This is a genomic window from Saccharopolyspora hordei, assembly GCF_013410345.1.
GTDB lineage: Bacteria > Actinomycetota > Actinomycetes > Mycobacteriales > Pseudonocardiaceae > Saccharopolyspora > Saccharopolyspora hordei.
The window spans coordinates 1,983,353-2,041,023 of record NZ_JACCFJ010000001.1; the positions used below are offsets into that span (position 1 = coordinate 1,983,353).

At 74.2% G+C, this 57,671-nt stretch carries 49 protein-coding genes, 1 pseudogene and 1 riboswitch (2 of these 51 running past the window's edge); of the genes and pseudogenes, 33 read left to right on the forward strand and 17 right to left on the reverse strand.

From position 1 onward, the window contains the following. The 7 genes from HNR68_RS09365 to HNR68_RS09395 all read left to right on the forward strand — a co-directional run. Positions 1-1,117, forward strand: the 3' portion of a protein-coding gene (locus tag HNR68_RS09365) for a cobyrinic acid a,c-diamide synthase CobB (RefSeq protein ID WP_179719572.1). Its footprint begins 242 nt before the window's first position; 1,117 of the gene's 1,359 nt are visible here — the last part of the coding sequence; the start codon falls outside the window, past its left edge; its stop codon occupies positions 1,115-1,117. Between the two features lie 269 nt (positions 1,118-1,386). Continuing rightward, a complete protein-coding gene (gene cobM, locus HNR68_RS09370) occupies positions 1,387-2,868 on the forward strand; it encodes a precorrin-4 C(11)-methyltransferase (RefSeq protein ID WP_179719574.1) in 1,482 nt (493 codons plus the stop codon). Between the two features lie 201 nt (positions 2,869-3,069). Further along, positions 3,070-4,272 carry a precorrin-6y C5,15-methyltransferase (decarboxylating) subunit CbiE gene (cbiE, locus tag HNR68_RS09375; RefSeq protein WP_179719576.1) on the forward strand — a complete coding sequence of 401 codons (1,203 nt, stop codon included), beginning with the start codon at positions 3,070-3,072 and terminating at the stop codon, positions 4,270-4,272. Between the two features lie 65 nt (positions 4,273-4,337). Continuing rightward, positions 4,338-6,083 carry a precorrin-3B C(17)-methyltransferase gene (gene cobJ / locus HNR68_RS09380; protein WP_179719578.1) on the forward strand — a complete coding sequence of 582 codons (1,746 nt, stop codon included), beginning with the start codon at positions 4,338-4,340 and terminating at the stop codon, positions 6,081-6,083. Between the two features lie 54 nt (positions 6,084-6,137). After that, positions 6,138-7,568 (forward strand): pyridoxal-dependent decarboxylase, encoded by a 1,431-nt coding sequence (locus HNR68_RS09385; RefSeq protein WP_179719579.1) that lies wholly within the window; start codon positions 6,138-6,140, stop codon positions 7,566-7,568. 646 nt (positions 7,569-8,214) lie between these two features. After that, the gene (locus tag HNR68_RS09390) at positions 8,215-10,014 is read left to right on the forward strand and encodes a sensor histidine kinase (protein WP_179719581.1); all 1,800 of its coding nucleotides are present in this window, start codon (positions 8,215-8,217) and stop codon (positions 10,012-10,014) included. Further along, entirely contained in the window at positions 9,999-10,637 is a 639-nt protein-coding gene (locus HNR68_RS09395; RefSeq protein ID WP_179719583.1) for a response regulator, read from the forward strand. Before HNR68_RS09390 ends, HNR68_RS09395 begins: the two co-directional genes overlap by 16 nt. A gap of 171 nt (positions 10,638-10,808) precedes the next feature. Here HNR68_RS09395 and HNR68_RS09400 read toward each other — a convergent pair whose 3' ends face one another. Further along, the gene (locus HNR68_RS09400; RefSeq protein ID WP_179719585.1) at positions 10,809-11,078 is read right to left on the reverse strand and encodes a DUF1876 domain-containing protein; all 270 of its coding nucleotides are present in this window, start codon (positions 11,076-11,078) and stop codon (positions 10,809-10,811) included. 470 nt (positions 11,079-11,548) lie between these two features. On the opposite strand from HNR68_RS09400, the gene cobA reads away from it, so the two are divergent. After that, positions 11,549-12,772, forward strand: a complete 1,224-nt coding sequence (cobA, locus tag HNR68_RS09405) for a uroporphyrinogen-III C-methyltransferase (RefSeq protein ID WP_179719587.1) — start codon at positions 11,549-11,551, stop codon at positions 12,770-12,772. A 96-nt stretch (positions 12,773-12,868) separates the two neighbouring features. Here cobA and cobN read toward each other — a convergent pair whose 3' ends face one another. Then, the gene (gene cobN, locus HNR68_RS09410; RefSeq protein WP_179719589.1) at positions 12,869-16,480 is read right to left on the reverse strand and encodes a cobaltochelatase subunit CobN; all 3,612 of its coding nucleotides are present in this window, start codon (positions 16,478-16,480) and stop codon (positions 12,869-12,871) included. 113 nt (positions 16,481-16,593) lie between these two features. Next, positions 16,594-16,715: riboswitch (cobalamin riboswitch) on the reverse strand. 130 nt (positions 16,716-16,845) lie between these two features. Between cobN and HNR68_RS09415 the strand changes: the two genes are divergently transcribed. Genes HNR68_RS09415 through HNR68_RS09425 form a run of 3 tightly spaced genes read left to right on the forward strand, consistent with a single transcriptional unit; the run spans position 16,846 to position 20,230 of the window. Beyond that, a complete protein-coding gene (locus tag HNR68_RS09415) occupies positions 16,846-18,063 on the forward strand; it encodes a precorrin-3B synthase (protein ID WP_179719591.1) in 1,218 nt (405 codons plus the stop codon). 32 nt (positions 18,064-18,095) lie between these two features. Then, complete coding sequence (locus tag HNR68_RS09420; protein WP_179724827.1) at positions 18,096-18,722, forward strand: precorrin-8X methylmutase; 627 nt, start codon at positions 18,096-18,098, stop codon at positions 18,720-18,722. Next, the gene (locus HNR68_RS09425) at positions 18,719-20,230 is read left to right on the forward strand and encodes a precorrin-2 C(20)-methyltransferase (RefSeq protein WP_179719594.1); all 1,512 of its coding nucleotides are present in this window, start codon (positions 18,719-18,721) and stop codon (positions 20,228-20,230) included. Before HNR68_RS09420 ends, HNR68_RS09425 begins: the two co-directional genes overlap by 4 nt. Here the strand turns inward: HNR68_RS09425 and HNR68_RS09430 are convergent. Continuing rightward, positions 20,218-20,994 carry a cobalt-precorrin-6A reductase gene (locus tag HNR68_RS09430; protein WP_179719596.1) on the reverse strand — a complete coding sequence of 259 codons (777 nt, stop codon included), beginning with the start codon at positions 20,992-20,994 and terminating at the stop codon, positions 20,218-20,220. The two genes, HNR68_RS09425 and HNR68_RS09430, sit on opposite strands and share 13 nt — an antisense overlap. 87 nt (positions 20,995-21,081) lie before the next feature. Here HNR68_RS09430 and HNR68_RS09435 point away from each other — a divergent pair, with 87 nt between their 5' ends. Then, positions 21,082-22,164: a cobalt-precorrin-5B (C(1))-methyltransferase gene (locus tag HNR68_RS09435; RefSeq protein ID WP_179719598.1), complete on the forward strand. Its 1,083-nt coding sequence runs from the start codon at positions 21,082-21,084 to the stop codon at positions 22,162-22,164. Between the two features lie 180 nt (positions 22,165-22,344). Here the strand turns inward: HNR68_RS09435 and HNR68_RS09440 are convergent, their stop codons facing one another. The 8 genes and pseudogenes from HNR68_RS09440 to HNR68_RS09475 form a co-directional block, all read right to left on the reverse strand. Continuing rightward, positions 22,345-23,493 carry an IS481 family transposase gene (locus HNR68_RS09440; protein WP_179719600.1) on the reverse strand — a complete coding sequence of 383 codons (1,149 nt, stop codon included), beginning with the start codon at positions 23,491-23,493 and terminating at the stop codon, positions 22,345-22,347. A 260-nt stretch (positions 23,494-23,753) separates the two neighbouring features. Then, positions 23,754-24,497 (reverse strand): precorrin-4 C(11)-methyltransferase, encoded by a 744-nt coding sequence (cobM, locus tag HNR68_RS09445; RefSeq protein WP_179719602.1) that lies wholly within the window; start codon positions 24,495-24,497, stop codon positions 23,754-23,756. Further along, positions 24,494-25,720, reverse strand: a complete 1,227-nt coding sequence (gene cbiE, locus HNR68_RS09450) for a precorrin-6y C5,15-methyltransferase (decarboxylating) subunit CbiE (RefSeq protein WP_343050028.1) — start codon at positions 25,718-25,720, stop codon at positions 24,494-24,496. The genes cobM (HNR68_RS09445) and cbiE (HNR68_RS09450) overlap by 4 nt, the downstream gene beginning before the upstream one ends. A 25-nt stretch (positions 25,721-25,745) precedes the next feature. Continuing rightward, positions 25,746-26,147 (reverse strand): pyridoxamine 5'-phosphate oxidase family protein, encoded by a 402-nt coding sequence (locus HNR68_RS09455; protein ID WP_179719604.1) that lies wholly within the window; start codon positions 26,145-26,147, stop codon positions 25,746-25,748. Positions 26,148-26,189: 42 nt separating this feature from the next. After that, the gene (locus HNR68_RS09460) at positions 26,190-27,605 is read right to left on the reverse strand and encodes a DEAD/DEAH box helicase (RefSeq protein ID WP_179719606.1); all 1,416 of its coding nucleotides are present in this window, start codon (positions 27,603-27,605) and stop codon (positions 26,190-26,192) included. 198 nt (positions 27,606-27,803) lie between these two features. Beyond that, positions 27,804-28,650 (reverse strand): annotated as a pseudogene (locus tag HNR68_RS09465) (RIO1 family regulatory kinase/ATPase domain-containing protein). Between the two features lie 372 nt (positions 28,651-29,022). Further along, on the reverse strand, positions 29,023-29,766 hold the full coding sequence (yaaA, locus tag HNR68_RS09470; RefSeq protein ID WP_179719608.1) for a peroxide stress protein YaaA: 744 nt from the start codon (positions 29,764-29,766) through the stop codon (positions 29,023-29,025). A gap of 78 nt (positions 29,767-29,844) precedes the next feature. Next, complete coding sequence (locus tag HNR68_RS09475; protein ID WP_179719610.1) at positions 29,845-31,143, reverse strand: cytochrome P450; 1,299 nt, start codon at positions 31,141-31,143, stop codon at positions 29,845-29,847. A 186-nt stretch (positions 31,144-31,329) separates the two neighbouring features. Here HNR68_RS09475 and HNR68_RS09480 point away from each other — a divergent pair, with 186 nt between their 5' ends. After that, positions 31,330-33,075, forward strand: coding sequence for a proline--tRNA ligase (locus HNR68_RS09480; protein ID WP_179719612.1), 1,746 nt, complete (start codon positions 31,330-31,332; stop codon positions 33,073-33,075). Positions 33,076-33,129: 54 nt separating this feature from the next. Here the strand turns inward: HNR68_RS09480 and HNR68_RS09485 are convergent, their stop codons facing one another. After that, entirely contained in the window at positions 33,130-33,831 is a 702-nt protein-coding gene (locus HNR68_RS09485; RefSeq protein ID WP_179719614.1) for an HAD family hydrolase, read from the reverse strand. 99 nt (positions 33,832-33,930) lie between these two features. Then, positions 33,931-34,341: a YjbQ family protein gene (locus HNR68_RS09490; protein ID WP_179719616.1), complete on the reverse strand. Its 411-nt coding sequence runs from the start codon at positions 34,339-34,341 to the stop codon at positions 33,931-33,933. A gap of 95 nt (positions 34,342-34,436) precedes the next feature. Here HNR68_RS09490 and HNR68_RS09495 point away from each other — a divergent pair, with 95 nt between their 5' ends. Next, positions 34,437-35,486 (forward strand): aminotransferase class V-fold PLP-dependent enzyme, encoded by a 1,050-nt coding sequence (locus tag HNR68_RS09495; RefSeq protein WP_179719618.1) that lies wholly within the window; start codon positions 34,437-34,439, stop codon positions 35,484-35,486. A gap of 55 nt (positions 35,487-35,541) precedes the next feature. Beyond that, positions 35,542-36,411: a hypothetical protein gene (locus HNR68_RS09500; protein ID WP_179719620.1), complete on the forward strand. Its 870-nt coding sequence runs from the start codon at positions 35,542-35,544 to the stop codon at positions 36,409-36,411. A gap of 10 nt (positions 36,412-36,421) precedes the next feature. Here HNR68_RS09500 and HNR68_RS09505 read toward each other — a convergent pair whose 3' ends face one another. Both HNR68_RS09505 and HNR68_RS09510 read right to left on the reverse strand, forming a co-directional pair. Then, the gene (locus tag HNR68_RS09505) at positions 36,422-36,868 is read right to left on the reverse strand and encodes a DUF4439 domain-containing protein (RefSeq protein WP_179719622.1); all 447 of its coding nucleotides are present in this window, start codon (positions 36,866-36,868) and stop codon (positions 36,422-36,424) included. After that, complete coding sequence (locus HNR68_RS09510) at positions 36,865-37,356, reverse strand: hypothetical protein (RefSeq protein ID WP_179719624.1); 492 nt, start codon at positions 37,354-37,356, stop codon at positions 36,865-36,867. The genes HNR68_RS09505 and HNR68_RS09510 overlap by 4 nt, the downstream gene beginning before the upstream one ends. Positions 37,357-37,601: 245 nt before the next feature. On the opposite strand from HNR68_RS09510, the gene rimP reads away from it, so the two are divergent. The 7 genes from rimP to HNR68_RS09545 all read left to right on the forward strand — a co-directional run bounded on the left by rimP (position 37,602) and on the right by HNR68_RS09545 (position 44,697). Further along, a complete protein-coding gene (gene rimP, locus HNR68_RS09515; RefSeq protein WP_179724832.1) occupies positions 37,602-38,159 on the forward strand; it encodes a ribosome maturation factor RimP in 558 nt (185 codons plus the stop codon). After that, a complete protein-coding gene (nusA, locus tag HNR68_RS09520; protein WP_179719626.1) occupies positions 38,156-39,211 on the forward strand; it encodes a transcription termination factor NusA in 1,056 nt (351 codons plus the stop codon). The genes rimP and nusA overlap by 4 nt, the downstream gene beginning before the upstream one ends. A 144-nt stretch (positions 39,212-39,355) precedes the next feature. Beyond that, positions 39,356-39,631 carry a YlxR family protein gene (locus HNR68_RS09525; protein WP_380575351.1) on the forward strand — a complete coding sequence of 92 codons (276 nt, stop codon included), beginning with the start codon at positions 39,356-39,358 and terminating at the stop codon, positions 39,629-39,631. A gap of 92 nt (positions 39,632-39,723) precedes the next feature. After that, positions 39,724-42,597: a translation initiation factor IF-2 gene (gene infB, locus HNR68_RS09530; RefSeq protein ID WP_179719630.1), complete on the forward strand. Its 2,874-nt coding sequence runs from the start codon at positions 39,724-39,726 to the stop codon at positions 42,595-42,597. Between the two features lie 61 nt (positions 42,598-42,658). Continuing rightward, positions 42,659-42,952 carry a DUF503 domain-containing protein gene (locus HNR68_RS09535; RefSeq protein WP_179724834.1) on the forward strand — a complete coding sequence of 98 codons (294 nt, stop codon included), beginning with the start codon at positions 42,659-42,661 and terminating at the stop codon, positions 42,950-42,952. A 123-nt stretch (positions 42,953-43,075) separates the two neighbouring features. Further along, the gene (gene rbfA, locus HNR68_RS09540; protein WP_179719632.1) at positions 43,076-43,576 is read left to right on the forward strand and encodes a 30S ribosome-binding factor RbfA; all 501 of its coding nucleotides are present in this window, start codon (positions 43,076-43,078) and stop codon (positions 43,574-43,576) included. Between the two features lie 182 nt (positions 43,577-43,758). Next, positions 43,759-44,697, forward strand: a complete 939-nt coding sequence (locus HNR68_RS09545; RefSeq protein ID WP_343050030.1) for a DHH family phosphoesterase — start codon at positions 43,759-43,761, stop codon at positions 44,695-44,697. A 146-nt stretch (positions 44,698-44,843) separates the two neighbouring features. Here the strand turns inward: HNR68_RS09545 and HNR68_RS09550 are convergent, their stop codons facing one another. Next, a complete protein-coding gene (locus tag HNR68_RS09550; RefSeq protein WP_179719636.1) occupies positions 44,844-45,371 on the reverse strand; it encodes a CGNR zinc finger domain-containing protein in 528 nt (175 codons plus the stop codon). A 153-nt stretch (positions 45,372-45,524) separates the two neighbouring features. Here HNR68_RS09550 and HNR68_RS09555 point away from each other — a divergent pair, with 153 nt between their 5' ends. Next, positions 45,525-46,850 (forward strand): MATE family efflux transporter, encoded by a 1,326-nt coding sequence (locus HNR68_RS09555; RefSeq protein WP_179719638.1) that lies wholly within the window; start codon positions 45,525-45,527, stop codon positions 46,848-46,850. A 4-nt stretch (positions 46,851-46,854) separates the two neighbouring features. Here HNR68_RS09555 and def read toward each other — a convergent pair whose 3' ends face one another. Next, entirely contained in the window at positions 46,855-47,355 is a 501-nt protein-coding gene (gene def / locus HNR68_RS09560) for a peptide deformylase (protein ID WP_179719640.1), read from the reverse strand. A gap of 86 nt (positions 47,356-47,441) precedes the next feature. On the opposite strand from def, the gene truB reads away from it, so the two are divergent. The 10 genes from truB to HNR68_RS09610 all read left to right on the forward strand — a co-directional run. Next, on the forward strand, positions 47,442-48,350 hold the full coding sequence (truB, locus tag HNR68_RS09565; RefSeq protein WP_179719642.1) for a tRNA pseudouridine(55) synthase TruB: 909 nt from the start codon (positions 47,442-47,444) through the stop codon (positions 48,348-48,350). A 255-nt stretch (positions 48,351-48,605) separates the two neighbouring features. Then, the gene (locus HNR68_RS09570; protein ID WP_179719644.1) at positions 48,606-49,589 is read left to right on the forward strand and encodes a bifunctional riboflavin kinase/FAD synthetase; all 984 of its coding nucleotides are present in this window, start codon (positions 48,606-48,608) and stop codon (positions 49,587-49,589) included. Positions 49,590-49,756: 167 nt separating this feature from the next. Continuing rightward, positions 49,757-50,239, forward strand: coding sequence for a helix-turn-helix transcriptional regulator (locus tag HNR68_RS09575; protein ID WP_179719646.1), 483 nt, complete (start codon positions 49,757-49,759; stop codon positions 50,237-50,239). A 91-nt stretch (positions 50,240-50,330) separates the two neighbouring features. Continuing rightward, positions 50,331-50,903: an RNA 2',3'-cyclic phosphodiesterase gene (gene thpR, locus HNR68_RS09580; protein WP_218888243.1), complete on the forward strand. Its 573-nt coding sequence runs from the start codon at positions 50,331-50,333 to the stop codon at positions 50,901-50,903. Between the two features lie 142 nt (positions 50,904-51,045). Beyond that, entirely contained in the window at positions 51,046-51,315 is a 270-nt protein-coding gene (rpsO, locus tag HNR68_RS09585) for a 30S ribosomal protein S15 (protein WP_179719648.1), read from the forward strand. Between the two features lie 243 nt (positions 51,316-51,558). Further along, positions 51,559-53,799, forward strand: coding sequence for a polyribonucleotide nucleotidyltransferase (locus HNR68_RS09590; RefSeq protein WP_179719650.1), 2,241 nt, complete (start codon positions 51,559-51,561; stop codon positions 53,797-53,799). Between the two features lie 106 nt (positions 53,800-53,905). Further along, positions 53,906-55,249, forward strand: a complete 1,344-nt coding sequence (locus tag HNR68_RS09595; protein ID WP_179719652.1) for a M16 family metallopeptidase — start codon at positions 53,906-53,908, stop codon at positions 55,247-55,249. Positions 55,250-55,489: 240 nt separating this feature from the next. Next, positions 55,490-56,236 (forward strand): 4-hydroxy-tetrahydrodipicolinate reductase, encoded by a 747-nt coding sequence (gene dapB / locus HNR68_RS09600; RefSeq protein WP_343050031.1) that lies wholly within the window; start codon positions 55,490-55,492, stop codon positions 56,234-56,236. A gap of 88 nt (positions 56,237-56,324) precedes the next feature. Continuing rightward, positions 56,325-56,717 (forward strand): tetratricopeptide repeat protein, encoded by a 393-nt coding sequence (locus HNR68_RS09605; RefSeq protein ID WP_246330862.1) that lies wholly within the window; start codon positions 56,325-56,327, stop codon positions 56,715-56,717. 768 nt (positions 56,718-57,485) lie between these two features. Beyond that, on the forward strand, positions 57,486-57,671 hold the 5' portion of the coding sequence (locus HNR68_RS09610; protein ID WP_380573979.1) for a hypothetical protein. 1,638 nt of this gene lie beyond the right edge of the window; 186 of the gene's 1,824 nt are visible here — the first part of the coding sequence; it begins with the start codon at positions 57,486-57,488; its stop codon lies beyond the right edge, outside the window.

The window sequence follows — 57,671 nt, forward strand, 5'->3', positions numbered from 1 at the left end:
CGCGGCGGAACTGTCCGTCGTGGAGGGTGTGATGGGGCTGTTCGACGGCCGCATCGGCACCGGCGACGGGGTGCCGGTCGGGTCCACCGCGCACGTGGCGCAGCTGCTCGCCGCGCCGGTCGTGCTCGTCGTCGACGCCCGGGGACAGAGCCACAGCCTCGCCGCCTTGCTGCACGGGTTCCGCAGCTACCGGCCCGAGGTGCGGGTGGCCGGGGTGGTCCTGAACCGGGTCGGGTCGCCGCGCCACGAGCAGGTGCTGCGGGAGGCCGCGGACGCCGCGGGCCTGCCGGTGCTCGGCGCCGTGCCGCGCACCGACGACCTCGCCGTGCCGTCCCGGCACCTCGGCCTCGTCCCGGCCGCCGAGCGCGGCGCGGAGGCGGTCCGCGCGGTGGACGCGATGACCGAGGTCGTCGCGCGGTCCGTGGACCTCGACGCGGTCGCCGAGATCGCGCGCTCGGCACCGGACCTCGACGGGCCGGTCTGGGACCCGCGGGAGGAGGTCGCGCCGCAGGGTTCGCCGGTCGTCGCGGTGGCCGGGGGCCGGGCGTTCACCTTCGCCTACGCCGAGCACGTCGAGCTGCTCGAGGCCGCCGGTGCCGAGGTCGCCGTGGTGGACCCGCTGACCGACGAACGGCTCCCCGAGGGCACCGCGGGTCTGGTGCTGCCGGGCGGGTTCCCGGAGCAGCACGCGGCCGAGCTGTCCGCGAACTCCGCGCTGCGCGAGGAGATCGCCGCGTTCGCCGCCCGCGGGGCGCCGGTGCACGCCGAGTGCGGCGGACTGCTCTACCTGGCCGAGGAGGTCGACGGGCACCCGCTGTGCGGGGTGCTCGCCGCGCGGGCGCGGATGTCGTCGCGCCTGACGCTCGGTTACCGGGACGCGGTCGCCGCCGCCGATTCCGCCCTGTTCGCCGCGGGAACGCGGGTGAGCGGGCACGAATTCCACCGCACCGTCCTGGATCCCGGCCACGGCACCGATCCCGCGTGGTTCTGGCGCGGCGAGACCGGGCCGCACCGCGAGGGGTTCGTCCAGCGCGGCGTGCACGCGTCCTACCTGCACACCCACCCCGCCGCGCACCCGGCAGCGGTCGAGCGGTTCGTGGCCCGGTGCGCGCGGTGACCGCGCTGCGCTCCCGGGGTGGCCGCCGTCGCGGTGTCACGGCAGGTGAGCAGCGCTGAGCACCACGTGACCGCCCTGCAGGGGGTGCCGCGGGCACGCGGTACGGTCATCACTCGCGAAGGCGGGCGGCGGCTCGACGAGCCGCGCCCCCGGGGCACCTCGCGGAGGGCGCGCGGGTGCTCCCCGCCGCACTTGCTGTCCGAAGTGGACGTCGCGCCGCAGTCGTCCGCTGTGGTAGTGCTTCCACCCCGAGGCGGAAGAGGAGAACGATGCTGACTGGCCGGATCTCGTTCATCGGTGCCGGTCCGGGCGCGGCCGACCTGATCACGGTCCGCGGCGCGCGGCGGATCGCCGAAGCCGACGTCGTCGTGTGGTCCGCGAACGTGGTCGCGCCGGAGTGCGTCCAGGAGCACGCGCGCAGCGACGCCGAGCTGATCGACTCCTCCCGCCTCACCCACGAGCAAGCCCTGGAGGTCTACCGCCGCGCCGAGCGGGACAAGCTCAAGGTGGTCCGCGTGCACTCCGGCGACCCGTCGATGTGGAGCGCGATCCAGGACCAGCACGACGCGTGCACGCGGATGAACGTCGAGGTCGAGATCGTGCCCGGCGTGCAGGCGTTCACCGCGGCGGCGGCCGCGGTCGGCCGCGAGCTCACCGCGCCGGAGGGCTCCCAGTCGCTGGTGGTGACCCGCGTGGACGGCAGCCGGACGTCGACCGGGGAGGAGGTGCGCGAGTTCGCCAAGCACGGCAGCACGATGGCGGTGTTCCTGTCCGCCTCGCGCACCGGCCAGCTGGTCGAGGAGCTGCGCGCCGGCGGCTACCCGGACGACACGCCGGTGCTGGTCGCCTACAAGGTCACCTGGCCCGACGAGATGCTGGTGCGCACCACGATCGGCGAGCTGGAGAAGACGGTCAAGCAGCGCAAGCTGTGGCGGAACACGCTGTTCATCGTCGGCAAGAGCCTCGCGGGCGGCGGGTCCCGCGCGCACTCCTACCTCGCCCGCACCTACCGCCGCGCGGCGGAAGCCCCGGCGCGCCCCACGACCCCGCGCCGCTCCTCCCACCGGTCCGGCCCGGGACGGCGCAGCGCCGAGCCGGACGCGGAGGACCCGCGCCGCGGCACCGCGGTGCGGGCGTCCGACGTGGCCTGGTGGGCGGTGCGCGACTGGCAGGAGAGCGCGCGCGGAACGGCCCGCGTGGCAGCCTCCCGCTCGAGCGCGCGCCGCGTGGACGCCGCGCAGACGCCGCTGTTCGGCACGGACGTCGCCGTGCAGCCGAGCGCGCCCGCGGTCGCGCAGCCGGTGAGCGCGGCGTCGGGCGCGCCGGCTCCGGTCGCGGTCCGTGCCGAGGTGGCGTCGGGACCGCACGAGGACACCGCCGCGAGCGCTCCGGACCCGGCGGTGTCGAGCGAGCCGGTTCCCGCCGCGCCGGAGCAGGAGCCCGCGGCGAGCGCTCCCGAGCCCGCTGAGCAGGCCGTCCGCGCCGAGGCGGCGTCGCGGCGGACCTCCGCGGCGAGCACCACGACCACCCGCGCCACCGCGAAGGCCGCCCCCGCCAAGCGGACCACGACGAAGGCGAAGAAGAGCACCGGGACCACGAAGAGCACCGGGACCACGAAGAGCACTGCGACCGCGAAGAGCACTGCGACCGCGAAGACCGGGACCGGGAAGCGGACGAAGTCGGCGACGACGGCGAAGAGGACCACCGCGAAGCGCCGGACCGCGGCGAAGCCGGACGACCAGGCCGAGTGACGCGGCGGCACCGCGGTCGTGCTCGAGCGCCCGGCGCGACACCGTCCGAAGTAGACGCCGACCGCGCCGTCGGCGTGTGCGCACCAGCCCCCGGAGCGGGTGGCAGCAGTATGGGAGAGGACAGCGAGGAACGCGGCCGCCGGTCGCGCGTTCGGGGTCGGTGGGACGCGCGGTCGCGGTCACCGAGGTGAGGTGGGTGACGTGGCAGTCACGGTGATCGGGATCGACGGCGGTGCCCTGCCCCAGGGCGCTGCGCAGGCGCTGGAGTCGGCGCGGCTGGTGGTCGGGGGCAAGCGGCACCTCGACGCGCACGCGCCTGACCACGCGCGCAGGGTCGAGCTGGGGCCGCTGGAACCGGCGCTCAACGCCCTCTCCGCGCTGTCCGGCGACGAGCACGGGGTGGTGCTCGCCTCCGGCGATCCCGGCTTCTTCGGGGCGGTGCGCGCGCTGCGCGAGCGCGGCATCCGGTGCGAGGTGCTGCCGTCGACGTCGAGCGTGCAGCAGCTGATGGCCCGCGTCGGGCGCTCGTGGGACGACGTGGTCGTGGTCAACGCCACCGCCCAGGACCTCCCCCGGGCGATCAACGTCTGCCGCGCGCGTCCGGCGGTGGTGGTGCTGACGACCGCGCCGAAGGCCGGGCCCGCGCAGATCGGCTCGGGGCTCAAGGGGTGGCGGCGCACCATGGTGGTCGCCGAAGACCTGGGCGGTGCGAACGAGTCGGTGGTCACCCTGGACCCGGCCGAGGCGGCCGAGCGGACCTGGCGCGAGCCGAACATCGTGCTGTCCCTGGCGGACCTGGACGCGGTGCCGCACCGCGGCTGGATCGTCGGCGGCGAACCGGTGCCGCCGGCCGGTGGCTGGGCGCTGCCCGAGGACGAGTTCTCGCACCGCGACGGGGCGATCACCCAGTCCGAGGTGCGGGCCGTGGCGCTGGCCAAGCTCGCCCCGCGGCCGGGGACCCTGGTGTGGGACGTCGGCGCGGGGTGCGGGTCGGTGGCCGTGGAGTGCGCCCGGATGGGCGCGGCGGTGATCGCGGTGGAGTCCGACGAGGCGCAGGCGGTGCGGCTGGTGACCAACGCGACCCACCACGGCGTGGACGTCCGTGTGGAGGAGGGCGAGATGCCGCGGGCGCTGCGGGACCTGCCCCGCCCGGACTCGATCTTCGTCGGCTCCGGCGGCAGCGACGTCGTCGCGGCGTGCGCGCACGCGGGCGCGACGCGCGTCGTGGTGGCGCTGGCGGCGCTGGACCGGGTCGGACCGACCCGCGACGCGCTGCGCTCCGCGGGCTACGAGGTGGAGGGCGTGCAGATCTCCGCGAACCGCCTGGCCGAACTGCCCGACGGCGCGTCCCGGCTCGACGCGGCCGACCCGGTGGTGCTGGTCTCCGGCTGGAAGAAGCAGTAGGACGCCGCCCGTCGCGCGGGTGGGACGATGCGGGAGGAGGCAGTCGACCAGGCAGGGGAGGACCAGTGATCGGTCTGTTCGCGACGACCGCGGCCGGACGGCGCGCCGCCGCTGAGGTCGCCGGCCGGCTGGGCCCGGACGCGGTCCTGGCCGACGGGCCGATCGGGTCCGCCGTGCGGCGCCTCTGGGACCACCTCGACGCGGCGGTGTTCTTCCTGGCCAGCGGGCCGGCGGTGCGGCTGGTCGCGCCGCTGCTGCGGGACGAGCGCACCGACCCGGCCGTGGTCTGCGTGGACGACGAGCGGCGGTTCGCCATCGCGCTCACCGGTGCGGCCGGCGCGCTCGCCGAGCAGGTCGCCGACGTCCTCGACTGCCGGCCGGTGGTCACCACGGCCTCCGACGGCACCGGCACCAGCCCGCTGGACGAGCTGGTCGAGCAGCTCGACGCCGCGGTGGACGGTGACCTGGCCGGTTGCGGGGCGGCGGTGCTCGACGGCGCACCGGTGCGCCTGGTCAACCCGCACGGCTTCCCGCTGCCCGCGCTGCCGCCCAACGTCTCCCCGGACGTCGAGGCGCCGTGGTGGACGGTGGTGATCGACGACCGCCGCCCGACCGAGCGGGAGCAGCGGACGCTGCGGCTGGTCCCGCGCACGCTCGTGGTCGGGGTCGGCGCGGCGCGCGGGGTGTCGCGCACCGCGGTGACCGAGACCATCGCCCTGCTGGACAGCGAGCACGGCCTGGACCCGCGCGCGATCCGGGCGATCGCCAGCGCGGACCGCAAGGCCGACGAGGCCGGCGTCCTGGAGGCGGTGCAGGACCTCGGGTTCTGGCACTCCGCGGACGGGGGTGACGAGCTGGCGCTGCTGACCTACCCGTCCGAGGTGCTCGCCGCCGTCGAGGTCCCGCACCCGAGCGCGGCGGTGGGCGCGGTGACCGGCACCCCCAGCGTGGCGGAGGCCTCGGCGCTGCACGCCGCGGCCGAGCTCGGCTACGGCGCCCCGGTCGAGCTGGTCGTGCCCAAGACCACGGGCGACGGGGTGACCGTGGCCGCCGCCCGGATCCGCCCCCGCGGGCGGCTGGCGCTCATCGGCATCGGCCCCGGGGCGGCCGACCTGCGCGTGCCGCGCGCCGACGCCGAGCTGCGCCGCGCCTCCGTCGTCGTCGGCCTGGACCAGTACGTCGACCAGGTGCGGCACCTGCTGCGACCGGGCACCGAGGTGCGCACCAGCGGCGTGGGCGAGGAGGAGGCCCGCGCGAGCGAGGCGGTCGCCCTGGCCCGCGAGGGGCGCGCGGTGGCGCTCGTCGGGTCCGGCGACGCCGGGGTGTACGCGATGGCCGGCCCGGCCCTGGAGAAGGCCGACGTCGACATCGAGGTCGTCGGGGTGCCGGGGGTGACCGCGGTCTTGGCGGCGTCGGCCCTGCTCGGCGCGCCGCTCGGGCACGACCACGTGCTCATCAGCCTGTCCGACCTGCGCACGCCGTGGGCGGTCATCGAACGCCGGGTGCGCGCGGCGGCCGAGGGCGACCTCGTGGTCTGCCTGTACAACCCCCGTTCCGGGCAGCGGGACTGGCAGCTGGCCCGCGCGCTGGAGATCCTCGCCGAGCACCGCCCGGCGACGACCCCGGTCGGCGCGGTGCAGCGGGCGACCCGGGCGGGCCAGCGGGTCTGGTGCGCCCCGATCAGCGAGTTCGACCCGGCCGAGGTGGACATGTCCACCGTGGTGGTCGTGGGCTCCTCGCAGTCCACAGTGGTCGGTCATCGGATGGTCACCCCGCGCGGCTACCGCTGGATGGCCACCGACGTCCCCTGACGCGCGTTGGTCCGCGGCCGGGGTCGGTGGCAGGCTGGCGGGGTGGTTGGACACATGTCACCGGAGGAGTTCCGGGTCTTCGGCAGGCAGGTCGTCGACTGGATCGCCGACTACCACGCCGGCATCGAGTCGCACCCGGTCCGGTCGCAGGTGCGGCCGGGCGAGGTCCGGGCGCAGCTGCCCGCGCACCCGCCCGAGCGGGGCGAGCCGTTCGAGGAGGTGCTGCGCGACCTCGACGAGGTGCTGCTGCCCGGGGTGACGCACTGGCAGCACCCCAGCTTCTTCGCCTACTTCCCGGCCAACGCCAGCGGTCCCGCCATCCTCGGCGACCTGCTCTCCAGCGGGCTCGGCGTGCAGGGCATGGTGTGGGCGACCAGCCCGGCCTGCACCGAGCTGGAGACCGTCGTGGTGGACTGGATGGCCGAGCTGCTCGGGCTGCCCGAGCACTTCCGCACCGACGCGGCGGGCGGTGGTGTCATCCAGGACTCCGCGTCGAGCGCCGCCCTGGTGGCCTGCCTGGCCGCGCTGCAGCGGGTCAGCGGCGGCGACGTCGCGGCGAAGGGCATCACCCGGCGGCACACCCTCTACGTCTCCGAGCACACCCACTCGTCCCTGGAGCGGGCCGCGCGGATGGTGGGCATCGGCGCGGACAACGTGCGGGTCGTCGCCGTCGACCCGGGCACGCTCGGCATGGACCCGCAGCACCTGGACGACCTCATCGCCGAGGACCTCGCGGCCGGTGCGGTGCCCACCCTGGTGTGCGCGACGGTCGGCACCACGTCGACCACCGCGATCGACCCGGTCCGCGCTGTCGGGGAGGTGTGCCGGCGGCGCGGGGTCTGGCTGCACGTCGACGCGGCGTACGCGGGCGTGGCGGCGATCTGCCCCGAGCTGCGCTGGATCAACGACGGGGTCGGCGAGTTCGCCGACTCCTACTGCACCAACGCGCACAAGTGGCTGCTGACCAACTTCGACTGCAGCCTGCTGTGGCTGGCCGACCGCGGGCCGCTGGTCGACGCGCTGTCGATCCTGCCGGAGTACCTGCGCAACCCGGCCACCCTGTCCGGTGAGGTGATCGACTACCGCGACTGGCAGGTGCCGCTGGGACGGCGGTTCCGGGCGCTGAAGCTGTGGTCAGTGCTGCGCTGGTACGGGGCCAGCGGGTTGCGCGAGCACATCCGCACCGGGGTGGGGCTCGCGCAGGAGTTCGCCGACTGGGTGCGCGAGGACCCCCGCTTCGAGCTGCTGGAGCCGCACCCGCTGGGACTGGTGTGCTTCCGGCCGCGGTTCCCGGAGCTGTCGCCGGAGCAGGCGGAGGAGCGCACGCACGAGGTCATGGAGTCGCTCAACGCCTCCGGGGAGCTGTACCTGACGCACACCAAGGTGGACGGCCGGACGGTGCTGCGGTTCGCGGTGGGGTCGCCGCAGACCGAGCGCCGGCACGTGCTCGCCGCGTGGAAGCGCATCCAGGAGGCGGTCGGCTAGCCGGCCCGCGACCAGCGCGCACCCGCCGAGCACGAGCAGGTTCCCGGGCCGCTCGCCCGCGGCGGCGGCGTGCAGGGCGTGCACGGCCGCACCGGTCGGTGGCGCCCAGGAACCCGGGACGAGGCCGGGCAGCAGCACGACCGCCGCGAGCACCGGGCCGCCCACCGCGGCGCACAGCAGCCCGACGGACAGCACGGCGAGCGTGGCCGGCGGTCCGGCCAGCAGCAGCGCGGACGCCTGCTCCGGCGTGGTCGCGCGGGCCGCCGCGAGGAGGGTCACCGCGCAGGCGGCCAGCAGGTCCGCGGCGAACCGGGCCACCGGGTCCGGACCCGGCCGCGCCGCGAGCGCGACACCGGCGACGCACAGCGCGGTGCCGGCGGCGAGGTCGCCGAGCAGGGCCACCCCGCAGAGCGCGACCCGCGGGCTGCGGACCAGACCCGCCAGCTCGGCACCGGTCCGCCGGGGCAGGTCGCCGGTGCGCGACCCCCGGTCTTCCGGTGGGTTCGAGGACATGCCGGTGACGCTAGGCGCGCGCCGGACCTGCGGGGATGGCGCTGGCTCCCGATCGGGGGTGGACTTCCCTCCACCCCCGGTTCGGCAGCTGAGTGCAAGGTCCGGACCGCGGCGGCGCACGACAATGATCCCCATGTGGATGACAACTGCGCGGCGCGGAGCCGCGGTCGCCCTGCTGTCGCTGGCCGGACCGCTGCTCTTCGTCGCCTACGCGCTGGGCCTGTGCGTGTCGACGCTGGGCTCGCCGTGGCTGGGGGAGCGGGTCGTGGGGTGGTGCCGGGCCGCGGTCGACCGGGCCCGCCGGCTGGCCGGTGAGTGGTGCGAGGTGCCGATCGCCTCGCCGTACCGCCCGGCCCCGCCGGCCCCGCAGCCGGACGCCGAAGGCTGGTACCGCTACGAGAAGACGCTGTACCGGACACCGCGCGTGCCGCGCTACCTGCTGCGGGTGCACTGGCTGGCGGAGGACCCGGCGACCGGCCGGGACATGAGCTGGCTGCTGCTCGGCACGGTCGTCGGACCGCTGCTGGGGCTGCTGGCCGTCCTCGGTGGCCAGCCCGTGCTCCGGGCCTACGGGCGGTGGACGCGCACCCGGCTGGCCCCGGCCGAGCCGCGGCCGTGGCAGCTGTGGGTCAACCGCGGGCTGCGCGACCTCTGGCGGCTGGCCGTGCTCGCCCTGCTGGCGGTCGTGCACACCGCGTGCGGTGTGGTGCTGGTCGTCCTGTTCGTGCTCACCCACGTGCTCGGCGCGTTCCTGTGGTGGCCCTGGTGCGCGGCGCTCGCCCAGCGCCTGGCCGGGCTGGGGCGGCGGCTCGCCGGGACCTGGTCGGGCACGCCGGTGGACGAGCTGTACCGGCCGCTGGTCGAGCCGGTGCCCACCGCCGACGGCTTCTACCGGGTGGGGCGCGAACTGCGCAGGTCCCCGCGCCCGGCGCTGCGGCGGGCCCGCTACCGGCGTGCGATGACCGATCCGGCGACCGGGCGGGACGTGCTGTGGCTGCTCGGCGACGGTCCGGTCACCGCCCTGCTGCTGGCGCCGGTCGTGGCGCTGTGCTGGGGCTTCGCGTGGGGACTGTGGATCCCGTTCTGGGTGTGGGTCGGGCGGTTCTTCGCCGACTACCCGTCGCCGTGGGAGCACGTGTGGGCGCCCGCGAAGTGGCTCGCGGACACCCCGCTGCTCGGGGGGCCGCTGGGGCTGCTGTGCGGTGCGGCCGTGCTCGCCCTCGCCCCGGTGCTGCTGCGCCTGCACGGCCGCTGGACGCGCGCGCTGCTGGCGCCCACCGAGAAGGCGCGGCTGGCGGCACGGGTCCAGCGGCTCGCCGAGACCCGCGCCGACGCGGTCGACGCCGAGGATGCCGAGCTGCGCCGCATCGAACGCGACCTGCACGACGGCGTCCAGGCCCGGCTGGTGGCGCTCGGGCTGAAGCTCTCCGCCGCCGAGCAGCTGGTGGAGCGGGAACCGGAGCGCGCCCGGGAACTGCTGGGCGAGACCAAGGCGGACTCCGGTGCGGCGCTGGCCGAGCTGCGGTCGCTGGTCCGCGGCATCCGGCCCCCGGTGCTCACCGAGCGCGGGCTGGTCGACGCGGTCCGCGCGGTGGCGCTGGACCTGGTGGTGCCCGTCGAGGTCGAGGCCGACGTGCCGGGGCGGTGCCCGTCGGCGATCGAGGCCGCCGCCTACTTCGCGACCCTGGAGCTGATCACGAACGCGGTCAAGCACGGCCGCGCGGAGTCGGTCCGCGTCCAGCTGCGGCACGCCGACCACGTGCTGCGGGTCGTGGTCACCGACGACGGCGTGGGCGGTGCCGATCCCGAACTGGGCGGAGGTCTGCGCGGGATCCGCCGCCGCATCGGTACGTTCGACGGGACCCTGGAACTGACCAGCCCACGCGGTGGTCCGACCGCGGCGATGATGGAGATCCCGTGCGAGTTGTCCTAGCCGAAGACCTCTTCCTCCTCCGCGACGGGCTGCGCACCCTGCTCGAGGCGCACGGCTTCGAGGTGGTGGCCGCGGTGGAGACCGGGCCGGAGCTGGAGCGGGCGCTGGTCGAGCAGCGCCCGGACGTGGCGGTCGTCGACGTCCGCCTGCCGCCGACCCAGACCGACGAGGGCCTGCGGGCCGCGCTGGCAGCCCGGCGCGAGGTCCCCGGGCTGCCGGTGCTGGTGCTGTCCCAGCACGTCGAGCAGCTGTACGCGCGGGAGCTGCTGGCCGACGGCGCCGGTGGCGTCGGCTACCTGCTCAAGGACCGGGTCTTCAACGCCGACCAGTTCCTCGACGCGGTGCGCCGGGTCGCCGCCGGCGGCACCGCGATGGACCCCGAGGTGATCTCCAAGCTGGTCGCCCGGCGCACCACCCCGCTGCAACGGCTCACCCCGCGCGAGCACGAGGTGCTGGCGCTGATGGCCGAAGGCCGCTCCAACGCGGCGATCGCGCAGCAGCTGGTGCTCAGCGACGGCGCGGTGAGCAAGCACATCGCGAGCATCTTCAGCAAGCTCGACCTGGCCGGCTCCGGGGACAGCAACCGCCGCGTGCTCGCGGTGCTGGAGTACCTCAAGCCGTGAGCTCGCGCGGGCGCACCGCGGTGCCGCTGGGCGTGCGGGCCCGGCAGGGGCTGGGCGACGACGTGGTGGACCTCGCCGCGGAGGCGGCCCGGGAGGCGCTCGAAGCGCGCTCGGGACCGCGCCCGCGCGACGGCTCGGCGTCGCGCGGGGCCGGTCGGTGCGCCGCTGTGGTCAGGCGGGCAGGTGCACCCGGCGGTGCAGGCGCTCGCCGATCTCCTTCGACGCGTTGTCCAGCAGCTTGTGCGCCAGCTCGAACAGGGCGCGGGCGATGGCGATCTCGTCGCCGACCTGCGGTACCTCCGGGTCGTCCGGGTGGCGTCGCGCGGTGCCGTGGCCGTGCAGCGCCTGACCGGACGGCGTGGTGAACCCGACGTCGGCGGTGGTCTTCGACCCCGCCTCCACGACCTGCAGGTTGAGCGTGATGGTGTGCGTCTCGTTCATGGTGGCCTCCTGGGTCCCCCGTGGGCCCGCGGCTGCGAGCCCGTCAGGTCGCCGGTAGCCCCAGCATGCGCGTGTCACCGTCCTCCGGGAGGTTGATGTTCAGCCGTTCAGGCGACAGCTCGGGGTGGCCCGGAGCCGGCGGTGATCGTGGTCACCGGGCGGTCGGACGCGGCGAGGTCGATGTCTACCGTGGACGGTCCGGGCAGCGGTACCGGGGTGAGGAGGACGTGTTCTGCGCCGCAGTCGGAGCCCTCTGCTTCCGGGCGCGTTCGTGGCAGGATGGTCCGCACCGCGCTCAGGCGCGCAGCGCGAGCGTGGGTGACGGACGTCCGCGAGCGGTTCGGCGACGGCGCCGTGCGGTCCGGCCGGTGGTCGTGCGCCACGACGAGGTGGCCACCGCGCCGCCACGCTCCTCCCAGCACCAGGTCCCGGCGACGCTGCCGGGGCGAAGCACGACATGGACTACGGACATGACCAAGCACCTTGAGCACCACTACTTCGCAGGTCTGGACCTCACCGGGAAGCGGGTGGTGGTCGTCGGGGCGGGCACCGTCGCGCAGCGGCGGGTGCCGCGGCTGATCGGCTCCGGTGCCCGGGTCGAGGTCATCGCGCCGGAGGCCACCCCGGCCGTGGAGGCGATGGCCGACGCGGGCGAGCTCACCTGGCACCGGCGGCCGTACGCGCCCGGTGACCTGGAGGGTGCCTGGTACGTGGTGGCGTGCGCGACCGGCGGCGAGGTGAACGCGGCCGTCGCGGCGGAGGCCGAGGAGCGCCGCATCTTCTGCGTGCGCGCCGACGACGCCTCGCAGGGCACCGCCGTCACCCCCGCGGTCGCCCAGCACGGTGGCCTGCTGCTCGGCGTGCTGGCGGGCGGGGAGCACCGGCGGTCCGCCGCGGTCCGCGACGCGCTCGCCGAGGCGCTGCGCACGGGTGTGGTCGACGACCGCTCCGAGGCGCCCGCGCCCGGCGTGGCGCTGGTGGGCGGCGGTCCCGGTGACCCGGACCTGATCACGGTGCGCGGCCGCCAGCTGCTGGGACGCGCGGACGTGGTGATCACCGACCGGCTGGCCCCGCGCGAGCTGCTCGAGGAGCTGGGCCCGCACGTGGAGGTGGTGGACGCCTCGAAGATCCCCTACGGGCGCGCGGCGAACCAGGAGGTCATCAACTCGCTGCTCGTCGAGCACGCCAAGGCGGGCAAGTTCGTGGTGCGGCTCAAGGGCGGCGACCCCTACCTGTTCGGGCGCGGTTTCGAGGAGCTGCTGGCCTGCGCCGAGGCCGGTGTCGCGGTGACCGCCGTGCCCGGCATCACCAGCGCCTTCGCGGCCCCGGCGGCGGGGGACGTGCCGGTGACCCACCGCGGGGTCGCGCACGAGGTCGTGGTGGTGTCCGGCCACGTGGGACCGCACGACGAGCAGTCCCTCGTGGACTGGCCGGCGCTGGGGAGGATGCGCGGGACCATCGTGCTGCTCATGGGCGTCAAGCGGATCGCGGAGTTCGCCGAGGTCCTCGTCGAGCACGGGCGCGACCCGGGCACCCCGGTCGCCGTGGTGCAGGACGGCACCACCCGCAACCAGCGCACGCTCCGCTCGACCCTCAGCGAGGTCGCCGACGCGGTCCGCGAGGCCGACATCCGCCCGCCGGCGGTGATCGTCATCGGCCCGGTCGCCGACCTCGCCCCGGAGTCCCGCCGCTGAGGGCGCCCACCAGCCGACGTCCGCGATCCCGGCCCCGGACCCCGCGGAGGGGAGCGGCACCGGAACGGCGAGGGGCGCGCCTCACCCCGTCGAGGGTCAGCGTTGGGGGCCGTCCTCGAGGTCGCCCTCGGTCTGGAGGTAGACCTCGTGGAGGGCCTGGAGGGTGTCCGGGTCCGGCTCCTGCCACATCCCGCGGTTGGCCGCCTCCAGCAGGCGCTCGGTGATGCCGTGCAGCGCCCACGGGTTGGACTCGGTGAGGAACCGCTGGTTCTCCTCGTCCAGCACGTAGGTCTCGGCCAGCTTCTCGTACATCCAGTCGGCCACCACACCGGTCGTGGCGTCGTAGCCGAACAGGTAGTCCACTGTGGCCGCGAGCTCGAAAGCGCCCTTGTAGCCGTGCCGACGCATCGCCGCCAGCCACCGCGGGTTCACCACCCGGGCCCGGAACACCCGCGAGGTCTCCTCGGTCAGCGACCGGGTGCGGATCGAGTCGGGGCGGGTGCTGTCGCCGATGTAGGCCGCCGGTGCCTTGCCGGTCAGCGCGCGGACCGTGGCGATCATGCCGCCGTGGTACTGGAAGTAGTCGTCGGAGTCGGCGATGTCGTGCTCGCGGGTGTCGGTGTTCTTCGCCGCCACCGAGATCCGCTCGTAGGCGCTCTCCATGTCGGCGCGGGCCGGTACGCCGTCCAGGTCGCGGCCGTAGGCGAACCCGCCCCACACCGCGTACACCTCGGCCAGGTCGGCGTCGTCGCGCCAGTTCCGGCTGTCGATCAGCGGCAGGATCCCCGCACCGTACGCGCCGGGCTTGGAGCCGAAGATCCGCGTGGTGGCGCGGCGTTCGTCCCCGTGCTCGGCGAGGTCGGCCTGCGCGTGCGCGCGCACGAAGTTCTGCTCGTCCGGCTCGTCGAGCGCCGCGACCATGCGCACCGCGTCGTCGAGCAGCGCCACCACGTGCGGGAAGGCGTCCCGGAAGAAGCCGCTGATGCGCACCGTGACGTCGATGCGGGGGCGGCCCAGCTCCTCGAGCGGGACGACCTCCAGCCCGTTGACGCGGCGCGAGGCCTCGTCCCAGGTCGGCCGGACGCCGAGCAGCGCCAGCACCTCGGCGATGTCGTCGCCGGCGGTGCGCATCGCGCTGGTGCCCCACACCGACAGGCCGACCGAGCGCGGCCAGTCCCCGGTGTCGGCGCGGTAGCGGTCGAGCAGCGACTCCGCGATGGCCCACCCGGTCTCCCACGCCAGCCGGCTGGGCACGGCCTTGGGGTCGACGGAGTAGAAGTTGCGGCCGGTGGGCAGCACGTTGACCAGCCCGCGCAGCGGCGACCCGCTCGGCCCGGCCGGCACGTACCCGCCCTCGAGGGCGTGCAGCGTCGCGCTCAGCTCGTCGGTGGTGGCCGCCAGCCGCGGCACGATCTCGGTGGCGGCGAACTCCAGGACCCGCACGACCGCGTCGTTGCGCTCGCCCAGGACCTCGCGGCACACCTCGGCCGCCGCACCGGCGTCCCAGCCGCGGTCCTCCATGCCCTGCACCAGGCCGTGCGCGCGGGACTCGACGTCGTCGACCTGGTCGCGGGCGGCGCTGCCGTCCTCGGCGAGCCCGAGCGCCTCGCGCAGGCCCGGCAGCGCGGCGCTCTGCCCGCTCCACACCTGCCGGGCCCGCAGCATCGCGAGCACCAGGTTGACGCGGGCGTCGCCGGTCGGGGCTTCGCCGAGGACGTGCAGCCCGTCGCGGATCTGGGCGTCCTTGACCTCGCACAGCCAGCCGTCGACGTGCAGCAGCATGTCGTCGAACTCCGCGTCGTGCGGCCGCTCCTCCAGCCCGAGGTCGTGGTCGAGCTTGGCGGCCTGCATCAACGTCCAGATCTGGCTGCGGATGGCGGGCAGCTTCGCCGGGTCCATCGCCGAGATGGTGGCGTGCTCGTCGAGGAGCTGTTCCAGCCGGGCGATGTCGCCGTAGCTCTCCGCGCGGGCCATCGGCGGCACCAGGTGGTCGACGAGGGTGGCGTGCACCCGGCGCTTGGCCTGCGTGCCCTCGCCGGGGTCGTTGACCAGGAACGGGTAGATCAGCGGCAGGTCGCCCAGCGCCGCGTCCGGGGCGCAGGAGGCGGACAGGCCGGCGGTCTTGCCGGGCAGCCACTCCAGGTTGCCGTGCTTGCCCAGGTGCACCATGGCGTGCGCGCCGAACTCGTCGACCAGCCAGCGGTAGGCCGCCAGGTAGTGGTGGCTCGGCGGCAGGTCCGGGTCGTGGTAGATCGCGATCGGGTTCTCGCCGAAGCCGCGCGGCGGCTGCACCAGGAGCACGACGTTGCCCGCGCGCAGGGCGGCGAGCACGATCTCGCCGTCCGGGTCCTGGGAGCGGTCCACGAACAGCTCGCCGGGCGGCGGCCCCCAGTGCTCCTCGACGCCGGCGCGCAGGTCCTCGGGCAGCGTCGCGAACCACTCCGCGTAGCGGCGGGCCGGGATGCGCACCGGGTTGCCGCTCAGCTGCTCCTCGGTCAGCCAGTCGCGGTCCTGCCCGCCGGCGGCGATCAGCGCGTGGACCAGCGCGTCGCCGTCCTGCTCGGCGACCCCGGGCAGCGCGTCCGGGCCGTCCACCGGGCCGACGTCGTAGCCCTGCTCGCGCAGCGCCCGCAGCAGCCGCACCGCGCTGACCGGGGTGTCCAGGCCGACCGCGTTGCCGATCCGGGAGTGCTTGGTCGGGTAGGCCGAGAGCACCAGCGCCACGCGCTTGTCCTGCGGCGGCACGTGCCGCAAGCGGGCGTGCCGGACGGCGGTGCCGGCCACCCGGGCGGTCCGCTCCGGGTCGGCGACGTAGACCGGCAGGCCCTCGGAGTCGTTCTCCTTGAACGAGAACGGCACGGTGATGAGCCGGCCGTCGAACTCGGGCACGGCCACCTGCGTGGCCATGTCCAGCGGGGACAGGCCCTCGTCGTTGTCCTCCCAGGCGGCGCGGGTGCTGGTCAGGCACAGCCCCTGCAGGATCGGGACGTCCAGTTCGGCGAGCGCGCCGACGTCCCAGGCTTCGTCGTCGCCACCGGCCGAGGCGGTGGCGGGCTTGGTGCCGCCCGCGGCCAGCACGGTGACCACCAGCGCGTCGGCCTCGCGCAGCCGCTCCAGCAGCCCCGGGTCGGGGGTGCGCAGCGAGGCGCAGAACAGCGGTAGCGGCCGCCCGCCGGCGTCCTCGATGGCGTCGCACAGCGCGTGCGCGAACGCGGTGTTGCCCGCCACGTGGTGCGCGCGGTAGTAGAGCACCGCGACGGTCGGGCCGTCGGTGCGCCGCGGGGTGCGCTCCAGCACGCCCCAGGTCGGGGTCTCCACCGGCGGCTCGAAGCCGTGCCCGGTGAGCAGGACCGTGTCGGAGAGGAACCGGTGCAGCTGCGCCAGGTTCTCCGGGCCGCCGTGCGCCAGGTAGCGGTGCGCTTCGGCGCACACCCCGGCCGGGACCGTGGAACACTCCATCAGCTCGGCGTCCGGGGCCTGCTCACCGCCGAGCACGACCACCGGGCGCGGCCCGGCCAGCAGCGCGTCCAGCCCCTCTTCCCAGGCCCGGCGGCCGCCGAGCAGCCGCACCACGACGAGGTCGACGCCCTCCAGCAGCGGGGGCAGGTCGTCCACGCCGAGCCGGGCGGGGTTGCCGAGCCGGTAGTCGGCGTCCGCGGCTCGCGCGCTGAGCAGGTCGGTGTCCGAAGTGGACAGAAGCAGGATCATGCGGTTCGCTCCTCGGCTCGGCGGGCAGCGTCGTCGAACCAGGGCGCGAGCGCGCAGCGCATGACAGCACCTCTCTCGGGGTCCTCGCCCCGGTCGGCAGGTCACGGCGACCGGAGTCTCCTGGCTCCCGGATCAGCGCTCGCTCCGCCTTCCCGTCCGATGAGGACAGTGGCGTGGTGGAGTCCGCTCCCCGGTGACAGTGGCGGGACCGCGCCGGATTCGCACCGGCTTCCTCCGCTCGTCGCCGCGTGTTGTGACCACTCTCCGTGGCAGGGCGATCTTACGTCAAGCCGCGCGGGCATGATGCGCGTCGCACCGGCTCCGAGTTTGCGTCCGCAACTACCGGGGTCCGTAGGATCAGCCGGGTGTTGCCACGAGCCAGACCAGAGCGGGACCGGTGCCCCGGCGCGCTGCGGGTGCACGAGGCCGCCGACGGCGGGTTGGCCCGCATCCGCGTCCCGGGCGGCGCGCTCACCCCGCCGCAGGTCCGCGCGATCGCCGAGGTCGCGGCGCTGGGTGACGGCGGCCTGGAACTGACCTCGCGGGCGAACCTCCAAGTCCGCGGCCTCCCGGCCGGGGCGGAGCAGGAGCTCGCCGCGCGCCTGCGTGCCGCGGGCTTGCTGCCCTCGGCCACGCACGAGCGGGTGCGCAACGTCGTCGGCTCGCCGTCCGCGGACGGCCGCGAGCTCGTCGACGTGCGCGCGGTGGCCGCCGACCTCGACGCCGCCCTCTGCGCCACCCCCGCCCTGGCCGGCCTGCCCGGACGGTTCCTGTTCACGGTCGACGACGGCAGCGGGGACGTCAGCCCGCTCGGCGCCGACGTCGGCGTGCGCGCGCGGAGCGCGGACACCGTGGCGCTGCTGCTCGCCGGGGCGGAGACCGGGCTGCGGACGACCCCGCAGCAGGCCGCCGCGACCGCGGTCGCCGCGGCGCAGGCGTTCCTGGACGAGCGGGCGGCTCAGGGCTCCTCGGCGTGGCGGCTGGCCGAACTGGACGGTGGCGCCCAGCGGGTCGCCGCACGGCTGGGCACGGGCCTGACCCCCGCCGATCCGGCGCCGCCGACGGCCACGCACGCGCAGGTGGGGCGCGTGGTCCGGCCCGACGGCACGGTCTCCGCGGTGGCGGGCGCCCCACTGGGCCGCCTCACGCCGGACCAGGTGGATATCATCACCGCCGCGTCCGAGGCCGCCGGCGAACTGCGCTTGACGCCCTGGCGGACCCTCGTCCTGCCCGCGCTGCGGCCGGACGAGGCCGAGCGGTGGCTCTCGGACCTCGGCGCACGCGGACTGCTCGTGGACCCCGCCGCGGACGGGGTCGGGGTCACCACGTGCGCCGGTCGGCCCGGGTGCGCGAAGTCGCGGGCCGACGTCCGCGAAGACGCCCGACGCGCGGTGCGGGCCGGTGCGCTGCCGGTGCACTGGTCGGGGTGCGAGCGGCGCTGCGGCCGCCCACCGGGACGCGTCGTGGAAGTGCTGGCCACCGGCGTCGGCTACCAGGTCGGTCTCGACGGAGCGACGTGGACCTGCGCAGCCGACGTCGACCAGGTGTCCGCCGCGCTCGACGCGGCACGGAGGAAAGTGTGAACGACAACAGCCCGGCCACCCGCTACCGCGGGGTGCCCGAGTACGTCCGCGACGGGGCGGAGATCTACCGCCGCTCCTTCGCCACGATCCGCGCGGAAGCCCGCTTGGACGGCCTGCCCCCGGAGGTCGCCGGGGTGGCGGTGCGGATGATCCACGCCTGCGGCATGGTCGACCTGGTCGACGACCTCGCGTTCTCCCCGGGCGTGGTGACCGCGGCGCGCGAGGCGCTGCGCCGCGGCGCGCCGATCCTGTGCGACGCGGCGATGGTCGCCGCGGGCGTGACCCGGCGCCGCCTGCCCGCGGACAACCCGGTGGTCTGCACGCTGTCCGACGAGCGCGTCCCGGCGCTGGCCGCCGAGCTGGGCACCACCCGCAGCGCGGCCGCCCTGGAGCTGTGGCGCGACCGGCTGGCCGGGTCCGTGGTCGCGGTCGGCAACGCGCCCACGGCGCTGTTCCGGCTGCTGGAGATGGTCGAGGACGGTGCGCCGAAGCCCGCTGCGGTGCTGGGCCTCCCGGTCGGGTTCATCGGCGCGGCGGAGTCCAAGGACGCGCTGGCCGCGCACCCGAGCGGACTGGAACACCTGGTGGTGCGCGGTCGCCGCGGCGGCAGCGCCATGGCGGTGGCCGCCATCAACGCGATCGCGAGCGAGGAAGAGTGAGCAGCAACGGCACGCTCTACGGCGTGGGCCTCGGCCCCGGCGACCCGGAACTGGTGACGGTCAAGGCCGCCCGGCTGATCGAGCGGGCGGAGGTGATCGCCTACCACAGCGCCCGCCACGGTCGGAGCATCGCGCGGTCCGTCGCCGAGCCGTACCTGCGGCCCGGCCAGGTCGAGGAAGCCCTGGTCTACCCGGTGACCACGGAGACCACCGACCACCCGGGCGGCTACCAGGGCGCCATCGACGAGTTCTACGCCGAGTGCGCGGCCCGGCTCGCCGCGCACCTCGAAGCCGGGCGCGACGTGGTCCTGCTCGCCGAGGGCGACCCGCTCTTCTACGGCTCGTACATGCACATGCACAAGCGGCTGTCCGGCCGCTTCCGCACCGAGGTGGTGCCCGGGATCACCTCCATCAGCGGCGCCTCGGCGGCGCTGGGACGGCCGCTGGCGGAGCGCGACGAGACCTTCACCGTGCTGCCGGGCACGCTCCCGCCGGACGCCCTCGCCGAGCGGCTCGCCGCGACCGACGCCGCGGCGGTGCTCAAGCTGGGGCGCACCTTCGACGGCGTGCGGCAGGCGTTCGAGAAGGCCGGCCGGCTGGACGAGGCGTGGTACGTCGAACGCGCCACCACCGACCGGCAGCGCTGCGCGCCGCTGGCGGAGGTCGACCCGGACGGCGTCCCGTACTTCTCCCTGGCGCTGCTGCCCGGACCGGCGGCCGCCACGGTCGAGGTCCAGGCGTCCGGGCCCGCTGCCGAACCCGCGGAGCGGGGCGAGGTCGTCGTGGTCGGCCTCGGGCCCGGCGGGCGGGAGTGGGTGACGCCGGAGGCCCAGGCCGCGCTCGCCGAGGCCGACGACCTGGTCGGCTACGCCCCCTACCTCGCGCGGGTCCCGGACAACCCGCGACAGCGCAAGCACGCCTCCGACAACCGCGTCGAGGCCGAGCGCGCCGAGTTCGCGCTCGAACTGGCCCGCCGCGGCTCGAAGGTCGCGGTGGTCTCCTCCGGCGACCCGGGGGTGTTCGCGATGGCCAGCGCGGTGCTGGAGGCCGCCGCGGAGCGCGCGGACGTGCCGGTGCGGGTGCTGCCCGGGATGACCGCGGCGCAGGCGGTGGCCAGCCGCGTCGGCGCGCCGCTGGGGCACGACTTCTGCGTGCTGTCGCTGTCCGACCGGCTCAAGCCGTGGGAGGTGATCGTCGACCGCCTGCGCGCGGCCGCCGCGGCCGACCTGGTGATCGCGGTCTACAACCCCGCCTCGCGCAGCCGGACCTGGCAGGTCGACGCCGCGCGGGACGTGCTGCTGGAGCACCGCTCCCCGGACACGCCCGTCGTCATCGGGCGGGCCGTCGGCAGCGAGCGGGAGAGCGTCGAGGTGGTGCGGCTCGCCGACCTCGCCCAGTCCGACGTGGACATGCGGTGCCTGCTCATCGTCGGGTCGTCCACCACCCAGCTCGCGCGCGGGGCGGACGGGCGCGACGTGGTGTTCACCCCGAGGCGCTACCCGGCGTGATCGCGCAGCACGTCGTCGAGCCAGGCCACGGCCTGGTCGACGGTCCCGGCCGACGGCGCGTCCGGCTGGGGCGGGCGCTGCACCATCACCACCGGCAGCCCGAGCTCGCGGGCCGCGGTGAGCTTCGCGCTCGTCATCGACCCGCCGCTGTTCTTGCTGACCAGCACGTCGATGCGGTGCTCGCGCAGCAGCGCGAGCTCGTCGTCGACGCTGAACGGCCCGCGGGCCAGCAGCACCGACGTGCGCGGCGGCAGCGGCGGTTCGGGCGGGTCGACCGCGCGGACCAGGAAGTGCAGGTCGAGCTCGGCGAAGTGGGCCAGCCCCTGCCTGCCGGTGGTGAGGAACACCCGCTCGCCCAGCTCCGGCAGCAGCGCGGCGGCCGCGGGCATCGACGGCACCGGGCGCCAGTCGTCGCCCGGCCCGGGCTCCCAGGCGGGACGGCGCAGGACGAGCAGCGGGCACCCGGCGCGCCGGGCCGCCCGCACCGCGTTGTCGGTGATGGTCCGGGCGAACGGGTGGGTGGCGTCGACGACCGCGCGGACGCGCTCGCGCCGCAGCCAGTCGGCCAGCCCGTCGGCTCCGCCGAACCCGCCGACGCGCACGTCACCGGGCGGCAGCTGCGGCCGCCGCACCCGCCCGGCCAGCGACGAGGTGACGTGCAGACCGGGCCGCCCGGCGAGCTCCCGGGCCAGCGCCCGGGCTTCGCCGGTACCGCCGAGGATGAGCACGCGGGCCGTCGGACCCGCCCCGTTGGCGAACCGCATGAGGGGCATTCTCCCGGCAGGGGCGTCCGCGGAGGGCGGGCGGCCGGGCGCGCGGCACACTGGGCAGCAGGAGTTCGGAGGCGGACGATGAGCGGACGAGAGGGGACCGGTCTGCGGTACGGCTGGACGACGGGGGCCTGCGCCACGGCGTCCACGGCCGCCGCCTACACGGCGCTGCTGACCGGCACGTTCCCGGACCCGGTCGAGATCGTGCTGCCGAAGGGGCACCGCCCGGCCTTCGCGCTGGCCCGCGAACGGCTGGGCGAGGGCTTCGCGATGGCGGGCGTGGTCAAGGACGCCGGCGACGACCCCGACGTGACGCACGGCGCCCTGGTGTCGGCGACGGTCCGCCACGGCGAGCCGGGTTCGGGGGTGGTCTTCCGCGCCGGCGAAGGGGTGGGCACCATCACCAAGCCGGGCCTGCCGCTGCCCGTCGGCGAACCGGCGATCAACCCGGTGCCGCGGCAGATGGTGCGTGAGGTCGTGGCGCGCGTGGCCGCCGAGCACGGCGGCAGCGGTGACGTCGTCGTCGAGGTGTCGGTCGACGGCGGCGAGGAACTGGCGCGGCGCACCTGGAACCCGCGGCTGGGGATCCTCGGTGGACTGTCCATCTTGGGCACCACGGGCGTCGTGGTGCCGTACTCGTGCTCGGCGTGGATCGAGAGCATCCGCCGCGGCGTCGACGTGGCGCGCGCCGAGGGGCTGCAGCACGTCGCCGGGTGCACCGGGAGCACCTCGGAGCGGGTCGTCACCGAGCTCTACGACCTGCCCACCGAGGCGCTGCTGGACATGGGGGACTTCGCCGGTGCGGTGCTGAAGTACCTGCGCAGGCACCCGGTCCCGCGGCTCACCGTCGCCGGCGGCATCGGCAAGGTCTCCAAGCTCGCCGACGGCCACCTCGACCTGCACTCCAAGCGCTCCCAGGTCAACTTCGAGCTGCTCGCGTCGATCGCCCGCGACGCGGGCGCCGACGCCGAGCTGGTCACGCGGGTCACCGGGGCCAACACGGCCCTCGAAGCGCTGCAGCTGTGCACCGAGGCGGGCGTCCCGCTCGGCGACCTCATCGCCGACCGAGCGCGCGCGTTCTGCCTGGAGACCCTGCGCGGCGCCCCGATCTCCGTCGACGTCGTCGTCATCGACCGCGCAGGCACCATCGTCGGCCGCTCGTGAGCGGACAAGCCACCCCCAGCCGGCGTTCGCGCTCACGACCCCAGCGGCGCGGTGGTCGTGAGTGGGCAGGCCGGTTCCAGCCGGTGTTCGCGCTCACGACCCCAGCGGCGCGGTGGTCGTGAGTGGGCAGGCCGGTTCCAGCCGGTTGTCGTGTCTCAGGTCCTCATGGACGGTTGTGTCTCATGACGTCGTGGACAGTTGTGGTGTGAGTCGTTGGTAGCGGACGCTGCGGTTGAGGGTCAGCGTCCGTACGACCGTGTCGTTGATCATGATGCTGACGCGGTCGCCTTGCCAGTGCAGGGTAGCGGTGTGTCCGGCCCATCGGCGGCCGATGACGATGGAGCAGTTGGAGAAGGCGACCACGCCGGTGCTGGTGACCGGGCGTTGAGTGGTCCCGGCCGGTGGCCGGGCGGCTTTAGTGGGGGTGGCTTTGGGGGTGGCGTGGTAGCGCTGCTGGGGTGTGTGGCCACCGATGCCTTGGTGGCGGCGGTTGTTGTACATCGCCCGGTACTGCTCCAGCAGCTGTTGTAGCTGCTCAAGGGTGGCCGGTGGGGGTTGTTTGGCCAGCCATCGGCGCAGGGTTTGGTGGCTGCGTTCGTCCTTGCCGCAGGTCTGGGGGTGGTAGGGGGTGGAGGCGATGGCCTGCACCCCGGTGGCGGCCAGGCGGCGTTCCAGCTCGGCCATGCCGCCGCGGTGCCGGGCTGAGAACGCCAGCCCGTTGTCGGTGAGGATCTTCACCGGCACCCCGTAGCCGGCGAAGGCCTGCTGCAGCGCCGCCCAGGTCTCCTCACCGTTTTCGCTGGTGGCGGCGTAGGTGCCCACATCCAGCCGGGAATGATCGTCCAGAATCTGCAGGATGCAGACCTTCTCGCCACCGGCGAGGTAGAACTCCATCCCGTCGATCTGCCACAGCCCGTTGGGCTCGGCGTATTCGAACCGGCGCCGACAGCGGGGGCGTTTACGCGGCTGCGGCACCACGTGGCCTTCAGCGACCAGGATGCGGTGGATCGTGGCCCGCGAGGGCACCGGCACCACCCCGAGCTCTTCCAGCCGCCACCCGATCGAGATCGCCCCGTTGTCCCGGCCCTCCTCGGCCAGCTGTTTGCGGGCCCGCACGATCGCCTCCCGCACCCGCGGCGGGGTCGTCGTCGGCCGCCGCCGCGGGGCCGACGACCGGCGCAGGAACCCCGCCGCCCCTTCCTTCCTGAACCGCGCGAGGTACTTGTAGAACACCGTCCGCGACACCCCGTGCTCGGCACAGAACCGCGAGATGTTCAGCTTCTCCCCGCCTGCCACCGCGGCCACCGCCGCGACCAGGTCCGGATCCATCGAAAACCCAGTTCCGCCCACCACTGATCATCATCAGCACCAGGCCAGCCAGTGTTCACGAGGTCCCGAAACACCAACTGTTCACGAGGTCCTGAGCAACAACAGCCGGTTCCAGCCGGTGTTCGCGCTCACGACGTCGGGGGTGTGGTGGTCGTGAGTGGGCAGGCCGGTTCCAGCCGGCGTTCGCGCTCACGACCTCAGGGACGCGGTGGTCGTGAGTGGGCAGGCCGGTTCCAGCCGGTGTGTGCACTCACGACTGATCAGTCGCGGCAGCGGTTCGGGGAGTAGAGGTGGCTGTCCGGGAACTCCGAGGCCGTCAGGACCTTCCCCACCACGACCACCGCGGTGCGCGTGATGCCCGCGGCGCGGACCTGCTCGGCGATGCCGGACAGCGGGGCGCGGAGGATGACCTCGTCCGGGCGGCTGGCGTTGGCCACCACGGCCACCGGGCAGTCCGGGCCGTAGTGGGGCACGAGCTCGTCGACGAGCTGCTCGATGCGGTTCACCGCGAGGTGCAGCACCATCGTCGCGCGGCTCCGGCCGAGCGTGGCCAGGTCCTCGCCCTCCGGCATCGGGGTCGCGCGGGCCGAGGTGCGGGTGAGCACGACGGTCTGCCCCACCCCGGGCACGGTGAGCTCGCGGTTCAACGAGGCCGCCGCCGCGGCGAACGCCGGGACGCCCGGCACCACCTCGTAGGGGACGCCCGCGGCGTCGAGACGGCGCATCTGCTCGGCGACCGCGCTGAACACCGACGGGTCACCGGAGTGCAGCCGCGCCACGTCCAGTCCGGACTCGTGCGCGGCCAGCATCTCGGCGAGGATCTCGTCCAGGGTCAGCTTGGCGGTGTCCACCAGCTTGGCGCCCTCGGGGCAGTGCTCCAGCAGCTCCACCGGCACCAGGCTGCCCGCGTACAGGCACACCGGCGAGGACGCGATGACGTCGCGGCCCCGCACGGTGATCAGGTCCGCGGCACCCGGCCCGGCGCCCACGAAACGCACGGTCATCGCTTGTCCACCACCCACTGCGTCACCGGCCGCGCGGGCCGCCAGCCGGTGAAGCCACCGATCGGTGCCGCTCGCTCCACCGAGATCCGGACCAAGTCGCCGCCGACACGGCGCTGCCAGTCGGCCACCAACGCCTCCAATTCCAACGTGACCGCGTTGACCACCAGGCGGCCGCCCGGGCGCAGCGCGGCCCAGCACGCCTCCAAGGCACCCGGTGCTGTTCCACCGCCCCCGACGAAGACGGCGTCGGGCTGCTCCAGGCCGTCCAGCGCGCGCGGCGCGGCTCCGGTGACCACCTGGAGCCCGGGAACGCCCAGCGCGCTCGCGTTCGCGACGATGCGCTGCGAGCGGTCCTCGCGGTGCTCGATCGCGATCGCCCGGCAGGACGGATCGCTGCGCATCCACTCGATCGCGATGCTACCGGCCCCCGCACCCACGTCCCACAGCAACTGCCGGGGCGCGGGCGCCAGCCGGGCGAGCGTGACGGCCCGCACCTCGCGCTTGGTCAGCTGCCCGTCGTGCTCGAAGGCGTCGTCCGGCAACCCCGGCGTGGTCGGCAGCGGGCGCGTCCCGGCGGCCGCCCGGCACTCGACGGCGATGACGTTCAACGCCGGCGCGACCGGCCGGTCCCAGTCGTCGGCGGTCGCGTCGATGCGGTCCTCCTGCTCGCTGCCGAGGTCGGAGAGCACGGTCATGCTGCTCGGCCCGAACCCGCGCTCGCGCAGCAGCGCCGCGACCGCGCGCGGGGTGCTGCCGTCGGCGCTGAGCACGAGCAGCCGGTTCCCCGGCTGGACGCGGGTGTGCAACAGCTCCACCGGCCTGCCGACCAGGCTCACCACCGCGGTGTCCTGCACCGGCCAGCCCATCCGCGCGCACGCCAGCGACAGCGACGACGGGTGCGGGACGACCCGCACCCGGTCGGGGCCCAGCAGCGTCACCAGGGTGGCGCCGATGCCGTAGAACATCGGGTCGCCGCTGGCCAGCACGCAGATCGACCGGTCGGCGTGCTCGGCGAGCAGGCCGGGCAGCGCCGGGAGCAGCGGGCTCGGCCACACCACCCGGTGCCCGGGCGCGTCCGGGACCAGGTCCAGCTGGCGCGCACTGCCGAACAGCACGTCTGCGGAGTTCACGACGGTCCGGGCGTGCCGGGACAGGCCCGCCGCACCGTCGGCGCCGATGCCGACGACGTGGACCAGCTCCGGCTCCTCCTGGGCAACGCTCACGGCACCACCTCACCACGCCGGGCGGTCAGACGTTGCCGAGGACCTCCAGCACGGAGATCTCGATCACCACCCGGGACGGGTTCTCCCGCGGCTTCTTGTAGCGCTGCTCGTACCGGCGCTCGGCGTCGGCCACCGCCTCGGGGTCGTCGCGCACCACGGCCACGCCGCGCAGGGTGGACCAGCGCCGCCCGTCGACCTGGCAGACCGCGACCTGCGCGCCACTGGGCCCGGCCTTGCGGATCTGCCGCGCCTTGTGCGACCGGCCGGAGGTGATCACCCGCGCGGTCGCCGTCCCGACGTCCAGGGTCACCCCGACCGGCACCACGTGCGGCGTGCCGTCGGAGCGCACCGTGGTCAGCGTGCTCAGGTGGCGTTCCTGCCAGAACCGCAGGAATCCCTCACCCACGTCGGCCAGTGTGCGGCTCACCGGGTCCCTCCTCCTGGGGTCGTCGTAGCGGCCGCCCCATCGTCACCCGGCCCGGCGAGCACCGCCGCGCCGGGGCCGCCCGCGGCGACCGTCCGCGCGCGACCCCTGGCCCTGGCGGCCGGTCCCGCGCTCCGGTGTGCGGGGGCGCGGCTGCGCCGGCGCGGTGAGCGGGACACCGCTGGGTTCGCGGGCTCCCGTGACGCGGGCCAGTGCGGCGTCCCCGGGCCGCACCGACGTGGTCCTGGCCTTGACCCCGGCCTGCGCGGCCATCGTGCGGAAGGCCTCCCGCTGGTCCTCGGTGACCAGGGTGACGACGGTGCCCGTGGCGCCCGCGCGGGCGGTCCGGCCGGCGCGGTGCAGGTAGTCCTTGGGATCGGCCGGGGGTTCGGCGTGGACGACGAGGCTCACGTCGTCGACGTGGATGCCGCGGGCTGCGACGTTGGTCGCCACCAGCGTCGTCGTCGCACCGCTGCGGAACTCCTCGAGGACGCGGGTGCGGGCGTTCTGCGCCTTGCCGCCGTGCAGCGCCCCGGCGGGGACCCCGGCCGCGCGCAGCTTCTTGGCCGTGCGGTCGGCGTGGTGCTTGGTGCGCACGAACAGGATCGTGCGGCCCTCGCGGGCGGCGATGCGCGTGAGCACCGCCTGCTTGTCCGCCGCGGTCACCAGGAACTGGTGGTGCTCCATGCTGTCCACGCTGGCCGCAGGGGGTGCCAGCGAGTGCACCACCGGGTCGGTCATGTACCGGTCGACCAGCTTGTCGACGTCGCCGTCGAGGGTGGCGGAGAACAGCAGCCGCTGGCCGTCCGCGGGGACGAGGTCGAGCAGGGCGCGCACCTGCGGCAGGAAGCCCATGTCGGCCATCTGGTCGGCCTCGTCGAGCGCGGTGCGCTCCACTTCGGACAGCACGCAGGTGCCCTGGCGGACGTGGTCGGCCAGCCGGCCGGGCGTCGCGACGAGGACGTCCACACCGCGCCGCAGCGTGTCGACCTGGCGGGTGAACGAGGTGCCGCCGACGACGTCCCGGACGTGGAGCCCGAGGGCCTTGGCCAGCGGGTTGAGCGCGTCGGTGACCTGGGTGGCCAGCTCGCGGGTGGGGACCAGCACGAGACCGCGCGGGTGCAGGGGGCGGGCGCTGCCCCGCTGCATCGCCAGCAGCGGCAGCCCGAACGCCAGCGTCTTGCCCGAGCCGGTCTGGCCGCGCCCGAGCACGTCGCGGCCGGTCAGCGCGTCGGGGATGGTGGCGGCCTGGATCGGGAAGGCCTCGACCATCCCGCGGTCGGCCAGCGCGCGCACCAGCCGGTCGGGCAACCCGAGGTCGGCGAACGGCGCCGGGTCGACCGCGGTCACCCCGACCTGGTCGAACAGGCTGCGCTTCGGCTGTTGCGGGGCGCGTTGGGGCCGGCGGCGGCGCGGTCGGCGGGACGAGCGCGCGGGCGTGGTGGACTGACTGAGTGGCACGAAGACTCCCGGGGAGTGGCACGTCACGGGGAGGCTTCGCGGGGAGTCCGCGGGCGATCACGAGGACGAGCCCGGCGCAACGGCGCCGATAGGTGGTCTGGAGCGTGTCGAGTGGACACGGGCCGGTGATCCGGCTGTCGCAGTCTAGCCGACCGGCCCGGCCGGCCGAGGACCGCGTCCGAGCCGGTCGGTGCGCCGTCACGAGCGCAGACCCGCTGCGGTGACGAGGCGTTCGACGAGCAGGTCCGGATCCGCCCGCGACTCGTCGGCTCCCCGGCAGCGGAACCAGCCGGCGATGTTGTGCGCGTCACGCCGCACGTGGTCCAGGCCCAGCGGGTCGGCCGCCAGGTCGACCGCCTGTGGCAGGTCGATGAGCACCAGCCGCCCGTCGTGCACCAGCACGGTGCACGCGGACAGGTCGCCGTGCGTGAAGCCGTGCTGGGCCAGCACGACCAGGGCGTCGGGTCGGCGCCGGGGCGCAGGGAGGCCAGCCGCGGGGCGGCCGTGCCGTCGGGGGTGCCGATGAACTCCAGCAGCACCTCGGTCCCGACCCGCTGCACCGGCGCGCCCGCGCGCCACAGCGCCGACAGCACGCGGAACTCCGCCACGGCCCACTGCTGGGCGATGATGCCCTTCCCGAACGACGTGCGGTGCTCGACCGCCCGCATCTCCCGGGACCTGCGCAGCCGCCTGCCCTCCCGGTAGCCGGCGTCGCGGTGGAACATCCGGTGGTCGGTGTCGCGGTACCGCTTGGACGCCGGCAAGCAGGAGTCGGCACCGGGCACGGCGCGCCGCACCAGCTGGACGTCGGCCTCCTCGCCGGTCTTGAGCACGCCGAGCTCGTGGTCGACGGCTGCCGGTCCGGTCACCGCCCAGGACGGGTGCGGCTCCGGGCCGCGCTCGCCGGTGTCCATGTGGACCACCGGTCGGCGCCGTCCGGGGGCGGCTGGGGATCGGGCTCGTCACGCAGCGCGGCGAGCCGTGCGCGCTCCTCCTCGGTGAGCCGACCGCGCCGGACGGGCTCGTCGTCGAAGCGCCGGCGCACGCCCTTGGGCGTGCGCGCCCCGGTTCTCCTGGCGCTGCGGAAGGTCGCGGAACCGTGCTCGGACTCGACGTGTTCGTACGAGGACGAGATCGGTGCTCCTCACGGGGCGGGGGCCTCCGCCCGGGCACCGAGAGCTCAGCGCGACCGCAGCGGAGGGGAGGTCCGGATGCCGTGGTGCGCGAGAACGGCGCGCACGACCGTCACAACGGCCACCACGACGAACCTCCCTCCTCCAGACGGTGCGGACCACCGCGACGCGGACAGTGTCCACACCCAGAGCCGGGCAGCGCAACGGGTTCCCCGAGTGCCGATGCGCTGCGGTGCAGGGCTGGTGCGTGCCGGTGGTTCGCCGGAGGCGGCGTCGGGCTGACCTCAGGCGCGGACGACGACGCAGAGGGCGCGGTCGCCTTCGCGTTCCACCTGGAGCCCGGCGTCGCTCGCCACGGCGAGGACGTCGTCCACCGACTCCGGCTCCGCGGGTGCCTGGGCCAGGGCGCGGGCCAGCGTGCCCTTGTGCGCCTTGTTGTGGTGGCTGACCACCTTGCGCTTGCCCGTCGCGTCCTCCGACAGCACGCGGACCGTCACGGCGCCGGGGATCCGCGCCAGCGCGGCGTAGGCGCCGGAACGGAGGTCGACCACGAGGTCGTCGGTCGCGGCCAGGACAGGTTCCAGCACCGGCCGCCACACGCTGCGCAGCGGGCCGATGCCCGGCAGCGACGTGCCGCCGGAGAGCCGGTAGGCGGGGATCGCGTCCGTCCCGCGCACGATGCCGAACAGCGCCGACGCCACCGCGAGCCGCGCGTCGGCCTGCTTGCGCTCGGCCGGGGACAGCGACGGCACGTCGAGCGCGTCGTAGAGCACCCCGGTGTAGCGCTCCAGCGCCGGGGCGGTGGGCGCGTCCCACAGCTCGGCGTTGCGCCGGACCTCCTCGACCTGCCGCTCGGACAGGCCGAGCGCGTCCAGGCTCGCAGGCACGTCATCGGCCAATGTGGACAGTGCGGTGGCGAGTCGCTCCCGGGTCGGGTTCAGTTCCGGGTGCGAGAGCGCGCTCAGGTCGAGCGGCGCACCCGAGCCACCGGCCGACTTGGTCTCCGAGGGTGGAAGCAGCACCAGCACCCCACCAGGGTAGAGCGCCCCAGCAGACACCCGGCCACCCCGCGTCCGTGCCCGGGGGGCACGCGATGTCCACTCGGATCAGGTGGGGGAGAGGGGGCGGTCGGTGGTGACCGGGAGGGCGGCGAGGCCGTGGATGATCGACGTCGGGCGGTGGGTGGGGGTTCCCGCGCGGTGGAGGCCCGGGACGCGGGTGGCGAGGGCGCGGAAGGCGATCTCGGCCTCCATGCGGGCCAGCGGCGCGCCCAGGCAGTAGTGGATCCCCGAGGAGAACGCCAGGTGGTCGCCGCGGTCTGGGCGGTCGAGGTCGAAGCGGTCCGGGTCCGGGTGCACCGCGGGGTCGCGGCCCGCCGAGGCCAGCAGCACCAGCACCGGCGTGTCCACCGCCAGCTCGCGCCCGGCCAGTTCCACCGGTTCGTGCGCGATCCGCACGGTCATCTGCACCGGCGGGTCCCAGCGCAGCGTCTCCTCGACCACCGCCGCGGCCAGGTCCGGCTCGGCGCGCAGCCGCGCCCACTGGTCCGGGTGCCGCAGCAGCGCGAGCGTGCCGTTGCCGATGAGGTTCACCGTCGTCTCGAACCCGGCCACCAGCAGCAGGTCGCACAGCTGCAGCAGCTCGGAGCCGGTGAGCTCGTCGGCGTCCAGCGCCGCGACCAGGTCGCTGACGACGTCGTCGCCGGGGTCCGCGCGGCGCTGCTCGACCAGGTCCTCGAACAGCGCGTCCAGCTCGGTGAGCGACGCGCGCATCTGCCGCAGGTGGCGGGGCGAGCGGATGCCGTCCAGCGCCCCGGCCAGCACCCTGCCGTGGTGCGCCAGCCGCTGCGCGTCCAGCGGCGGCAGCCCCAGCAGCTCGCAGATCACCCGGATCGGCAGCGGCCCGGCGAAGTCCCGCACCAGGTCGAACTCGCCGCGTTCGGAGGCCCGGTCCAGCAGCTCGTCGGCGATCTGCTCGACGCGTCCCCGGTAGCCCTCCAGGCGGCGCGGTCGGAAGGCCGGCGCGGCGAGCTTGCGCAGCCGCGTGTGGTCCGGCGGGTCCAGCTCCAGCAGCGACAGCTGCAGGTCGACGGCCGCCGCGGTGGGGTCGGCGTAGGAGCCGTCGCTGGTGCGCACGCCGAACCGGCGGTCCCGCAGGACGGCGTCGCACAGCGCGTGCGTCGTGGCGGCCAGTGTCCCCAGCCGGCTGCGCACCAGCGGTCCCCGCTCGCGCAGCTGCCGGTGGACCGGGTAGGGGTCGTTCCGCCACGGCGCGTGCAGCAGGCGGGCGAGCGGTTCGCCGCGCCGGGCGAAGTACCAGGTCGCCGCGCCTTGTGCGACCAGCCGGGCGCCCAGGACGAGCTCGGCGGCCCAGCTCCGGCGGGCGCGGACGTGCGAAGCGGACATCGAGATCCCCTCAGCGATCAGACCCCCTCTGGTGAGGGAACCGCAGAACGGGCGCCCGCGGCAATGACCCGATCAGTTCCTCCGCCGCGCGAGCGACGGGCACAACCGGTAATCCGCTGGTGGCGGCCCCGGGGGCACTCGATACCCTGCCGGTGACGCATCAGCCCGGACGAGGAGCCAGTAGCCGTGATCACGAGGATGTCGACGTTGTTCCTGCGTACGCTGCGCGAGGATCCGGCCGACGCCGAGGTGCCGAGCCACAAGCTGCTCGTCCGCGCCGGCTACGTCCGCCGCATCGCTCCGGGCATCTACTCCTGGCTGCCGCTGGGGCTGCGGGTGCTGCGCAAGGTCGAGCAGATCGTGCGCGAGGAGATGGACGCCATCGGCGCCCAGGAGATCCACTTCCCGGCGCTGCTGCCCAAGGAGCCCTACGAGGCCACCGGCCGCTGGACCGAGTACGGCCCGCTGCTGTTCCGGTTGAAGGACCGCAAGGGCGCCGACTACCTGCTCGGCCCCACCCACGAGGAGCTGTTCACGCTCACCGTCAAGGGCGAGTACAGCTCCTACAAGGACTACCCGGTCATCCTGTACCAGATCCAGACCAAGTACCGGGACGAGGAGCGGCCGCGCGCGGGCATCCTCCGCGGGCGCGAGTTCGTGATGAAGGACTCCTACTCCTTCGACATCGACGACGAGGGCCTCAGCCGCTCCTACCAGCTGCACCGCGACGCCTACATCCGGATCTTCGACCGGGTCGGGCTGCGCTACGTGATCGTCTCGGCGACCTCCGGCGCGATGGGCGGCTCGGCGTCCGAGGAGTTCCTCGCCGAGAGCGAGACCGGCGAGGACACCTTCGTGCGCAGCACCGAGTCGGACTTCGCCGCCAACGTCGAGGCCGTGGTCACCCCGGTGCCGCCCGCCGAGCCGATCGAGGACAAGCCCGCCGCGCAGGTGCACCACACCCCCGGCACGCCGACCATCGAGACGCTGGTCGACTTCCTCAACGCCAACACCGACCGCAAGTTCACCGCGGCCGACACGCTGAAGAACGTGCTGGTCAAGACCCGCCAGCCCGGCGCCGAGGAGTGGGAGCTGCTGGCCGTCGGCGTGCCCGGCGACCGCGAGGTCGACATGAAGCGGCTGGAGGCCTCGCTGGCCCCCGCCGAGGTGGCGCTGCTGGAGGAGTCCGACTTCGCCGCCAACCCGTTCCTGGTCAAGGGCTACATCGGCCCGAAGGCGCTGCAGGACAACGGGGTCCGCTACCTCGTCGACCCGCGGGTGGTCCCCGGCACGGCGTGGGTGACCGGCGCGGACAAGCCCGACCACCACGTGGTGGACCTGGTGTGCGGCCGCGACTTCACCCCGGACGGCACCATCGAGGCCGCCGAGGTCCGCGAGGGCGACCCGTCGCCGGACGGCAAGGGCACCCTGGTCTCCGCGCGCGGCATCGAGATCGGCCACATCTTCCAGCTCGGCCGCAAGTACGCCGACGCGCTGGGCCTGGACGCGCTCGGCCAGGACGGCAAGCCGAAGCGGATCACCATGGGCTCCTACGGCATCGGCGTGTCCCGCCTGGTCGCGGCCATCGCCGAGCAGAGCCACGACGAGCAGGGCCTGGTCTGGCCGCGTGAGGTGGCCCCGGCCGACGTGCACGTGGTCATCGCGGGCAAGGACGACAGCGTCCGGGAGCGCGGCGAGGCGATCGCCGCCGAGCTGGACCGGGCCGGGGTGCAGGTGGTGCTGGACGACCGCACCGTGTCGCCGGGCGTGAAGTTCGCCGACGCCGAGCTGCTCGGCGTGCCGACGATCCTGGTGGTGGGCAAGGGCCTCACCCGGGGCGTCGTCGAGGTCCGCGACCGCCGCTCCGGCGAGCGCACCGAGGTCGAGGTGGACGGCGCCGTCGCGCACCTCGTCGACGTGGTGCGCGGCTGAGCACAGCGCACGCAGCGGGGCTCCCGGGCACGTCCCGGGGGCCCCGCTGCCGTCTCAGGCGGCCGACAGCGCGCTGAGCACCGCGCCGGTGTCGGCGAGGTCCGGCAGGACGGCGTGGGCGCCCGCGGCGCGGAGCTCGGCCTCGGCGCTGCCGCCGGTGGCCACGCCGACCGCGACCGCGCCGAAACGCAGCGCTCCCGCGACGTCGTGCGGGGTGTCGCCCACGACCACCACCGAGTCGGGGGCGATCGGCGTGCCGCAGCGGTCCGCGGCCTTGGCGACGGAGTCGCTGATGAGGTCGTGCCGGTGCACCGACCCGCCGCCGAAGCCGCCGATCTCGAAGTCGACGTGGTGGTGCAGGTCGAAGGCCTCCAGCTTGTGGAAGGCGACCTCGGCGAGGTTGCCGGTCACCAGGGTCTGCACGAACCCGGGCTCCTGCGCCAGCGCCGCCAGCGCCTGCGCCGCCCCGGGCAGCGCGGTGCCGCTCTCCGCCAGCTCGTCCCGGGTCTCGGCGACGGCGCTGGTCAGGGCGGTGAACATGGCGGCGATCGTGGGCTCGTCGGCGGGCACGCCGTGGTGCTCGAGGACGTCGGTGGTGATCGCCAGCTCGGTGCGGCCGGCGGTGTCCGGCATCCGCTGCAGCGTCCGGCCGGTGACCGCGGCGAGCGCCTGGCGGTACCAGCGGGGACCGAACCCGTGGGCGTTGATGAGCGTCGAGTCGATGTCCCAGAGCACGAGTCGCGTCACGGGCCCCATCCTGCCAGCTCACCGGCCCGTGGGGGCAGTGCGCGTCCGCCCGCGGGCGGGGCTCGGCGCCGGTGCGGGCCGCCCGCCGCACTGGTCCACAGTGGACGATCAGCCGGGCAGGAAGCTCAGCCGGACGCGCCGGACCGGGTTGTCCACGTTGGTGTCCACCAGGCACACCGACTGCCAGGTGCCCAGCGCCATCCGGCCGCCCAGCACCGGGACCGACGCGTACGGCGGGACGATCGCGGGCAGCACGTGGTCCCGGCCGTGGCCGTGCGAGCCGTGCCGGTGCCGCCACCGGTCGTCCTTGGGCAGCAGGTCGCGCAGCGCCGCGAGCAGGTCGTCGTCGCTGCCCGCCCCGGTCTCGATGATCGCCAGCCCGGCGGTCGCGTGCGGCACCCAGACGTGCAGCAGCCCGTCCCCGGCTCCCGCGGCGCGCAGGAACCGCTCGCACTCGGCGCTCAGGTCGTGGACGACCTCGACGGCTCCCGTGCGGACCTCGATCTCCTCGCTGTGCATGCCTCCACCATATGGCGCGGCCGCGCGGCGGTCGTGCGCGGAGAGGGACGGCCGAGCAGTTCCGGGATCGGCCCCCGCGGTGCGAGGATGCGGGAGTGCGAGAGGCATTCGGTGCTGGGTTCGACGTCCCGGACGGCTACCTGAACACCGCGAGCATCGGCGTCCCGCCCGCCGAGGTGGCCCGCGCGGTCGCCGAGGCGGTGCGCCGGTGGGGAAGCGGGCTGGACGGTCCCGAGGACTTCGAACCCGCCGTGGCCACCGCCCGCGCGGCCTTCGCCCGGCTGATCGGCACCACCGCGGACCGGGTGGCCATCGGCACCACCGCGTCCCAGCTCATCGGGCTCGTCGCGGCGAGCCTCCCGGACGGGGCACGGGTGCTGGTCGCCGAGGGCGACTTCACCAGCGTGCTCTACCCGTTCGCCGCCCAGCAGGACCGCGGGGTGCAGGTCACCGCGGTGGACCTGGAGCAGGTCCCCGCGCGCGCCGCCGAGCACGACGTGGTCGCGGTCAGCGTGGTGCAGTCCGCCGACGGCCGCATCGCCGACCTGGACGCGCTGCGCGAGGTCGCCGCGACGACCTCGACCCGGGTGCTGCTCGACGCCACCCAGGCGGTCGGCTGGCTGCCGCTGCGCCTGGACTGGGCGGACTGGGTGGTCAGCGCGGCGTACAAGTGGCTGCTGGCACCGCGCGGGGCGGCGTGGCTGGCCGTCCACCCCGACGCGCCGCCGCTGCGCCCCAGCAGCGCGAACTGGTACGCGGCCGACGACCCGTGGGCGAGCACCTACGGGCTGCCGATGCGGCTCGCCGGCGACGCCCGCGCGCTCGACCTCTCGCCGACCTGGTTCGCGCAGGTCGGCGCGGCCGTGGCGCTGGAGTGGCTGGCCGGGCTGGACATGGCCGAGGTCGCGGCGCACTGCGCCGGCCTGGCCGACGAGTTCCGGGCCGCGCTGGGGATGCCGCCCGCCGGGTCGGCGATCGTCTCGGTGCAGGACCCCGGCGCTGTGGCCAAGCTCACCGAGGCCGGGGTGGCCTGCGCGGCCCGAGCCGGTCGGGCACGCCTGTCGTTCCACCTGTACAACACCCGCGCGGACGTCGAGCGGGCGGTGCGAGCGCTGGGGGGAACGTCCGGGGTGTCCGTCTCGTGATACGCAACCGCTACCGTTGGATTCCGTGCCCGACCGAAGAGGTGCGCCCGAGGACATGACGGGTGAGCAAGCCAACACGCAGCGCGAAACCACTCCGCTCCGCCGCGACAACTCGCGGATCCAGCAGGATCGGGCACCGGTGGACTCCGGACCGGGGCAGACCACCCGGCCCGTCTTCCCGCCGCCGTCCCAGCCGGCACCCCCGCCCGGCCCGGCGCAGCAGACGAGCCAGCCCGGCTACCAGCACCCACCGGTGCAGCAGTCGTCCAACCCACCGGTGCGCCCGGTGGTGAACCCGCCGACCAGCAGGCAGCCGGTGCCCGAGCCGCCGCCCGCGGAGAAGCGGATCACGCCGCTGGGCTGGGTGCTGCGCGGCGCCGTGCTGGTCGCCATCTCGGTGGTCTCCGGGCTCGTCTGGCTGGCGGTCAAGCCGTCGCCGCCCGAAGAGGAGGCGGCGCCGCCGCCCCCGATGAAGTACCAGTTCGAGCCGCTCCGCCGGGAAGAGGGCTTCCGCGGCTGCCAGAACGTGTCGGACGACGCGATCCGGGAGTTCTTCAAGAACCAGGAGTGCGACCACCTCACCCGCGCCCTGTACGAGACCCGCTTGCCGGACGGCACCCGCGTGCTGACCTCGGTCGTGACCGTGCTCATGCCCGACGCGGAGAGCGCGCAGCGGCTCGACGAGCTGACCACCGAGGACGACACCGGCAACATCCGGGACCTGGTCGACGACGGCAGCGACAACACCAAGGACCTGCCCAAGCTGCACGACAAGGCCTACGCCTCGGACCGCCAGGACAACCTCGTGGTGATCGGCGACTCGGCGTACTTCGACAAGAAGACGAAGGAGAAGGACCCGGTCCTGCTCGACGTCACGCGGGAGGCCCTCAAGCTCGGCTGGCCGCAGGAGGACGCCCCGAGCTGAGCTGCGCGGATCAGGGCCGGCCGGGGAAGGCCTCCGCGGCCGGCTGCTGCCCGACGGTGAGCCGCCACCGGGTGGCGCGGGTCGCCGAGGTGGTGAGCCCGTCCAGCGCGGTGCGGCGCAGCCCGGGGTCGTCGGTGTTCTCCAGCACCGAGCGCCAGCCGACCTGGCAGTCCGACTCCGCCGTGATCAGCAGGTCGATGGCGGAGCGCTGGTCGGTCACCTGGGTGCGCGGGTCGTACGCGGGCTGCGCGGCCGGCGGGGTCTGCCCCGCGCCGCGGATCAGCTCCTCCGCCGCGTCGCGCAGCCTGCGGTGCTGGTCCGCCGCGTCGTCGATCGCGCTGCGCACCCGGGGTTCGCTGACGTAGGCGCTGGCGAAGCCGTGCACCCACACCGCCGCGTGCTCCGCGCCGAGGGCGCTGCGCAGCGCCGTGGCCGCCTCGTCCGAGAGCTCGGTCACCCCACCACCTCCAGCAGGCTCGCGCAGCTCGCCGAGACCGACCCCACGAGCCCCGCGCGGTGGGTCGGCAGCGTCGGCACGAGCTCCGCCGCGCGGTCCCGCGCCGCGGTGAGCGCGTCGGTCAACGCCGTCGTGGCCTCGCTCGCCGACCCGGGCGCCCGCCGCTGCGGGGGCTCCGGCACCGACGGCGGGTCCTCGGGATCGCGCGGGTTGACCCGGTCGATCTCCCGCTGCAGGGCACGGGCGTGCTCACCGCGGACGGCGGCGACCTCCTCGGCCACCGCGGCCAGGCCCGCGTGCGTCTCGGCCACCGCGCGGGCCAGCTGGGCGTCTGACTTGGCCGCCTTCGCCAGCGCCAGCAGCGGGTCGGGCTCGTCGGGAGCGGAGCTGCACGCCGTGGTCAGCGCGGCGACGACCGGGGAGGCCGCGATCATCCGCAGCACGCTGCGCCGCCCCAGCACCGACCGGGCTCGCGAGGGGGATTCCACGCCGACCTATCCTGCCAGGCGATCAATCCGCCCGGTGCCCGGGCACCAGCCCCGCCTTGATCCACTCGGTCCCGGCACGATCCGCCGATCGTAGGGATCCCACGGCGCGCTCGGGTGCGGACGGACGCGATACTCTGGGCGACCGCGACCAGGACGCGCAGCACTGGTCGCGAACCCGCGCGCGCCGTCCGGCGCCGCGAACCGCCAGGTCTGACCAGACCGCGATCGATCTCAGGGAGTGCCAATTGTCCAGCCCGCCGCGTGGTGAGATCACTGCGCAGCTGGAGCCCGTCGTAGCCGAGGCCGTGTCTCGGATGGGCTTCGACCTGGAGGAACTCGGCGTGCAGCAGGCAGGCCGCCGTCGCCTGGTCAAGGTCGTCATCGACTCCGACGACGGGGTCGGGCTCGACGACATCTCCGGCGTCAGCCGGGAGGTCTCGAAGGTGCTGGACGAGCACGAGCACGTCCTTGCCGGGTCCTACACGCTCGAGGTCACCTCGCCGGGCGTGGACCGGCCGCTGACCCGTCCGCGGCACTGGCGCCGAGCCCGCTACCGCCTGGTCAAGGTCCGCCTCGTCGGCGGCGAGAAGGTGGTGGCGCGCGTCGGAGCGGCCGATGATGACGGTGTCACCGTCTTGGTCGGCGGTGACCTGCGCCGACTGGCCTACCGCGACGTGGAGCGCGCGGTGGTCGAGGTGGAATTCCAGCAGCCACCGGCGGAGGATTTGGTCAAGCTGGAGCGTGCTGCGGGCGGCGTTCCCCCACAGGGGGACGACCGGGAAGACACGGAGGAGTCGAGGTGAACGTCGACATCGCGGCGCTGCGCGCGATCGAACGCGACAAGGACATCCCGTTCGAGACGGTCCTGGAAGCGATCGAATCGGCACTGCTGACCGCATACCGCCACACCGAGGGGCACCAACCGCACGCCCGGGTGGAGGTGGACCGCAAGACCGGCGTCGTGCGGGTCATCGCGCACACCTTGGCCCCGGACGGCAGTGTGCAGGAGGAGTGGGACGACACCCCGGAGGGCTTCGGGCGGATCGCGGCGACCACCGCGCGGCAGGTCATCCTGCAGCGGTTGCGCGACGCCGAGCACGAGCGCACCTTCGGCGAGTTCTCCGCCAAGGAGGGGGAGATCCTCGGTGGTGTCATCCAGCGCGACGCGCGGGCGAACTCGCGCGGCATGGTCATCGTGCAGGTCGGTGACAGCGAGGGCGTGATCCCGGCCGCCGAGCAGGTGCCCGGGGAGAACTACGAGCACGGCACCCGGATCAAGTGCTACGTCTACGGCGTCTCGCGCACCGCGCGGGGCCCGCAGATCTCGCTCTCGCGCACCCACCCGAACCTGGTGCGGCGGCTGTTCGCGCTGGAGGTCCCGGAGATCGCCGACGGCACCGTGGAGATCCCCGCGGTGGCGCGCGAGGCCGGGCACCGCTCCAAGATCGCGGTGCGCTCGACCGTGCCCGGGGTCAACGCCAAGGGCGCGTGCATCGGCCCGATGGGCGCGCGGGTGCGCAACGTGATGAGCGAGCTGGGCGGGGAGAAGATCGACATCATCGACTACTCCGACGACCCGGCGACCTTCGTCGGCAACGCGCTCTCCCCGGCCAAGGTGGTGTCGGTGGAGGTCGTCGACGAGCGCACCAAGACCGCCCGGGTGGTCGTGCCGGACTTCCAGCTCTCCTTGGCGATCGGCAAGGAGGGCCAGAACGCCCGGCTGGCCGCGCGGCTGACCGGCTGGCGCATCGACATCCGCAGTGACGCGGATCCCAGCACCAGCGCAGGCCCAGCGCACGCGGCTGGTCTGGACCCGGCGGTGGACGGTGTGCAGACCGCGGGTTCGGCCGAGTGACGTCTCGGGTTAGAATCGGTGGCAGGCTGACGCGAGGGAGCAACGATCCGCACACGTGTGTCCGGCGAGCACGGCGAGAGCCGTGGGCCGGTGCGTACCTGCGTGGGATGTCGGTCCCGGACGTCGCCAGCTGAGTTGCTGCGCGTGGTCGCCGAGGGCGCCGGGGCGTCTCCCGTCGTCGTTCCCGATCCCAGACGTCGGCGGCCGGGCCGGGGGGCCTGGTTGCACCCCGATCCGGCGTGCCTGCGTCTGGCCGAGCGGCGCCGGGCGTTCCCGCGTGCACTCCGGGTGCCGGGTCCGCTCGACACCACGGCCGTGCACGAGCACATCGGTGCCGGGCAGCGAGCAGCTCACGACAGGACCGACGCGGGACCCGTCCCGCGCCAGGCAACTGAAGGAAAGCAGGTCGACCCGTCATGAATCAGCCGTGAAGCTGAAGCCATGAACGCGCATCGGCGATAGGACGAGGTCGAGCGGGACTGCCGCCCGGCCTCACCCAGATGAGGAGAGCAGTGGCAGGCAAGGCCCGCGTGCATGAGCTCGCGAAAGAGCTCGGTGTTACCAGCAAGGAAGTACTGAACAAGCTCGCCGAGCAGGGCGAGTACGTGAAGTCTGCGTCCTCCACCGTGGAAGCCCCGGTGGCCCGCAGGCTCCGCGACGCGTACAAGTCGCAGAAGAAGGCCGACAGCGGCAAGCCCGCTCAGGCGGAGGCCAAGCCCGCGCGCCCGGAGGCCGGCGCGCCGAAGCCGGGTCCCAAGCCCGGCCCGAAGCCCGAGGCCCCGGCCGCGAAGGCCGAGCAGCAGCAGGTGCCCAAGCCGGGGCCGAAGCCGGGTCCCAAGCCCGGCCCCAAGCCGGAGCCGCCGGCCAAGCCGGCCGAGCAGGCCCCGGCGGCCAAGGCCGACCAGCAGGCGCCCAAGCCGGGCCCGAAGCCCGGTCCCAAGCCCGGTGGCGACGGGGACGCCGGTGTCGTCCCGCCGCGCCCGAAGGCGCCCAAGCCCGGCCCGCGCCAGCCGCGCGTCGGCAACAACCCGTTCGGCGTGGGCAGCGGCTCGCCGCAGTCCCGCGCACCGCGTCCGGGCCCCGGCCCGCGGCAGGGCGGTGGCCAGGGCGGCCCCGGTCGCCAGGGCGGCGACCGCCGTCAGGGCGGCGGCCAGGGTGCCGGTACCGCTCCGGCCGGCGGTGCGTCCGGCGGCGGCGCTCCGCGTCCGAACCCGGGCATGATGCCCCCGCGCCCGAACCCGGGCATGATGCCGCCCCGTCCGCCGCGCAGCGGTGGCGGTCCCGGCGGCGGTGGCCGTCCGGGCGGTGGCCGCGGTGGCCCCGGTGGCGGCGGTCGTCCGGGTGGCGGCGGTCGTCCCGGTGGTGGCGGCGGCTTCCGCGGTGGCGGTCCCGGCGCTCCCGCCGGTGGTGGCTTCCGCGGTCGTCCCGGCGGCGGTGGCCGTCCGGGCGGTGGCCGCGGTGGCGCGGCCGGTGCGTTCGGCCGTCCCGGTGGCCCCGCGAAGCGCGGCCGCAAGTCGAAGCGGCAGAAGCGCCAGGAGTACATGGAGAACATGCAGGCGCCGTCGGTCGGCGGCGTCCGGCTCCCGCGCGGCAACGGCGAGACCGTGCGCCTGCGCCGCGGTGCTTCGCTGAGCGACTTCGCCGAGAAGATCAACGCCAACCCGGCCTCGCTGGTGCAGGCGATGTTCCACCTCGGCGAGATGGTCACCGCGACCCAGTCCGTCTCCGACGAGGTGCTGGAGCTCCTCGGCCAGGAGATGAACTACAAGGTCGAGATGGTCTCGCCGGAGGACGAGGACCGGGAGCTGCTGGAGTCCTTCGACATCAGCTACGGCGACCCGGGCAGCTCCGACGAGGAGCTGCAGCCGCGTCCGCCGGTGGTCACCGTGATGGGTCACGTCGACCACGGCAAGACGCGACTGCTCGACACCATCCGGAAGTCGAACGTGCAGGCCGGTGAGGCGGGTGGCATCACCCAGCACATCGGCGCCTACCAGGTCGTCACCGAGCTGGAGGGCACCGAGCGGCCGATCACCTTCATCGACACCCCGGGTCACGAGGCGTTCACCGCCATGCGTGCCCGCGGTGCCAAGTCGACGGACATCGCCGTGCTGGTGGTGGCCGCCGACGACGGCGTCATGCCGCAGACGGTGGAGGCGATCAACCACGCCCAGGCGGCCGGGGTGCCGATCGTGGTCGCGGTCAACAAGATCGACGTCGAGGGCGCCAACCCGGACAAGATCCGCCAGCAGCTGACCGAGTACGGCCTGGTCGCCGAGGAGTACGGCGGCGACACCATGTTCGTCGACATCTCGGCGAAGCAGGGCACCAACATCGAGAGCCTGCTCGAGGCGATCCTGCTCACCGCGGACGCCACGCTGGACCTGCGGGCCAACCCGAACCTGTCCGCGCAGGGCGTGGCGATCGAGGCGCACCTGGACCGCGGTCGCGGTCCGGTGGCCACGGTGCTGGTGCAGCGGGGCACGCTCCGCGTCGGCGACTCGGTGGTCGCCGGGGACGCCTACGGCCGCGTCCGCCGGATGATCAACGAGAACGACGAGGACGTCACCGAGGCGCTGCCGTCGCGGCCGGTGCAGGTCATCGGCTTCACGTCGGTGCCGGGCGCCGGTGACACCTTCCTGGTGGTCGACGAGGACCGGGTGGCGCGGCAGATCGCCGACCGCCGCGGGGCTCGCATCCGGGAGGCGCAGAACGCGGCCAAGCGCAAGCGGGTCAGCCTCGAGGACCTGGACAAGGTGCTCAAGGAGACCAACCAGCTGAACCTGATCATCAAGGGCGACAACTCGGGTACCGTCGAGGCGCTCGAGGAGTCCCTGACGAAGATCGAGGTCGGCGACGAGGTCGAGCTGCGGGTCATCCACCGCGGCGTCGGTGGCATCAACGAGTCCGACATCAACCTCGCCACCGCGGAGAACACCATCGTCCTGGGCTTCAACGTCCGGGCCGAGGGCAAGGCGGCCGAGGTCGCCAACCGCGAGGGCGTGGAGATCCGGTACTACTCGGTGATCTACCGGGCCATCGAGGACATCGAGCAGGCGCTCAAGGGCATGCTCAAGCCCGAGTACGAAGAGGTCGAGCTGGGCAAGGCCGAGGTCCGCGAGATCTTCAAGTCCTCGAAGGTCGGCACGATCGCCGGTTGCATGGTCACCGAGGGCGTCATCAAGCGCAACGCCAAGGCCCGTCTGCTGCGGGACAACGTGGTGGTCGCCGAGAACCTCAGCATCAACTCGCTGAAGCGGTTCAAGGACGACGCCAACGAGGTCCGCGACGGCTTCGAGTGCGGTCTGACCCTGGGGTCGTTCAACGACATCAAGGTCGGCGACATCATCGAGCCGTACGAGATGCGCGAGAAGCCGCGCAGCTGAGCCGCAACGCGCAGGGGGCCGTCGACTGCGGCGGCCCCCTGCGTTCGTGGTGGGGGATCTCATGTACGTCGGTGTGCTCGAACTGGACGTGCTGCTCGGTGACGTCCACTCGCTGAAGCAGAAGCGCGCCGTGGTGCGGCCGGTGGTGGCCGAGCTGCGGCGGCGCTTCGAGGTCGCCGTCTCGGAGGCGGGCAACCAGGACCTGTACCGCCGCACACTGGTGGGCGTGGCGGCGGTGTCCAGCGACGCCGCGCACGTGCGCGAGGTGCTGGAGGCCTGCGAGCGGCTGGTCGCCGCGCGTCCCGAGCTCGAGCTGCTCTCGGCCCGGCACCGCATGGTCGGCCCGGAGGACTGATGAGCGGCGCGGGGACCGGCACCCGCGTGGGGCGCACAGCCCCGCACCCACGACTTCCCGGGACCGCGGCGCACCCGCGCCGCCGGCCCGCACAACCGAACCCATCCCTGAAGGAGGTGCGCCGTGGCTGATGCTCCGCGCGCCCGCAGGCTGGCCAAGCGGATCGCCCAGATCGTCGCTTCCGGCCTGGAGCACGAGGTCAAGGACCCGCGGTTGGCGATGGTCACCATCACCGACGCCCGGGTCACCCCGGACCTGCGGGACGCCACCGTCTACTACACGGTCTTCGGCGACGAGGCGGACTACGCCTCGACCGCAGCCGCGCTGTCCAGCGCGACCGGGGTGCTGCGCTCCCGCGTGGGCCAGCAGACCGGTGTGCGGTTCACGCCCACGCTGACGTTCGTCGCGGACACCGTGCCCGACAACGCGCGGCGCATGGAGAAGCTGCTCGCCAAGGCCAAGGAAGCCGACGCGGAGGTGGCCCGGCTGGCCTCCAGCGCGTCGCCCGCCGGAGACCCCGACCCGTACCGGACCAGCACCGACGATGACGAGCCCGACACCGACGGTGCGGGTGCGGAGTCGTTCTCCGACGCCGATGTGCGTCGTGGGCCACAGAGTGGTTGAGTCGCAGCGCGGCATCAGGTGCGTTGGGCGCCGGGGGTCACCGTGGCCTCCGATGCCGTGGAGGTGAACCTGTGCGCGGGCAACCCGTAGCCGACGGTCCGGGCGACCGGTCAGCAAGTGCAGAGGACCCGGTCGCGCCGGCTGTCGTGGAAGCCGCGCGCAGGCTGGCCGAGGCGACCGACGTGACGCTGTTCGCCCACGTCAACCCGGACGCCGACGCGCTCGGCAGCGCGCTCGCGCTGGGGCGGGCGCTGCGGCGGCGGGGTTGTGCCGTGCGGGTGTCGTTCGGCACCCCGGACCAGCCGCCGGCCTCGCTGCGCGACCTCGACGTGGACGGCCTGGTGGTGCCCGCCGACGAGGTGCCCGCCGCCCCGTCGACGCTCGTGGTGTGCGACACCGGCAGCCTGCAGCGGCTCGGCCGGTTGGCCGACCGGGTCGGCGCGACCATCGCGGCCGGTGGTGACGTCATCGTCCTCGACCACCACGTGTCGAACACGCGCTACGGCACGCTGCACGTGGTGGACGAGCGCGCCGAGGCGACCGTGGTGATCGTGCTGCGGCTGCTCGACGAGATGGGCGCGGCACTGGACCTGCCGACCGCGCGGTGCCTGTACGCGGGACTGGTCACCGACACCCGCTCCTTCCGGCACGCCGGCGCGCAGACCCACCGGGTGGCGGCGCGGCTGCTGGAGGCGGGGGTGGACCCCGAGGCCACCACGCGGCCGCTGCTCGACACCCACCCCTTCGGCTGGATGCGCATGCTCGCCGGGGTGCTCGGCGAGGCGCAGCTGGAGCCGTCCGCGGCGCGGGGGCTGGGCCTGGTGCACGCCACGGTCCGGCTCGCGGACTCCGCCGGTCTGCGCAGCGAGGAGCTGGACAGCGTCATCGACGTGCTGCGCACGACCAGTGAGGCGGAGGTGACGGCGGTGCTCAAGGAGATGGCGCCGCAGCACTGGTCGGTGTCGCTGCGCGCGGACAGCCGCCTGGACGTCGGCTGCGCGGCGGCGGCCTGCGGGGGCGGCGGTCACCGCCTGGCCTCGGGCTTCACCGCCCAGGGCGAGCCGGCGGACATCATCGCCTCCATCCGCAAAGCCCTCGACGAAGCCCCCTTGCTCGACTGAGGTGGGGGCACCTCCCGCCGACCCGTCCGCCTCGTGGGGGAGGCCTCGGCCAGGGTGGACGTGATCCCGATGGACGTCGCGAGCCTGGTTCCCACGGGAGTTGCGGTCCCCGGGCGCGCTCCCTGGGATGGGCACCGTGGGCCTCGTCAGCTGCGGCGGCGGGCTCGGAAGGCGGCGACGTGCACGCGGTTCGCGCAGCGGGGGGAGCAGAAGCGCTTGGCCTGGTTGGTCGAGGTGTCCAGGAAGTAGGTGTCGCAGCCGTCGGCCTCGCAGCGGCCCCAGCGGGCGGTCCCGTGCTGGACCACGCCCTGCGCCAGGCCCCACGCCGCGGCGGCGGCGACCTCGTCCACGGCCGGGGCGTCCGGGCCCGCGACGTGCACGTGCCAGTTCGGGCGACCGTCGCGGCCGCCGTGACCGGACAGCCGCGGGCGGGGCGGGTGCGCGGCGAGCAGCGCGTTGATCTCCGCCAGCACGGTGTCGGCGTCGTCGGCGACCAGGGCGTCCAGGGCCCGGCGCAGGCCGTCGGCGACCGCGCGCAGCACCGGCAGGTCCGCTTCGGCGAGGCGGTCGGCCCACCACGGCTCGTCGTGGAGGGCAGCGCGGACCGCGTCGAGGTCGCTCAGGTCGGCGTTGGCGATGCGGAGCGCCACCGCCGCGTAATCAGCGTTGTCCATCGACGGTCCTTACCGTAGCCTGAGATGTCAGGGGCGAAACCCGCATCCGCAGCTTATCTCGCCCGGTCCGGGCGGCGTTCCCGCGGAACCGCCACCGGGTAGTCCTCGCGCAGCGGCGCGCCACCCACCAGCAGCCACCGATCTGGAGGAAGTGTGTCCGAACCGGCGGAGCGCATCGCACCGCGGAGGGTGTTCGCGCTGGCAGTCCCGGCGCTCGGCGTGCTCGCCGCCGAACCGCTGTACGTGCTCGTCGACACCGCGGTGGTCGGGCACCTCGGCGCGGTCCCGCTGGCCGGTCTGGCGCTGGGCGGCACGCTGTTCACGCTGGTCTCCAGCCAGCTGACCTTCCTCACCTACGGCACCACCGCGCGCACCGCCCGCCTGCACGGCGCCGGCCGCCGCAAGGACGCGGTGGCCGAGGGCGTCCAGGCCACCTGGCTGGGCATCGCCGTCGGCATCGCGCTCATGCTGCTGGCGCAACTCGTCGCGGTACCGGTGACCGAACTGCTCGCCGGGCCGGGACCGGTCGCCGACGCCGCCGCGACCTGGCTGCGCATCGCGCTCTGCGGCGCTCCGCTCGTGCTCATCACGATGGCCGGCAACGGCTGGATGCGCGGCGTGCAGGACACCGTGCGACCGCTGCGCTACGTGCTGGTCGGCAACGGCGCCTCCGCCGTGCTCTGCCCGCTGTTCGTCTACCCGCTGGGCTGGGGCCTGGAGGGCTCGGCGCTGGCGAACCTCGTCGGCCAGAGCCTCGCGGCCGCGCTGTTCCTCCGGGCGCTCGTGGCGGAGCGGGCACCGCTCAAGCCGCACCCGGCGCTGATGCGCGCCCAGCTCGGACTCGGCCGCGACCTCGTGCTGCGCACCCTGGCCTTCCAGGTGTGCTTCCTGTCGGCCACGTCGGTGGCCGCCCGCACCGGCGCCGAGGCCGCGGCGGCGCACCAGGTGGTCTGGCAGCTCTGGACCTTCCTGTCGCTGGTGCTGGACTCGCTGGCGATCGCCGCGCAGTCCCTGGTCGGGGCGGCGCTGGGCGCGGGCTCGGCCTCGCGCGCCAAGGGCATCGCCAAGCAGGTCACCTGGTACGGCCTGGGCTTCGGCGTGGTGCTCGGGGTGCTGTTCGCCGCGCTCGCCGTGCCGCTGCCCGCGGTGTTCACCTCCGACAGCGCGGTGCTCGCCGAGGTCCCGCACGCCTGGTGGTTCTTCGTGGCCCTGCAGCCGGTGGCCGGGGTGGTGTTCGCCCTGGACGGCGTGTTCCTCGGTGCCGCGGACGCCGCCTACCTGCGCACCGCGACGCTGCTCAGCGCCTTCGTCGGGTACCTGCCGCTGATCTGGCTGTCGCTGGCGTTCGGCTGGGGCCTGGCGGGGATCTGGACGGGCCTGTCGGCGTTCATGGTGCTGCGCCTGGTCACGCTCCTGCTGCGCGCCCGGTCGGGGCGCTGGGCGGTCACCGGGGCGACGCGCCAGCCCACCACGGCCTGACCCGTCACCGCTGCCAGAACCACTCCTGCTCGCGGACCTGGCGGAAGGCCTCGCGGCGGGCCGCCGGGTCGAGGCGCTGGATGTAGACCGTGCCGTCGAGGTGGTCGGTCTCGTGCTGGAGGCAGCGCGCCATCAGCCCGCTGCCCGACACGGTGACCGGCTCGTTGTCCACGTCGACCCCGCGCACCACCGCGTGCTGCGCGCGGCGGGTGTCGAACCCGAGCCCGGGCAGCGACAGGCACGCCTCGACGCCGTCCTGGGTCTTCTCGGACAGCTCGACCACCTCGGGGTTGATCACGTAGCCGATCTCGCCGTCCACGTTGTAGCTGAACGCCCGCACGCCGATCCCGATCTGCGGGGCCGCCACCCCGGCGTGCCCCGGGGCGTCCACGGTGTCCAGCAGGTCCGCCACGATGGTGCGCAACCGCTGGTCGAACACCGTGACCGGGTCGGCGGGCATGCGCAGGACCGGGTCACCGAACAACCGGATCGGTCGATGAGCCACTGCCACCTCCTCGCTTCGGCCCCACCCTAGCGACGGTGCCGACCCAGGCGGTGACCGCCGGAGGAGATCGGGGATGATGGTGCGTCGTGTCCGAGCGCTCTCGAAAAGCACGCACCACCGTCCCGCCCGGCCTGCTCGTGGTCGACAAACCGGCGGGCATGACCTCGCACGACGTCGTCTCGCGGGTCCGGCGGACCATGGGCACCCGCAAGGTCGGCCACGCCGGGACCCTGGACCCGATGGCCACCGGAGTGCTGGTGCTGGGCCTCGAGCGAGCCACCAAGCTGCTCGGCCACCTGGCCCTGGACACCAAGGCCTACCTGGCCACCATCCGGCTGGGCGCGACCACCACCACCGACGACGCCGAGGGCGAGGTCGTGTCCGAGGTGGACGCCTCCGGCACCGACGAGGCGGCCATCCGCGCCGGGGTCGCCGAGCTGACCGGGGAGATCCAGCAGGTGCCCAGCGCGGTCAGCGCGGTGAAGGTCAACGGGCGCCGCGCCTACGACCTCGCGCGCAGCGGGGAGCAGGTCGAGCTGGCGGCCCGGCCGGTCACCGTCTCCCGCTTCGACGTGCTCGACCTGCGCCGCACCGAGCGCACCACCGAGCTGGACGTGCTGGTCGAGTGCTCGTCCGGGACCTACGTGCGGGCGCTGGCCCGCGACCTGGGGGCGAGCCTCGGGGTCGGCGGTCACCTCGGCGAACTGCGCCGGACCCGGGTTGGCCCGTTCGGGCTGGCCACCGCGCGCACCCTGGAGCAGCTGGAAGCCGAGCCGGGCCTGTCGATGGGCATCGACGAAGCGGTGGAGACGGCGTTCCCGCGCCGCAACGTGGACGCCGCCGTCGCCCGCGCCCTCGCGCACGGCCAGGCGGTGCCCGCCGCCGGTGTCGAGGGCACCTACGGGATGTTCGACCCGGACGGCCGGGCCGTCGCGCTGGTCCGCGACCGGGGCCGCACGGCCAAGCCGGTGCTGGTGATCACCCCGGCGGGGTGACCGGAACGTCCGGGTTCCGCGCACGGTCCCGGTGCTGTGCGTCACCCCGGCTGACGCCGTGCGGGTCGCGGTGAACACCGGCGAGCTGGACGTGTTCGGGGCGCTGTGCCCGGGTTCGGCCGTGGACGTCTCGGCCTTCGGCGCGGGCGTCAGCTGACCGCCGGTCGCGGGCGCGCGGCGGCACCGCTGCGCGCCCGCCACCCGGGGAGGACGGTGTTCCGGCGCTCGGGCGGTCGCGCAGTAGGCTTCGTGGTCGTGCAGCGATGGCGTGGTTTGGAGCAGCTCCCCGGCGGCTGGGGCCGGTGCGTGGTCACCATCGGTGTCTTCGACGGCGTGCACCGGGGGCACCAGCAGCTGATCTCGCACGCGGTGCGCCAGGCGCGGCGCCGCGGGGTGCCCTGCGTGCTGATGACCTTCGACCCGCACCCCTCGGAGGTGGTGCGGCCGGGCAGCCACCCGGCACAGCTGACGACGCTGCGGCGGCGGGCGGAGCTGGTCGAGCAGCTCGGCGTGGACGTGTTCTGCGTGCTGCCGTTCACCCGCGAGGTCTCCCGCGTCCCGGCCGAGGAGTTCGTGCACGAGGTCCTGGTCGAGAAGCTGCACGCGGCCGAGATCGTGGTGGGGGAGAACTTCACCTTCGGCCACAAGGCGGCCGGCAACATCGACCTGCTGACCAAGCTGGGGGAGCGGTTCGGCTTCGAGGTCTCCTCCGACGCCCTGCTGTCCGGCCCGGTCGAGCGCGCCGACGACCCGTCGGGCACCTCGGTGACGTTCTCGTCGACCTACATCCGGTCGTGCATCGACGCCGGTGACGTCGTGGCCGCGGCGTCCGCGCTGGGCCGCTACCACCGGCTGGAGGGCATCGTGGTGCGCGGGGCGGGCCGCGGCGGCACGGAGCTCGGCTTCCCCACCGCGAACCTGTCCACCCCGCCGCACGCGGCGATCCCGGCCGACGGCGTCTACGCCTGCTGGTTCACGCACCGCCACCGGGGTTCGGGCGAGCCCGGGCCCACCCTGCCCGCGGCGGTCTCGGTGGGCAGCAACCCGACCTTCTCCGGCACCGAGCGCACCGTCGAGGCCTACGTCCTCGACGTCGACGCCGACTTCTACGGCGAGCACGTCGACCTGGACTTCGTGCGCCGGCTGCGGGCGATGGAGCGCTACGACACCGTCGACGCGCTGGTCGAGCAGATGCGCCACGACGTCGCCGAGACCCGCCGCGTGCTGGCGGACGGGTGAACTCCGGCATGTCGACTCCCCGAACAGAGCAGCCGAGGCCGCTGATCGGTGCACGCAACCCCGGGCACATTTCCGATTCGCGCTCACGTCTGGCCGATGACCTGGCAGTATCCAGAGTCGGAGCGGCCGGACGTGATCGGGTCGGCGCCAAGAACGGGGGAGCGAAGGTGGCGGAGAGCAGCAACGTCCAGCGGAACCTGGCCCTGCAGCGGCAGTGGTACGGAGAACCGCTGGGGGACCGGGTGCGCCGCCTGGTCGTCGCCTTCCGCATCTCGCAGGCGCAGCTCGCCGACGTGCTCGGCATCAGCGCGCCCATGCTCAGCCAGGTCATGAGCGGCCGCCGCGCCAAGATCGGCAACCCGCAGGTGCTGGCCCGCCTGGTGATGCTCGAGCGCAAGGTGCTCATCCCGGGCGTCGCGGCCGGTGATTCCGAGGCGATCAGGCAGGCGCTGGAGGACGTCCGGCAGTCGCAGCCGTCGGTGGGCCGGGACAACCTGCCGGTCAAGCACGCCGCCAACGGCGAGGAAGCGGCCTGGCCGGTGCTGCGCGAGGTGGCCGGGGCCACCGAGCTGGAGGCGGCGGCGTCCATCCTGGAGGGCCGCTACCCGGCGCTGGCCGGGCTGCTGCGCCGCGCCGCCAACGCGGACTGACCGGGTTCCGCCTGCTGGGGACCGCGGCGTCGGCTGGAATGGGAGCGGGCGATCCGCGTCGGGTCGGGGTGCCTCGGGACTTCGGGGGTGGATGGTGCGCTTGTTCACCGCGGTGTGGCCGTCGGAGGAGGCGGTGCGGCACCTGTCCGCCGCCGTGGACCGGCTGGACCCGGACGGGGTGGCCCGGGCGGCCGCCGGGCTGCGGAAGTTCCGGTTCAGCCCGGCCGAGCGCTGGCACCTCACGCTGTGCTTCCACGGCGACGACGCCGACCCGGAGCACGTCACCGAGCGCCTGGAGCGCCGGGTCGCCCGGCTGCGGGCCACCGACCCCGCGCCGCCGCGGCTGCGGCTGGCCGGCAGCGGGGCGTTCCGCAGCGTGCTGTGGGTCGGCGTCGAGGCGGCCACCCCGGAGGACGACCGGGTGCTGCGCGCGATGGTGCACGCCGCCGGCGGCGACCCACACGGCTACCGGGCGCACCTGACCGTCGCGCGCTGGGTGGCCGGGCGGGCCGACCGGGAGCGGCTGGGCGAGCTGCTCGCCGACTACTCCGGTCCCTGGTGGCACGCCCGCGAGCTGGCCGTGGTGCGCAGTGACCTGGGCGAAGGCGGCCCGACCTACCGGGCGGTCCACCACGTCGGGGTGACGCGCGAGTCCACGGGCTGACCCGGTAGGAGCGGTCCGCCCTGATATCCTCCCAGTGGGAGGGCTGCAGTCCGTGGTGGCCGCTCCCGGTCGAGGCTTCGACCCGTCCCCGGCCACGGAGGTCGGGCGCAACCGACACGGGACACCGAAGGAGAGTCAACTCGTGGCGTTGTCCACTGCGGAGAAGAAGCAGATCCTGGCCGAGTACGGCCTCAAGGAGGGCGACACCGGTTCGCCGGAGGCCCAGGTGGCCCTGCTGACCAAGCGGATCATCGGGCTGACCGAGCACCTCAAGTACCACAAGCAGGACCACCACTCGCGGCGTGGCCTGCTGTTGATGGTCGGTCGTCGCCGCCGTCTGCTCAACTACCTGATGAAGGTGGACATCGAGCGCTACCGGTCGCTCATCAAGCGACTCGGCCTGCGCCGTTGACCAACGCCGAGGGGAGTGGCCGTCGGGCCGCTCCCCTCGGTGCATGGACGGGCGTTCCGGCGCCCGAGCAAGTGAAGAGCGCTCACGGTGGCACGCACCGGGCTAGCGTCCGCCGGTCCTCGGTAGTGGCTGCCGGGCAAGTCGTCGACACAGACGTTCCCGGGGGCTTCGATCGATGGCCGGCCTCGTCGGACCACGACCCGGATGCACCTGCCGTGGGCCTCGTGAGGATGAGGAGTCATCTTGACCGAACCCCAGATCGACGAGGGTGTGTACGAAGCGACCGCCGTGCTGGACAACGGCGCCTTCGGCACCCGCACCGTCCGGTTCGAGACCGGACGGCTGGCCAAGCAGGCCGCCGGCAGCGTCGTCGCCTACCTCGACGACGAGACCATGGTGCTGTCCGCCACCACGGCCTCCAAGCAGCCCAAGGAGCACTTCGACTTCTTCCCGCTGACGGTCGACGTCGAAGAGCGGATGTACGCGGCGGGCCGCATCCCCGGCTCGTTCTTCCGGCGCGAGGGCCGGCCGTCCACCGACGCGATCCTGACCTGCCGGCTGATCGACCGGCCGCTGCGCCCGTCCTTCGTGGACGGCCTGCGCAACGAGGTCCAGGTCGTCGTCACCGTGATGAGCCTGGCGCCGGGTGACCTCTACGACGTGCTGGCGATCAACGCCGCGTCGGCGTCCACGCAGGCCTCCGGTCTGCCGTTCTCCGGCCCGATCGGCGGCACCCGGATGGCGCTGATCGACGGCCAGTGGGTGGCCTTCCCCACCCACGACCAGCTGGAGCGCGCCGTGTTCGACATGGTCGTGGCGGGCCGCATCGTCGGCGACGACGTGGCGATCATGATGGTCGAGGCCGAGGCCACCGAGAACACCGTCAAGCTGGTGGCCGAGGGCGCGCAGGCGCCGACCGAGGAGGTCGTGGCCGAGGGCCTCGAGGCCGCCAAGCCGTTCATCCGGACCCTGTGCCACGCGCAGCAGCAGCTCGCGCAGGCGGCCGGCAAGGCCGCCCAGGAGTTCCCGGTGTTCCCCGCCTACGCCGAGGACGCCTACACCGCCGTCGAGCAGGCGGTCTCGACCGAGCTGGCCGAGGCGCTGAAGATCGCCGGCAAGCAGGAGCGCGAGAACCGCCTCGACGAGATCAAGGCGTCGCTGCTGGAGAAGGTCGGCATCGGCGAGGGCGAGCCGTTCGAGGGCCGGGAGAAGGAGCTCGGCGCCGCGTTCCGCTCGCTGACCAAGAAGCTGGTGCGGCAGCGGATCATCCGCGACCAGGTGCGCATCGACGGCCGCGGCCTGACCGACATCCGCAGCCTGTCCGCCGAGGTCGGTGTGGTCCCTCGGGCGCACGGCTCGGCGCTGTTCGAGCGCGGCGAGACCCAGATCCTGGGTGTGTCCACGCTGAACATGCTGCGCCTGGAGCAGACCATCGACTCGTTGTCGCCGGAGACGACGAAGCGGTACATGCACCACTACAACTTCCCGCCGTACTCGACCGGTGAGACGGGTCGGGTCGGCAGCCCGAAGCGGCGCGAGATCGGCCACGGTGCGCTGGCCGAGCGCGCGCTGGTGCCGGTGCTGCCGTCGCGCGAGGAGTTCCCGTACGCCATCCGGCAGGTCTCCGAGGCGCTGGGCTCCAACGGCTCGACCTCGATGGGCTCGGTCTGCGCCTCGACGCTGTCCCTGCTCAACGCGGGTGTGCCGCTGAAGGCGCCGGTGGCCGGCATCGCGATGGGCCTGGTCTCCGACGAGATCGACGGCAAGACCCACTACGTGGCGCTGACCGACATCCTCGGCGCCGAGGACGCCTTCGGCGACATGGACTTCAAGGTCGCCGGCACCCGGGAGTTCGTGACCGCCCTGCAGCTGGACACCAAGCTGGACGGCATCCCGTCCGAGGTGCTGGCCCAGGCGCTCGGCCAGGCCCGCGACGCCCGGTTCACGATCCTCGACGTGATGGCCGAGGCGATCGGCAAGCCGGACGAGATGAGCCCGCACGCCCCGCGCGTGACCTCCATCAGCATCCCGGTCGACAAGATCGGCGAGGTCATCGGCCCGAAGGGCAAGATGATCAACTCGATCACCGAGGAGACCGGCGCGGAGATCACCATCGAGGACGACGGCACCATCTACGTCGGTGCCGCCGACGGCCCGTCCGCCGAGGCCGCGATCGACAAGATCAACGCCATCGCCAACCCGCAGCTGCCGAAGGTCGGCGAGCGCTTCCTGGGCACCGTGGTCAAGACCGCGGCGTTCGGCGCGTTCGTCTCGCTGCTGCCGGGCAAGGACGGCCTGGTGCACATCTCCAAGCTCGGCAACGGCAAGCGCATCGGCAAGGTCGAGGACGTGGTGAACGTCGGCGACAAGCTGCGCGTGGAGATCGCCGACATCGACAGCCGCGGCAAGATCAGCCTGGTGCTGGTCGACGACGAGGACGAGAAGTCCTCGGCCAAGCCGGAGGCGCAGACGTCGGAGCAGTGATCTGCGACTGAGCGACGCAGCGGCCCGTCCCGGCACGTCCGGGGCGGGCCGTACCTTCGTGGGCAGGGCCCTGCCCACCGTTCCACTCGGACACACGCGTGAGGACATGAAGCAGCAGAAGCGAACAGTCGGTGGTCACCTGCAACGGCCCGGGACCACCCGGGTCCTCGGGCGCAGCGGGGACGTCGCCGTCCGGCGCACCGTGCTGCCGGGCGGTCTGCGGGTGCTGACCGAACCGGTGCCCGGCGTGCGGTCGGCCTCGGTCGGCATCTGGGTCGGCGTGGGTTCGCGCGACGAGACCAGGTCGCAGGCCGGCGCCGCGCACTACCTCGAGCACCTGCTGTTCAAGGGCACCGCGAAGCGCACCGCGGTGGACATCGCGCAGGAGATCGACGGTGTCGGCGGCGAGCTCAACGCCTTCACCGCCAAGGAGCACACCTGCTACTACGCGCACGTGCTGGACCGCGACCTGCCGCTGGCCGTGGACATGCTCTGCGACGTGGTCTTCGACGCGGTGAACGCCAGCTCCGATGTGGACGTCGAGCGCAGCGTGGTGCTCGAGGAGATCGCGATGCGCGACGACGACCCCGAAGACCTGCTGCACGAGCTGTTCAACTCGGCGGTGCTCGGCGACCACCCGCTCGGCCGCTCGGTGCTCGGCACCGAGGAGTCGATCACCGCCATGACGCGGGCCCGCGTGCACGGCTTCTACCGCAGCCGCTACGCGATGCCGAAGATGGTGGTCGCCGCCGCGGGCAACGTCGAGCACGGGCAGGTGCTGCGGCTGGTCCGCAAGGCCCTCCGCGACCGCCTCACCGGTGACGAGCGGCCCGCGCCGCCGCGCACCGGACGCGCCCGGCTGCCGCGGCAGCAGCGCATGGTGCTGCAGCCGGACGACACCGAGCAGGCCCACGTCATGCTGGGCTGCCGCAGCTTCGACCGCTACGACGAGCGCCGCTTCGCGCTCGGGGTGCTCAACGCCGCGCTCGGCGGTGGCATGAGCTCACGGCTGTTCCAGGAGGTGCGCGAGCGGCGCGGGCTGGCCTACTCGGTCTACTCCTCGACCACGGCGTACTCCGACACCGGCACCTTCTCGGTCTACGCGGGCTGCGCGCCCGACCGGCTCGGCGAGGTCGCGACCGTGGTCCGGGACGTGCTCGCGGACGTCGCCGCGGAGGGCCTGACCGAGGAGGAGGTCGAGCGCGGCCGCGGTCAGCTGCGCGGTGGTCTGGTGCTCGGCCTGGAGGACAGCGCCGCCCGGATGAGCCGCATCGGCAAGACCGAGCTCAACTACGGCCGGCACTTCACGGTGGAGCAGACCCTGGAGCGGATCGACGCGGTCACCGTCGAGGACGTGGCCGAGCTGGCGGCGGACCTGCTCCGGCGGCCCCTCACCACGGCCGTCGTCGGCCCCTACGACACCGTCGACGACCTCCCCGAGGGAGTGTGACCCCGCTGCCCCCGGGGTGACGCGATCCCGTGGGGCGGTCGCCCATCCCCGTGAGGTCGTCACCTCCGGAGGTGTGCGACCCCCGTGGAGGTCGCAGGTCCAACTCCCACGCGAATCGCGTCCACCGTGGTCGGAGCGCCACCCGGCGTGGTGTGACGTCGGGTGGCGGGGTGTCCGGTCGGAGCAGGGCGGTGCCTAGACTCGGGGTGTCTGTGTGCCGGGGTGGGAGGTAGTCGTCACGTGAGCATCAAGGTCGGTGTGCTGGGCGCCCGCGGGCGGATGGGTTCCGAGGCGGTGCGCGCCGTCGGCGAGGCCGCCGACACCGAGCTGGTCGCCCAGATCAACCGCGAGGACGACCTGTCCGGTCTGGTCTCGGCCGGCGCGCAGGTCGCCGTCGACCTCACCCACCCGGACGCGGTGCTGGACAACGTCAAGTTCTGCGTCGAGAACGGCATCCACGTCGTCGTGGGCACCAGCGGCGTCGGTGCGGCGGAGCAGGACCAGATCCGCACCTGGCTGGCCGACCACCCCGAGGTCGGGGTGCTGGTCGCACCGAACTTCGCCATCGGCGCGGTGCTGTCGATGCGGTTCGCCGAGCTGGCCGCGAAGTTCTTCGAGTCCGTCGAGATCGTCGAGCTGCACCACCCGAAGAAGGCCGACGCCCCGTCCGGGACGGCTGCGCGCACCGCGCAGGTGGTCGCCCAGGCGCGCGCCGACGCCGGTCTCGGCGAGGTGCCGGACGCCACCACGAAGGAGCTGGACGGCGCGCGCGGCGCGGACGTCGACGGGGTGCGGGTGCACTCGGTGCGGATGACCGGGCTCGTGGCGCACCAGGAGGTGCTGTTCGGCACCGAGGGCGAGACGCTGACGATCCGGCACGACTCCTACGACCGCCGCTCGTTCATGCCGGGCGTGCTGCTGTCGGTCCGCGAGGTCGGCAACCGCCCCGGCCTGACCGTCGGGCTCGACGCGCTGCTGGGGATCTGAGTTGGCCGAGTCGAAGCAGCGCCGGTTGCTCACCCCGCGGACCACGGCGTTCGTGGTGGCGGCCGTGCTGCTGGTCTACCTGGTGCTCATGGGCGACCGCGCCCTCACCATGGTCCTCAGCGGCCAGCCGGTGTTCATCGTGCTGGGCGTGGCGATCTTCGTGCTGCCGGTGCTCGGCGCGGTGCTCGTGGTGGACCAGCTGCGCTTCGGCGCGAGCACCGAGCGCCTGGCCCGGCGGCTGGACGACGAGGGAGCGCTCCCGGACGTCTCGCACCTGCCGCTGCGGCCGTCCGGCCGCGTGGAGCGGGACGCCGCGGACGCGTGGTTCGACGAGAAGCAGGCCGAGCTCGAAGCCGACCCGGAGAACTGGCGCCGCTGGTTCGCCCTGGCCCAGGCCTACGACCTGGCCGGCGACCGCAACCGCGGCCGCAAGGCCATGCGCCGCGCGATCGAGCTGGAGCGCCACGACCCCGCGACCTGACCCCGGTGCGGTGGGCGCGGGGTGTGGTGGCGCCGTGTCGTGAGTGCGTGGGCCGGTTGGGGGCGGCTTGGGCACTCACGAGGGTGGCGGTGCCGGGATCGGGCTGGGGTGGCACGACCCCGTGATGTGACCCCGGTGCGGTGGGCGCGGGGTGTGGTGGCGCCGTGTCGTGAGTGCGTGGGCCGGTTGGGGGCGGCTTGGGCACTCACGACCGGCTCGCGTCCGCCAGGCGTCGCGCCACCGCTCGGGTTCCCGCGGTTCGCGAGATCACGGAGACGCCCGGTCTCGTGCGGCCGACGTGCGCGTGGCGAACGTTGCCGCCAGGTTTCGCGGGTGCGGTGAGTGTTGCCTCCACGACCGCTTCCCGGGTGATGGTCGACGAGCGGGGCGATCCCGTCGCCGACTGGCAGGCATGATCTCACCCAGTGGTCGGCCGTTGACAGCCCGTGGGGGCCTGCCGATCATTCGAGCCATGTCGAGGTTCGACACGCTCGTCGCTCGGCTGCACGTCGATCTCGTGCAGCAGTCCAGCGCGCTCTGTCGCGCGCGTTGATCACCGTCACCACTGCGATCCACCGCGCTCACCGGCTGCCGTGACGCTCCGGTAGCGCAACCGAGCAGCGCGTCCCCCTGCGGGACGTGAGGGCGAACCCACCCCCTCGGGAGCTCGGCAGCAGTTCACACCCACCTCCCGCCGTGCGGCCGTCCGTCCGCACGGCTGTTCCGGCACGCCCAGAACCGGGCGCTCACACCGATTTCGGAGCAGTGATGAAACGCAGGTACCGAAGACTGTTCACCGCGCTGGGAGCCGCGATGCTGGCCGTGGGCGCGGTCACGCTCCCCGTCGAGGACGCCTACGCCGACGTCGAAGTGTCCACCCAGTCGATCCGGGGCGCCGACGGCAAGGACTACACCATCACCAACCACCTGGTGAAGAGCGCGCTGCGCAAGTCC

Excerpts from the sequence above, each read along its gene's own strand:
- HNR68_RS09475 (WP_179719610.1), bottom strand. The coding sequence starts at position 31,143 with ATGTCCGCTTCGCACGTCCGCGCCCGCCGGAGCTGGGCCGCCGAGCTC.
- HNR68_RS09490 (WP_179719616.1), bottom strand. The coding sequence starts at position 34,341 with ATGCACAGCGAGGAGATCGAGGTCCGCACGGGAGCCGTCGAGGTCGTC.
- HNR68_RS09485 (WP_179719614.1), bottom strand. The coding sequence starts at position 33,831 with ATGGGGCCCGTGACGCGACTCGTGCTCTGGGACATCGACTCGACGCTC.
- thpR (WP_218888243.1), top strand. The coding sequence starts at position 50,331 with ATGGTGCGCTTGTTCACCGCGGTGTGGCCGTCGGAGGAGGCGGTGCGG.
- HNR68_RS09605 (WP_246330862.1), top strand. The coding sequence starts at position 56,325 with ATGGGCGACCGCGCCCTCACCATGGTCCTCAGCGGCCAGCCGGTGTTC.
- cobN (WP_179719589.1), bottom strand. The coding sequence starts at position 16,480 with ATGATCCTGCTTCTGTCCACTTCGGACACCGACCTGCTCAGCGCGCGA.
- HNR68_RS09390 (WP_179719581.1), top strand. The coding sequence starts at position 8,215 with ATGTGGATGACAACTGCGCGGCGCGGAGCCGCGGTCGCCCTGCTGTCG.
- HNR68_RS09595 (WP_179719652.1), top strand. The coding sequence starts at position 53,906 with ATGAAGCAGCAGAAGCGAACAGTCGGTGGTCACCTGCAACGGCCCGGG.
- HNR68_RS09385 (WP_179719579.1), top strand. The coding sequence starts at position 6,138 with ATGTCACCGGAGGAGTTCCGGGTCTTCGGCAGGCAGGTCGTCGACTGG.
- HNR68_RS09430 (WP_179719596.1), bottom strand. The coding sequence starts at position 20,994 with ATGCGGTTCGCCAACGGGGCGGGTCCGACGGCCCGCGTGCTCATCCTC.
- HNR68_RS09435 (WP_179719598.1), top strand. The coding sequence starts at position 21,082 with ATGAGCGGACGAGAGGGGACCGGTCTGCGGTACGGCTGGACGACGGGG.
- cobM (WP_179719602.1), bottom strand. The coding sequence starts at position 24,497 with ATGACCGTGCGTTTCGTGGGCGCCGGGCCGGGTGCCGCGGACCTGATC.
- cobA (WP_179719587.1), top strand. The coding sequence starts at position 11,549 with ATGACCAAGCACCTTGAGCACCACTACTTCGCAGGTCTGGACCTCACC.
- HNR68_RS09500 (WP_179719620.1), top strand. The coding sequence starts at position 35,542 with ATGACGGGTGAGCAAGCCAACACGCAGCGCGAAACCACTCCGCTCCGC.
- HNR68_RS09535 (WP_179724834.1), top strand. The coding sequence starts at position 42,659 with ATGTACGTCGGTGTGCTCGAACTGGACGTGCTGCTCGGTGACGTCCAC.
- HNR68_RS09400 (WP_179719585.1), bottom strand. The coding sequence starts at position 11,078 with ATGAACGAGACGCACACCATCACGCTCAACCTGCAGGTCGTGGAGGCG.
- HNR68_RS09440 (WP_179719600.1), bottom strand. The coding sequence starts at position 23,493 with ATGGATCCGGACCTGGTCGCGGCGGTGGCCGCGGTGGCAGGCGGGGAG.
- HNR68_RS09550 (WP_179719636.1), bottom strand. The coding sequence starts at position 45,371 with ATGGACAACGCTGATTACGCGGCGGTGGCGCTCCGCATCGCCAACGCC.
- cobM (WP_179719574.1), top strand. The coding sequence starts at position 1,387 with ATGCTGACTGGCCGGATCTCGTTCATCGGTGCCGGTCCGGGCGCGGCC.